This is a genomic window from Streptomyces diacarni (assembly GCF_003323715.1).
Lineage (GTDB): Bacteria > Actinomycetota > Actinomycetes > Streptomycetales > Streptomycetaceae > Streptomyces > Streptomyces diacarni.
Window position 1 is genome coordinate 1 of the sequence record NZ_QOIN01000040.1, and the last position, 57,671, is coordinate 57,671.

General features: G+C 72.2%; 46 protein-coding genes, 1 tRNA gene and 2 pseudogenes (1 of these 49 running past the window's edge). 24 read left to right on the plus strand and 25 right to left on the minus strand.

All coding sequences use genetic code 11. The features are described from left to right. Both DTL70_RS11475 and DTL70_RS11480 read left to right on the plus strand, forming a co-directional pair. Nucleotides 1-403: sensor histidine kinase (locus tag DTL70_RS11475; RefSeq protein ID WP_181860885.1), on the plus strand; the 403-nt coding region annotated here is incomplete at its 5' end. Then, on the plus strand, nt 388-1,035 hold the full coding sequence (locus DTL70_RS11480; protein WP_114021811.1) for a response regulator transcription factor: 648 nt from the start codon (nt 388-390) through the stop codon (nt 1,033-1,035). The genes DTL70_RS11475 and DTL70_RS11480, both read left to right, overlap by 16 nt. Nucleotides 1,036-1,478: 443 nt before the next feature. Here the strand turns inward: DTL70_RS11480 and DTL70_RS11485 are convergent, their stop codons facing one another. Continuing rightward, nucleotides 1,479-2,648 (minus strand): steroid 3-ketoacyl-CoA thiolase, encoded by a 1,170-nt coding sequence (locus DTL70_RS11485; protein ID WP_114021812.1) that lies wholly within the window; start codon nt 2,646-2,648, stop codon nt 1,479-1,481. Nucleotides 2,649-2,990: 342 nt separating this feature from the next. Here DTL70_RS11485 and DTL70_RS11490 point away from each other — a divergent pair, with 342 nt between their 5' ends. Further along, nucleotides 2,991-4,238 (plus strand): cytochrome P450, encoded by a 1,248-nt coding sequence (locus DTL70_RS11490; protein WP_114021813.1) that lies wholly within the window; start codon nt 2,991-2,993, stop codon nt 4,236-4,238. A 15-nt stretch (nt 4,239-4,253) separates the two neighbouring features. Here DTL70_RS11490 and DTL70_RS11495 read toward each other — a convergent pair whose 3' ends face one another. Beyond that, a complete protein-coding gene (locus DTL70_RS11495; RefSeq protein WP_114021814.1) occupies nt 4,254-5,114 on the minus strand; it encodes an AraC family transcriptional regulator in 861 nt (286 codons plus the stop codon). Between the two features lie 111 nt (nt 5,115-5,225). Between DTL70_RS11495 and DTL70_RS11500 the strand changes: the two genes are divergently transcribed. Beyond that, nucleotides 5,226-5,636 carry a DUF2000 family protein gene (locus tag DTL70_RS11500; RefSeq protein ID WP_114021815.1) on the plus strand — a complete coding sequence of 137 codons (411 nt, stop codon included), beginning with the start codon at nt 5,226-5,228 and terminating at the stop codon, nt 5,634-5,636. A gap of 153 nt (nt 5,637-5,789) precedes the next feature. Here DTL70_RS11500 and DTL70_RS11505 read toward each other — a convergent pair whose 3' ends face one another. After that, a complete protein-coding gene (locus DTL70_RS11505; RefSeq protein WP_245979286.1) occupies nt 5,790-7,931 on the minus strand; it encodes a bifunctional glycosyltransferase 87/phosphatase PAP2 family protein in 2,142 nt (713 codons plus the stop codon). Between the two features lie 405 nt (nt 7,932-8,336). Between DTL70_RS11505 and DTL70_RS11510 the strand changes: the two genes are divergently transcribed. Beyond that, nucleotides 8,337-8,699: an antibiotic biosynthesis monooxygenase family protein gene (locus DTL70_RS11510; protein WP_114021817.1), complete on the plus strand. Its 363-nt coding sequence runs from the start codon at nt 8,337-8,339 to the stop codon at nt 8,697-8,699. A 127-nt stretch (nt 8,700-8,826) separates the two neighbouring features. Here DTL70_RS11510 and DTL70_RS11515 read toward each other — a convergent pair whose 3' ends face one another. The 4 genes from DTL70_RS11515 to DTL70_RS11530 form a co-directional block, all read right to left on the minus strand. Continuing rightward, nucleotides 8,827-9,495: an HAD-IA family hydrolase gene (locus DTL70_RS11515; RefSeq protein ID WP_114021818.1), complete on the minus strand. Its 669-nt coding sequence runs from the start codon at nt 9,493-9,495 to the stop codon at nt 8,827-8,829. A 190-nt stretch (nt 9,496-9,685) separates the two neighbouring features. Next, nucleotides 9,686-10,648, minus strand: a complete 963-nt coding sequence (locus DTL70_RS11520; RefSeq protein WP_147266766.1) for a peptidoglycan-binding protein — start codon at nt 10,646-10,648, stop codon at nt 9,686-9,688. 476 nt (nt 10,649-11,124) lie between these two features. Next, nucleotides 11,125-13,125, minus strand: a complete 2,001-nt coding sequence (locus DTL70_RS11525; RefSeq protein ID WP_114021820.1) for an MDR family MFS transporter — start codon at nt 13,123-13,125, stop codon at nt 11,125-11,127. Nucleotides 13,126-13,303: 178 nt separating this feature from the next. Beyond that, the gene (locus DTL70_RS11530; protein WP_114021821.1) at nt 13,304-13,885 is read right to left on the minus strand and encodes a TMEM165/GDT1 family protein; all 582 of its coding nucleotides are present in this window, start codon (nt 13,883-13,885) and stop codon (nt 13,304-13,306) included. Between the two features lie 597 nt (nt 13,886-14,482). Between DTL70_RS11530 and DTL70_RS11535 the strand changes: the two genes are divergently transcribed. Both DTL70_RS11535 and DTL70_RS11540 read left to right on the plus strand, forming a co-directional pair. Next, nucleotides 14,483-15,163 carry an HNH endonuclease family protein gene (locus tag DTL70_RS11535; RefSeq protein WP_114021822.1) on the plus strand — a complete coding sequence of 227 codons (681 nt, stop codon included), beginning with the start codon at nt 14,483-14,485 and terminating at the stop codon, nt 15,161-15,163. A gap of 201 nt (nt 15,164-15,364) precedes the next feature. Then, complete coding sequence (locus DTL70_RS11540; RefSeq protein ID WP_114021823.1) at nt 15,365-17,083, plus strand: alkaline phosphatase D family protein; 1,719 nt, start codon at nt 15,365-15,367, stop codon at nt 17,081-17,083. Between the two features lie 125 nt (nt 17,084-17,208). Here DTL70_RS11540 and DTL70_RS34225 read toward each other — a convergent pair whose 3' ends face one another. Next, nucleotides 17,209-18,207 carry a superoxide dismutase family protein gene (locus DTL70_RS34225; protein WP_245979289.1) on the minus strand — a complete coding sequence of 333 codons (999 nt, stop codon included), beginning with the start codon at nt 18,205-18,207 and terminating at the stop codon, nt 17,209-17,211. A 181-nt stretch (nt 18,208-18,388) separates the two neighbouring features. Between DTL70_RS34225 and DTL70_RS35110 the strand changes: the two are divergent. Further along, nucleotides 18,389-19,060 (plus strand): annotated as a pseudogene (locus DTL70_RS35110) (DedA family protein); the annotation flags it as partial. A gap of 334 nt (nt 19,061-19,394) precedes the next feature. Here DTL70_RS35110 and DTL70_RS11555 read toward each other — a convergent pair. The 3 genes from DTL70_RS11555 to DTL70_RS11565 all read right to left on the minus strand — a co-directional run bounded on the left by DTL70_RS11555 (nt 19,395) and on the right by DTL70_RS11565 (nt 21,431). Further along, complete coding sequence (locus tag DTL70_RS11555) at nt 19,395-20,396, minus strand: chitinase (protein WP_245979291.1); 1,002 nt, start codon at nt 20,394-20,396, stop codon at nt 19,395-19,397. A 202-nt stretch (nt 20,397-20,598) separates the two neighbouring features. After that, nucleotides 20,599-21,147, minus strand: coding sequence for a DinB family protein (locus DTL70_RS11560; RefSeq protein ID WP_114021949.1), 549 nt, complete (start codon nt 21,145-21,147; stop codon nt 20,599-20,601). 212 nt (nt 21,148-21,359) lie between these two features. Next, nucleotides 21,360-21,431: transfer RNA gene (locus tag DTL70_RS11565), tRNA-Val, on the minus strand. A gap of 174 nt (nt 21,432-21,605) precedes the next feature. On the opposite strand from DTL70_RS11565, the gene DTL70_RS11570 reads away from it, so the two are divergent. Beyond that, nucleotides 21,606-22,862: a coiled-coil domain-containing protein gene (locus tag DTL70_RS11570; protein WP_425470352.1), complete on the plus strand. Its 1,257-nt coding sequence runs from the start codon at nt 21,606-21,608 to the stop codon at nt 22,860-22,862. Nucleotides 22,863-23,088: 226 nt separating this feature from the next. Further along, nucleotides 23,089-23,739, plus strand: a complete 651-nt coding sequence (locus DTL70_RS11575; RefSeq protein WP_114021950.1) for a DUF4383 domain-containing protein — start codon at nt 23,089-23,091, stop codon at nt 23,737-23,739. 111 nt (nt 23,740-23,850) lie between these two features. Here DTL70_RS11575 and DTL70_RS11580 read toward each other — a convergent pair whose 3' ends face one another. The 3 genes from DTL70_RS11580 to DTL70_RS11590 are packed head-to-tail and all read right to left on the minus strand — an operon-like array spanning nt 23,851 to nt 28,336. Then, a complete protein-coding gene (locus DTL70_RS11580; protein ID WP_114021826.1) occupies nt 23,851-24,690 on the minus strand; it encodes an HAD family hydrolase in 840 nt (279 codons plus the stop codon). Further along, nucleotides 24,687-27,173: a phosphoribosyltransferase gene (locus DTL70_RS11585; protein WP_114021827.1), complete on the minus strand. Its 2,487-nt coding sequence runs from the start codon at nt 27,171-27,173 to the stop codon at nt 24,687-24,689. Before DTL70_RS11585 ends, DTL70_RS11580 begins: the two co-directional genes overlap by 4 nt. Next, the gene (locus DTL70_RS11590) at nt 27,170-28,336 is read right to left on the minus strand and encodes an HpcH/HpaI aldolase/citrate lyase family protein (protein WP_114021828.1); all 1,167 of its coding nucleotides are present in this window, start codon (nt 28,334-28,336) and stop codon (nt 27,170-27,172) included. Before DTL70_RS11590 ends, DTL70_RS11585 begins: the two co-directional genes overlap by 4 nt. Nucleotides 28,337-28,565: 229 nt before the next feature. On the opposite strand from DTL70_RS11590, the gene DTL70_RS11595 reads away from it, so the two are divergent. Then, nucleotides 28,566-29,807 carry a TerD family protein gene (locus DTL70_RS11595; protein ID WP_114021829.1) on the plus strand — a complete coding sequence of 414 codons (1,242 nt, stop codon included), beginning with the start codon at nt 28,566-28,568 and terminating at the stop codon, nt 29,805-29,807. Nucleotides 29,808-29,964: 157 nt separating this feature from the next. On the opposite strand, the gene DTL70_RS11600 is transcribed toward DTL70_RS11595, so the two are convergent. From DTL70_RS11600 to DTL70_RS11630, 7 genes are all read right to left on the minus strand, one after another. Further along, complete coding sequence (locus DTL70_RS11600) at nt 29,965-31,326, minus strand: IS30 family transposase (RefSeq protein ID WP_425470347.1); 1,362 nt, start codon at nt 31,324-31,326, stop codon at nt 29,965-29,967. A gap of 143 nt (nt 31,327-31,469) precedes the next feature. Further along, complete coding sequence (locus DTL70_RS11605) at nt 31,470-32,228, minus strand: TerD family protein (RefSeq protein WP_114018377.1); 759 nt, start codon at nt 32,226-32,228, stop codon at nt 31,470-31,472. A 129-nt stretch (nt 32,229-32,357) separates the two neighbouring features. Next, nucleotides 32,358-33,512, minus strand: a complete 1,155-nt coding sequence (locus DTL70_RS11610) for a DUF475 domain-containing protein (protein WP_114021831.1) — start codon at nt 33,510-33,512, stop codon at nt 32,358-32,360. A gap of 153 nt (nt 33,513-33,665) precedes the next feature. Continuing rightward, nucleotides 33,666-34,244, minus strand: a complete 579-nt coding sequence (locus DTL70_RS11615) for a TerD family protein (protein ID WP_114021832.1) — start codon at nt 34,242-34,244, stop codon at nt 33,666-33,668. A gap of 357 nt (nt 34,245-34,601) precedes the next feature. After that, nucleotides 34,602-35,177: a TerD family protein gene (locus DTL70_RS11620; protein ID WP_114021833.1), complete on the minus strand. Its 576-nt coding sequence runs from the start codon at nt 35,175-35,177 to the stop codon at nt 34,602-34,604. A 206-nt stretch (nt 35,178-35,383) separates the two neighbouring features. Further along, complete coding sequence (locus DTL70_RS11625) at nt 35,384-35,842, minus strand: peroxiredoxin (RefSeq protein ID WP_114021834.1); 459 nt, start codon at nt 35,840-35,842, stop codon at nt 35,384-35,386. A gap of 1,243 nt (nt 35,843-37,085) precedes the next feature. Further along, the gene (locus DTL70_RS11630) at nt 37,086-37,523 is read right to left on the minus strand and encodes a DUF3052 domain-containing protein (RefSeq protein WP_114018372.1); all 438 of its coding nucleotides are present in this window, start codon (nt 37,521-37,523) and stop codon (nt 37,086-37,088) included. A gap of 507 nt (nt 37,524-38,030) precedes the next feature. On the opposite strand from DTL70_RS11630, the gene aceE reads away from it, so the two are divergent. Next, the gene (gene aceE, locus DTL70_RS11635; RefSeq protein WP_114021835.1) at nt 38,031-40,778 is read left to right on the plus strand and encodes a pyruvate dehydrogenase (acetyl-transferring), homodimeric type; all 2,748 of its coding nucleotides are present in this window, start codon (nt 38,031-38,033) and stop codon (nt 40,776-40,778) included. 142 nt (nt 40,779-40,920) lie between these two features. Here the strand turns inward: aceE and DTL70_RS11640 are convergent, their stop codons facing one another. Both DTL70_RS11640 and DTL70_RS11645 read right to left on the minus strand, forming a co-directional pair. Beyond that, nucleotides 40,921-41,340: a peptidase inhibitor family I36 protein gene (locus tag DTL70_RS11640; RefSeq protein WP_342776487.1), complete on the minus strand. Its 420-nt coding sequence runs from the start codon at nt 41,338-41,340 to the stop codon at nt 40,921-40,923. 390 nt (nt 41,341-41,730) lie between these two features. Then, nucleotides 41,731-43,263, minus strand: coding sequence for an MFS transporter (locus DTL70_RS11645; RefSeq protein ID WP_425470353.1), 1,533 nt, complete (start codon nt 43,261-43,263; stop codon nt 41,731-41,733). A gap of 275 nt (nt 43,264-43,538) precedes the next feature. Here DTL70_RS11645 and DTL70_RS11650 point away from each other — a divergent pair, with 275 nt between their 5' ends. From DTL70_RS11650 to DTL70_RS11675, 6 genes are all read left to right on the plus strand, one after another. Further along, nucleotides 43,539-44,123, plus strand: coding sequence for a TetR family transcriptional regulator (locus tag DTL70_RS11650; RefSeq protein ID WP_342776485.1), 585 nt, complete (start codon nt 43,539-43,541; stop codon nt 44,121-44,123). Nucleotides 44,124-44,278: 155 nt separating this feature from the next. After that, complete coding sequence (locus DTL70_RS11655) at nt 44,279-45,538, plus strand: alpha/beta hydrolase (RefSeq protein ID WP_114021838.1); 1,260 nt, start codon at nt 44,279-44,281, stop codon at nt 45,536-45,538. Between the two features lie 137 nt (nt 45,539-45,675). Further along, entirely contained in the window at nt 45,676-46,557 is an 882-nt protein-coding gene (locus DTL70_RS11660) for a DUF4429 domain-containing protein (protein ID WP_181860886.1), read from the plus strand. A gap of 35 nt (nt 46,558-46,592) precedes the next feature. Further along, complete coding sequence (locus DTL70_RS11665) at nt 46,593-48,200, plus strand: sensor histidine kinase (protein ID WP_425470354.1); 1,608 nt, start codon at nt 46,593-46,595, stop codon at nt 48,198-48,200. Beyond that, nucleotides 48,197-48,931 carry a response regulator transcription factor gene (locus tag DTL70_RS11670; protein WP_114021840.1) on the plus strand — a complete coding sequence of 245 codons (735 nt, stop codon included), beginning with the start codon at nt 48,197-48,199 and terminating at the stop codon, nt 48,929-48,931. Before DTL70_RS11665 ends, DTL70_RS11670 begins: the two co-directional genes overlap by 4 nt. Before the next feature lie 308 nt (nt 48,932-49,239). Then, on the plus strand, nt 49,240-50,427 hold the full coding sequence (locus DTL70_RS11675; protein WP_114021841.1) for an alpha/beta hydrolase: 1,188 nt from the start codon (nt 49,240-49,242) through the stop codon (nt 50,425-50,427). A gap of 281 nt (nt 50,428-50,708) precedes the next feature. Here the strand turns inward: DTL70_RS11675 and DTL70_RS11680 are convergent. After that, nucleotides 50,709-51,152 (minus strand): annotated as a pseudogene (locus DTL70_RS11680) (MerR family transcriptional regulator); the annotation flags it as partial. Nucleotides 51,153-51,242: 90 nt separating this feature from the next. Between DTL70_RS11680 and DTL70_RS11685 the strand changes: the two are divergent. Beyond that, nucleotides 51,243-52,058, plus strand: a complete 816-nt coding sequence (locus tag DTL70_RS11685; RefSeq protein WP_114021843.1) for a serine hydrolase domain-containing protein — start codon at nt 51,243-51,245, stop codon at nt 52,056-52,058. 37 nt (nt 52,059-52,095) lie between these two features. Here the strand turns inward: DTL70_RS11685 and DTL70_RS11690 are convergent, their stop codons facing one another. Continuing rightward, nucleotides 52,096-52,773, minus strand: a complete 678-nt coding sequence (locus tag DTL70_RS11690) for a pirin family protein (RefSeq protein ID WP_114021844.1) — start codon at nt 52,771-52,773, stop codon at nt 52,096-52,098. A 90-nt stretch (nt 52,774-52,863) separates the two neighbouring features. Between DTL70_RS11690 and DTL70_RS11695 the strand changes: the two genes are divergently transcribed. The 5 genes from DTL70_RS11695 to DTL70_RS11715 form a co-directional block, all read left to right on the plus strand. Continuing rightward, nucleotides 52,864-54,048, plus strand: coding sequence for a PucR family transcriptional regulator (locus tag DTL70_RS11695; RefSeq protein WP_114021845.1), 1,185 nt, complete (start codon nt 52,864-52,866; stop codon nt 54,046-54,048). Between the two features lie 100 nt (nt 54,049-54,148). Further along, a complete protein-coding gene (locus DTL70_RS11700; protein ID WP_114021846.1) occupies nt 54,149-55,090 on the plus strand; it encodes an ACP S-malonyltransferase in 942 nt (313 codons plus the stop codon). A gap of 26 nt (nt 55,091-55,116) precedes the next feature. After that, nucleotides 55,117-56,154, plus strand: coding sequence for a ketoacyl-ACP synthase III (locus DTL70_RS11705; protein ID WP_114021847.1), 1,038 nt, complete (start codon nt 55,117-55,119; stop codon nt 56,152-56,154). Between the two features lie 72 nt (nt 56,155-56,226). Then, the gene (locus DTL70_RS11710) at nt 56,227-56,475 is read left to right on the plus strand and encodes an acyl carrier protein (RefSeq protein ID WP_114021848.1); all 249 of its coding nucleotides are present in this window, start codon (nt 56,227-56,229) and stop codon (nt 56,473-56,475) included. A gap of 131 nt (nt 56,476-56,606) precedes the next feature. After that, nucleotides 56,607-57,671: the 5' portion of a beta-ketoacyl-[acyl-carrier-protein] synthase family protein gene (locus tag DTL70_RS11715; protein WP_114021849.1), read on the plus strand. Its footprint extends 201 nt past the window's final position; only the first 1,065 of its 1,266 coding nucleotides appear in the window; it begins with the start codon at nt 56,607-56,609; its stop codon lies off the right edge, out of view.

A 57,671-nucleotide genomic window follows, 5' to 3' on the forward strand; every position in this document is an offset into this window, starting at 1 on the left:
CAGTTGCACGGTGGCCTGCCAGTTGAGCAGGGAGCAGACACCGGCAGACGGTGCACCCCAGGGAGCAGAACCCGCGCACTCAACCGCGAAGATCCCCTACACCACACAGCGGGACGCCATCCCGCCGATCGAGTCGGCCGTCTACTTCGGCGTCGCCGAATTGCTGACCAACGCGGTCCGGCACGCCCACGCCTCACGGGCGCGCGTCAGCCTCGCCAGGGACGAGGCCGGCCTCGTTGTCGAGGTCGAGGACGACGGCCGGGGCGGGGCCGACGAGCGAGCCGACGGCGGGCTCGCAGGCATGCGACGCCGCCTCGCGGTCTTCGACGGCACCCTGGAGATCACCAGCCCACCGGGCGGTCCGACCCGTGTCAGGATGGCGCTGCCATGCGAATCCTTGTAGCCGAAGACCTCTACCTCCTGCGCGACGGGATGGTCCGCCTGATCGAGGCGTACGGGCACCAGGTGGTGGCGACCGCGACCACCGGGCCTGAAACGCTCGACGCGCTGCGGACGTGGCGCCCGGATGTGTCCGTCATCGACGTCCGCATGCCACCGGACCAGTCGGACGAGGGCCTGCGGGCGGCCCTCGCCGCCCGCGGCGAGACGCCCGGCCTGCCGATCCTCATTCTCTCCCAGCACGTCGAGCAGCTGTACGCCCGCGAGCTCCTGGTCGACGGCTCCGGCGGCGTGGGCTATCTCCTCAAGGAGAGCGTGTTCGACGCCGACCAGTTCATCGGCGCCCTCGAACGCGTCGCGGGCGGCGGGACGGCCATGGACCCGGCCGTCATCGCGGAACTGCTGTCCGGCAGTTCCCCGCACCGGGGACTCGAACGGCTCACCGAACGCGAGTACTCCGTGCTGGCCCTCATGGCGCAGGGACTGTCCAACCAGGCCATCGGCCGCCGCCTCTTCCTCAGCGAGAGCGCCATCAGCAAGTACACCACCTCCATGTTCGGCAAGCTCGGCATCTCCGACGACGACGACACCAACCGCCGTGTCCGCGCCATCCTCACCTACCTGAACAAGCCTTAGCGCGATCCCGCCGCCGGGAACAAGCCTCGGCCAGATCCCGCCACGGGCACGTTCACCGCACCCACTCGTACGCGCCGTCCGCGTACCGTCACGAGCGCGGACACCGGCTGGGACTGGCCCTGCGTGTCGGCTGTCGGCTGTCGGCTGTCGGCTGTCGGCTGTCGGCTGTCGGCGTGCACGGTGGTCCGCTTCGTCCTCGGAGGTGTTCTCGAGCCGGACCAGTCGTTGGCGGAGAGCGTCTCGTAGTAGACCTGGGCGGCCGAGCCCGCGGTGGCGGTCAGCCACTACAGCGAGATGCCGGTGAGGGAGCGGTCGCGGTCGGCCGCCCGCCCGCAACCCCTCGGGGGAGCAAAGCTTTCCGGCCGGGTCCGGCCGGGTCCGGGCGGGCGAAGGACGTGCCCAGGAGCCCGCGGGCCCACACGGCCGTGCGCCCCCGCGCCTCCTCACAACCGCTGCAGGATCGTCGCCGTGGACAGCGCGCCGCCCGCGCACATGGTGATGAGGGCGAACTCCTTGTCGCTCCGTTCCAGTTCGTGCAGGGCGGTGGTGAGCAGCCGGGCTCCCGTGGCGCCGACGGGGTGTCCGAGTGCGATGGCTCCGCCGTTGACGTTGACCTTGGCCAGGTCCTGGTCGAAGACCTGGGCCCAGGACAGGACGACGGAGGCGAAGGCCTCGTTGATCTCGACCAGGTCGATGTCCTTGAGGGACATGCCCGCCTTGCCCAGGACGGCGCGGGTGGCGTCGACGGGCCCGTCGAGGTGGAAGTGCGGGTCGGCACCGACCAGTGTCTGGGCGACGATCCGTGCCCGCGGCCGGAGTTTCAGCGCCCTCGCCATGCGTTTGGAGGCCCACATCACGGCGGCGGCGCCGTCGGATATCTGCGAGGAGGTGCCGGCGGTGTGCACGGCGGTGGGCAGGACGGGCTTGAGCCGGGCGAGCGCCTCCAGGGAGGTGTCGCGCAGCCCTTCGTCCCGCTCGACGGAGCGCCACATGCCCTCACCCGCCGCCTGTTCCTCCTCGGTGGTGGGCACCTGGACGGCGAACGTCTCGCGCTTGTAGCGCTCCTCCGCCCAGGCGGCGGCGGCGCGTTGCTGGGAGAGGAGGCCGAGGGCGTCGACGCGTGCGCGGGTCAGTCCGCGGTGGCGGGCGATGCGCTCGGCGGCCTCGAACTGGTTGGGCAGGTCGACGTGCCATTCCTCGGGCCAGGGTTTGCCGGGGCCGTGCTTGGAGCCGCTGCCCAGGGGCACGCGGGTCATGGCCTCGACGCCGCAGCCGATGCCGATGTCGATGACGCCGGCGGCCACCATGTTGGCGACCATGTGGTTGGCCTGCTGGGAGGAGCCGCACTGGCAGTCGACGGTGGTGGCGGCGGTCTCGTAGGGCAGCCCGGCGGCGAGCCAGGCGTTGCGCGCCGGGTTCATGGACTGCTCGCCCGCGTGCGTGACGGTGCCGCCGACGACCTGTTCGACGCAGTCGGCGTGGATGCCCGTGCGGCCGAGGAGTTCGCGGTAGGTCTCACCCAGCAGGTAGGCGGGGTGCAGGGTGGCGAGGGCGCCGGAGCGCTTGCCGATGGGGGTGCGTACTGCTTCGACGATGACGGGTTCGGCGGCCATGAGTCGTCCTCTCCAGCCCGGCTGGCTCCCCACCAGCGCGACGAACACAACTAGTACGCGTTCTAGTTCTTCGGACAGTGTGAGGAGGCGGCTCCCCGCCGCGCAAGGGGCGTGCACGAGTCCGGCGTGCGCCCCGTGCGCAAGTTCCGCCGCCGTGGCCCTTGCCACTTGTAGAACCCGTTACTACCTTCGGGGCGATTCTGATGGCCCGTCAGCACCACGCGGTGGCGCCCCCGCGCCTCCCGCCTCGACGGCTCCCCCGGTGCCCGTGGTGCCGGGGCTGCTCCGGGTGCCGCCTGTGCCGTGAGGGCCCAAGACCTCGAAGAGGGAGTGGAGCCGCCGATGTCCTCCTGCCCCGCACTGCCCGACGGGTTCGACTTCACCGATCCGGACGTCTACCAAGAGCGCGTGCCCCTGCCCGAGTTCACCCTGCTGCGCGAGACGGCCCCGGTGTGGTGGAACCCGCAGCCGCACAACGTGGCCGGATTCGCGGACGACGGCTACTGGGTGGTGACGCGGCACGCCGACGTCAAGGAGGTCTCCACCCACCCGGAGCTGTTCTCCTCGAACCTGAACACCGCCGTCATCCGCTTCGCCGACCACATGACGCGCGACCAGATCGACATCCAGAAGCTCATCATGCTGAACATGGACCCGCCCGAGCACACCCGGGTGCGCCAGATCGTGCAGCGGGGCTTCACCCCTCGGGCCATCCGCGCGCTGGAGGACGCACTGCGCGAGCGTGCGAGGCGCATCGTGAGCGGCGCGAGGGACGCGGGAAGCGGCGACTTCGTCACCGACATCGCCGTCGAACTGCCCCTCCAGGCCATCGCCGAACTGATCGGCGTCCCGCAGGAGGACCGCTCCCGCATCTTCGAGTGGTCCAACAAGATGGTCGCCTACGACGACCCCGAGTACGCCATCACGCAGGAGGTGGGCACCCAGTCGGCGGCCGAACTCGTCTCGTACGCGATGACGATGGCGCAGTCACGCAAGGAGTGCCCCGCGCACTACGCGAACGACATCGTCAGCAAACTCGTGGCCGCCGAGGGCGAGGGCAATCTGAACGCGGACGAGTTCGGCTTCTTCGTGATCCTGCTGGCGGTGGCGGGGAACGAGACCACGCGCAACGCCATCAGCCACGGTATGCACGCCTTCCTCTCCCACCCCGAGCAGTGGGAGCTGTTCACCCGCGAGCGGCCCGCCACCGCGGCCGAGGAGATCGTGCGCTGGGCCACGCCCGTGGTCTCCTTCCAGCGCACCGCCACCCAGGACACCGAACTGGGCGGACGGAAGATCTCCGCCGGGCAGCGCGTCGGCCTCTTCTACTCGTCGGCCAACAACGACCCGGAGGTCTTCGCCGATCCGCACGTCTTCGACATCACCCGCGACCCCAACCCGCACCTCGGGTTCGGCGGCGGAGGGCCCCACTTCTGCCTGGGCAAGAGCCTCGCCGTGCTGGAGATCAATCTGATCTTCCACGCCATAGCCGACCTCGTCCCCGGCATCTCCCTGGCGGGACCGGAACCCCGCAGGCTCCGCTCGGCCTGGATCAACGGCATCAAGGAGCTGCGGGTCCACTACGGATGACGGCCCCGCGCAGCCTCACGCGGCGCGCGTGTACGCGCCCGGCGTGACGCCGTAACAGCGGACGAACCAGCGGTGCAGATGGGCCTGGTCGGCGAAGCCGCAGTCCGCCGCCGCCTCGGCCGCCGTGGCACCGCCCGCCAGCATCCGCCGGGCGGCACGCAGCCGCAGCTGCCGCTGGTAGTCGCTGGGCGGCATGCCCATCTCGGCGCGGAACGCCCGGTAGAGAGCGAAGCGGCTGCACCCGGCCGTCCGCGCCAGACGCTCGGCCGGAACCTCCCCCGCCCAGTCGTCCTCCAGCAGCCGGCGGGCGCGGCGTACGGCAGCGGTTCCGGCGCGCGCATCGGCGACGCGCGCGGGGCTGTGCGCGCCCCGGCGCACCATGGCGAGAACGGCGTCCGTCAGCCGCTCGTCCCGCGCCAGCGCACCGGCTGCGGCGCCGGCCGAGACGGCGGCGTTCAGCCGCAGCAGCGCGCGCCGCAGCACCGGGTCCTCGCGCACCGGCTGCGGAAACAGCGGCATGGGGGCGTCGCGGCCCGCCGCGTCGGTGAGGACGCAGCGGACGAGGTCGGGACCCAGGTGAACGATGCGGTAGGTGAAGCCCTGTTCGACGGCCGATTCACCGTCGTGCGGATCGTCCGGGTTGAAGGCCATCACCATGCCGGCGCCGCTGGTGTGCCGCCCGCCACGGCAGTGGAAGCGCTGCGCACCCGTCTCGGTCACGGCGAAGGAGTAGGCGTCGTGGCTGTGCCGGTGGAAGACGTGCCCGGTGAAGTGCGCGCGCATGGCCTCCACCGGCTGGTCGGGCGCCCGCCAGTAGCGGACCCAGTCGCCCGCCGCGGTGCCGTCCCCGGCCTCCCGGCGCGCGCACTCACCCATGGCGTCAGTCTGCCAGGGCCACCCGCCGTGCTGCGGAGCCGTCCACGAGGTGGGCGCAGCTCGCGCACGAGCGTTCAATACGGCCGCCCGCAACGCCCGCAACCTGGGCTCATGCGTTTCGATACGAAGATCGCCGTCGTCGTCCGCGCCGACCTCGCGGACTGGCAGAAGCTCAACGTGACCGCGTTCTTGGCCAGCGGGATCGCGCACGCCTCCGACGAGGTGATGGGCGAGCCCTACGAGGACGGCTCAGGCAACCTCTACCTGGCACTGGCCCGCGAGCCGGTGCTCTGTTTCGCGGCGGACGCGGACGGGCTCGCGACGACGCACCGGCGTGCGCTGTCCCGCGGCCTGGCCACGGCCGTCTACACGGACGAGATGTTCGCCACGGGCAACGACGCGGACAACCGCGCCGCCGTCCGGGCGGTCGAGGCCGACAAGCTCACCCTCGCGGGGCTGGGGCTCTACGGCCCGCGCAACGCGGTGGACCGTACGGTCAAGGGCCTGAAGCTGCACGGGTGACGCGGCGGGCCCGGCCGCCGCGTCACGCGCCGCGCGGTGGGGCGGCGGTCGCCGCCCCCGCCCGCCGGCGGCAGTCCCGTCGGCCGGTGAGCCCTCGATGGCGGCCGCACCGCCCACCCGCGAGATCCCGACGGCACCCCCGCCCGCCGGCGGTCAGCCGACGGCTGTCCCGCCGGGCGGCGAACCGGAAGGGGCGTTCTCGGCCGAAGGACCAGCAGCGACTCTTCCGCCCGACGGAACACCGTCGTCGCTCCCAGCCGACGGACCAGCAGCGGCACTTTCGTTCGAAGGACCCGCAACGGAATCGCTGCCCGGTGGCCACGGACGCGGCCGTCCGTCCGTTCCGCCCGGTGGCGGTCCCGCGGTGGGCGCCCTGCGTTCCCGCAGCCGGGCCAGCCACCTCGCACCGGCGAAGCCCGCCACCACGGCCAGGACGCCGCCCACCGCGTCCAGCAGGTAGTGGTTGGCGGTGGCCATCACCACGAATGCGGTCATCAGCGGGTAGAGGACGCCCAGCGCCCGCAGCCAGACGTTCCGCGTCATCATGAAGACGACCACGGCGCACCACAGCGACCAGCCCACGTGCAGCGAGGGCATCGCGGCGTACTGGTTGGACAGCGAGGTGAGCGCGCCGAAGTCGGGGTCGGCCAGGTCCTGCGGCCCGTGCGCCGTATCGACGTAGCCGAGGCCCGGCATCAGGCGCGGCGGTGCGAGCGGGTAGAGCCAGAAGCCGACCAGCCCCAGCAGGGTGGCGCAGCCCAGCGCCGTGCGCGCGCCGCGGTAGCGGGGCACCCGGCGGGCGTACAGCCAGGCCAGCAAGGCGATCGGCACCAGGAAGTGGAACGTCGAGTAGTAGAAGTCGCAGGCGTCGCGCAGCCACTGGGTGCGCACGGCCAGCCTGTTGAGGCCGTGTTCGACGTCCAGGTGCAGGAAGGACTCCGCGTCGAGGATCTGGTGTCCGTGGCCCTCCGCGAGGGAGCGGGAGTCGGGTGCGTGCCCGCGCACCCAGGAGTAGGCCCAGTACCAGACGCGGATCAGCAGCAGTTCCAGCATCAGGTTGGGCCGGCTGAGAGCGCCCATGGGTTCGGGCGCGTCCCACACGGCCGCGTCGCGGCGCATGAAGGGGACGACACAGGAGGCGAGCAGCGCCGCGAGCAGCACCGCGTTCTCGCCGAACGCCCCGAAGACGGCGACCTTCGGGACCAGCGCGCTGCCGTCCAACGTCATCACCATGGCGACGAAAACCGGCCACACCAGCCGGTCCCCTGTGCGTCGGCCCACCCGGCCGACCACGGCCAGCAGCACCCACAGCTGCTGGTGCTGCCAGGCGACCGGGGAGGCCACCACGGCGGCGCTGCCGACGATCGCCGCGGCCAGCAGCGGCTGCCCGTCCCGCGCGTAGCGGACCGCGCGGCGCAGCGCCAGCCAGCCCACCGCGGCCGCCGCCAGGGCGAACAGCACGATCTCGGCAGGCCCGTGCAGTCCCGCGCGCAACAGGGCGCCGTGCAGCGACTGGTTGGCGCTCGCGTCGGCGGGCCCGCCCAGCCCCGCGCCCGCGACGTGGTGGATCCAGTACGCCATGGAGTCGCCGGGCATCACGACCCAGGTGGCGAGCGTGCACAGCAGGAAGGTGCCCGTGCCGGTGACCGCCGCCTGACGGCGGCCGGTGAACCACAGCAGCGGCAGGAACAGCACGGTGGCCGGCTGCAATGCGCACGCCACACCGATCAGGGCGCCCCCCGTCCGCGCGCCCAGGAGGGCACGGCCCGTGCCCGACAGCGCGGCGGGCCGCGCGCCGGATGCCTCGCCCGCCCCGTGGGACGCTTCCGGCTCCCCTCGCGCGCCGCCCAGCAGCCAGCCGGCCAGCACCAACAGCACGGGCAGCACGCTGGTCTGGCCCAGGTGGAAGGTGTTGCGTACGGGTATGGAGAGCGCCAGCAGGCTCAGCGCGGCCGGTACGGCGCACAGCGCGGCACGCCGCGGGACGGGCCCCGGCAGCGCCCTGGCCGCCAGGACGCCCACGGCGGCGACCAGCAGCATCGTGCCGAACGTCCAGGCGACGCCGAGTGTCTGCTCGGCGGCGCGGGTGAGCGGTTTGAGTACCAGCCCGGCGAACGGCGTACCGGTGAAGGGCTGGTCACCGTCGTAGAGCGAATCGTGCAGGCGCAGGACGCCGTTGTCGCCGAGCCAGGCGAACAGGTCGACCAGCCGTTCCTCCTGCGGGAGCCGCAGCACGGCGGTGGCCTGCCGCACCGCCAGGCCGAGCGTGAGGACCCACAGGCCCGCCAGGAGCACGCCCGGACGGAATCCCGCGCGGCTCCACGGCCGCGTGGCACCCTGTCCTGGGCCGTTCCCGCCCCCGGACCACTTCCCGCCGCGGTCGGGGCTCTTGGGCCCCTCCGCCACCGATTCCGCCGCCACGCCCCGCCGTCTCCGTCCTGTCCGCCGGTCAGCTCACCGCCGGCCCCCCGCGCTGTACCACTGTGTTCCGGGCCGCATCGCACGAGTGTGCGCCCGCGACCTCCTCACGTCAGACGCGAGAAACCTACTCGCTACCTGACAGCCGCGCCCGGTCGGTTGACCAGAACGGGACAAGCCTTTCCGCGCCCGGAAAGGCAGCGGCCGGGGCGCGGAGCGGCAGCGGCCGGGGCGCGGGTGCCGGGCCGCCGACGCCTGCGGCGGGTGAGGCAGGATGGGGACATGAGCATCGTCAAGATCAACGCGCTGACCGTGCCGGCTGAGCAGCGGGAGGTGCTGGAGCAGCGCTTCGCCGCCCGCAAGGGGCTCGTGGAGAGCGCCGACGGCTTCGAGTGGTTCGAACTGCTGCGCCCGCTGGAGGGTTCGGACCGCTACCTCGTCTACACCCGCTGGCGGGACGAGGAGGCGTTCCAGGCGTGGATGAACGGCCCCATGAAGGAAGCGCACCAGCGCGCGAAGGGCGACGACAGCGAGACCGGCGACAGCGGCAGCGGCGCCGGGAGCGCGGAGCGCCCGAAGCCCGCCGCGACCGGTTCGGAGACCTGGTCGTTCGAGGTCGTGCAGCAGGCCCCGCCGAAGAAGTGAGCCGGCCCGGGGCGCACCCCGGGCCGGCTGGGCGGTGAGAGGGGCGTCCGGCGGAGACGGTCACACGAGGCATCCGACAGGCGATCTCAGGGGCGCCCGGCGGACGGGCCGGTGAGCGTCCGCCGGATCAGGCGGCGGCCGCGGTGGCGGTGAGGCGGATGCGGCCGTCGGCGAGCGGTTCGAGGCGGAGGTGTTCCAGGTCCGGCACGTGGAGGGTGGGCCGGTGCTCGGGGGCGCGGGGGCCGACGCCGATGACCGGCATGCCGGCGGCCAGACCGGCGGCGATGCCGGCGGCCGAGTCCTCGAAGACGGCGCACTCGCTCGCGGGGAAGCCCAGCTCGGCCGCGCCCTTGAGGAAGCCTTCCGGGTCCGGCTTGCTGGCGCCGACGTCCTCGGAGGTGACGCGCAGCTGGGGCATCCGCAGTCCGGCGGCCGCCATGCGGGCCGTCGCGAGACCAGGGGACGCGGAGGTGACGAGCGCGTGCGGGAGGTCCCGGAGCGCCGCGAGGAAGGCCGGGGCGCCGGGCACGGGCACGATGCCGTCGGTGTCGGCGGTCTCCTTGGCGAGGAGGGCGCGGTTCTCCGCGTAGTTGACCTCCATGGGCCTGTCCGGGAGCACGGTGGCCATCGTCAGGTGGCCTTGGCGGCCGTGTGCGACGCGCAGGACCTCATCGGGGTCGAGGCCTTTCTCGGTGGCCCACCCCCGCCAGATCCGTGCGACCACGGCGTCGGAGTTGACGAGCGTGCCGTCCATGTCGAGCAGCAGCCCGCGAACGGTGATGGAGGGGGTCGTCATGCGGAGCTCCCTGGGGCGCGAGCGGTCGCGGACGGCTCAGCGGAGCCGTCCGGCGCGTACGGCCGGGTCGGCGAACGAGGACAGATGGCCCGCCCGCCGGTCAGGGACGCCCCTTCCAGATGCGAGGGGCACGGGCGGGACCATTTGTTCCTCCATCATACAAACTGAGCGCCGCGCCCCGCCAGCCCGCTCACCCCGACGTACGGGACTCCAGGTGGCGACGGGTGGCGGGGCCGTAGTCGCCGGGCGGGTCGTCCCAGAGGCGGTAGTGCGCCTGGTAGCGGAAGACGCCCTCCTGCACGCCGGAGGAGTAGACGCCGTCCTCCTCCGCGCCCCTGTCGTAGTACCCGGCCTGCTTCAGCCGCCGCTGCAACTCGGCGACCTCGGACCCCGAGTCGCCGGGGCGCAGCGTCTCGCCGAACGACGCGTCCGGCCGCACCTGGTGCGCACGGCCGCCCCGGTGCTCTCCCTCCGCTGACCCGCCCTGACGCCTCTCCTTCCCCCCTCCCTCACGGGAAGGAGAGGCGGAGGGCCGCGTGGCGTGCTCGTCGCCGTCACGGTCGGCGCGGGGCGTGCCCGGTGTGCCCGTACGGGACGGCGCCGGACGCGGCCGCTCACTCAGGCTCGGAGCCTGCGACGTCGAGGGCGAGGCGGTCGGCAGCGCGTGGGTGGGGGCGTCGGTCGGGAGGGGGCGCATCGCGCGGCCGTCGTCCGCGCCGCGGCCGTCGTCGGTGAGGATCTGGGTGGTCAGCAGGCCCGCCCCCAGCACGGCCGCCACACCGACGCCGGCGAAGACCGCCGTGCTGGGCCTGCGGCGCTCGCTGCCGGCCGCCTGGCGCCCGGCGGTGGGGGCGGCGGACCCCGTGACCCCGCGCCCCGCCCTGCCCCACGGCACCGGCAGTCCACCGGTTCGCTTGCGGCCGTTCCGCCGCCCACTGTCGGTGGCGGCGGGCAGTTCGGCCGTCTCCTCGGTGCCCCGCGCCGCGAAGGGCGTCAGGTCGGGCAGCGGCGCGGGGGCTTCCTCGCCCGCTCCCGGCCTGGTCACCCGGGGCGGCTCTTCCTCGGGGGAGCCGGGCGCGGGGCCCTCGGGCGTCTGCCCCGACTCTTCGGATGCCCCTGCCGTCCCGGCCGATCCCGCCTCGTGCAGCCGCACGTAAGGACGTATGTGCAGAGGGTCCGCCGGCTGGCGCTCCGGCCGTCCCTCCGCACGCTCTTCGGGTTCGCCCTCCCGCGCGCCGGGTCTCTGCCCGTGCGCGCAGGACAGCGCGCTCCCTCCGCACTCGGGGCAGCGTTCGTCCCCCCCTCATCCCGATCCCCTCCCCTGGTACGGCCGCGCCCCCCGCGAGGGCCGTACTGTCCGGATCACGGCAGCTGCCGTGCCCGAATCGCCTGCAACTGTCCAGTGGTGGACCCTACGCGGTCCGGGTCGGTCAGGGTCAAGCACCCGTGAAAAGTCGATACGTTCATAGACGCGCACAGAAAGGGGCAGAGAGGGACGTCGCACCCGGACGGACCCCGGCCGGCCTGTGTGGCTCGTATCGCCGTGTCGCCCGTCACGCTGTTCGCGCGTGACGCCGTGCCGCTCGTGGCGCTGTTCGCGCGTCACGCCGTCACGCTCGTGCCGTACCGCTAGGCCGCCCGGGGCGGCTCCGAGCGGCCCGTCTCGGCGTTCAGTTGCCGCACCAGTTCGGACAGGTCCGAGGGGCGGTCCGGGGTCCACCAGTCGCCCAGCAGGTCGGAGAGGAGCTGCTGGCGGGCGTCCGTGAGCTCCCGCGCGGCCTGCTCGCCGCGCGGGGTGGCCACCAGCTCCAGGCCCGCCCTGGTCGCCAGACCGCGCTCCTCCAGCTCCCTGGAGCCGTCCACGACCACCCGGCGCGGCACGACCCCGGCGTCCTCCAGCAGCGCGGGCTCGACGGGCCCGTCGTGGTGGACGCGCAGCAGCATCCACGTGGCGGCTGGCGCCAGCTCGATCCCGGCGGTCGCGGCGATGCGTACGTACAGGTCCCGGCGCCCCTCGATGCTGCACAGCCGGGACAGTGCGCGGGTGACCTCGTCGGCGGAACTGCGCTCGACGGGGCAGGGGCCCAGCGTCTCGCTCTCGTCCGGCACCTGGACGCTGCGGCGGAGCTTCTGCTCGCGCAGCAGCCACGTCAGCAGGAAGGCGAGGGCGGCGAGCGGTGAGGCGTAGAGGAAGACGTCCGTGATGGAGGAGGAGTAGGCGTCCAGCACCCCGCGCCGGGCCTGGGGAGGGAGCCGTCCGATGGACTGCGGGTCGTGCTTGAGGCTCTGAGGCGTCACGCCCGAGGGGAGGCGGCTGCCGCGCAGCGCGTCGGCGAGTTTGCCGCCGAGCCGGGAGGCGAAGATCGCGCCGAAGACGGCCACGCCGACGGAGGCGCCGACCGAGCGGAAGAAGGTGACGCCCGAGGTGGCCACGCCCAGATCGGCGTAGCGGACGGCGTTCTGCGCGACCAGCACGAGCACCTGGAGCACCAGACCGAGCCCGAGGCCGAAGACGGCGAAGTAGGCGATCATCTCCCACTGCGAGCTGTCGGGCGTCATCCGGTGCAGCAGCACCATGCCGACCGTGGTGATCGCCGTGCCCAGCACGGGGAAGACCTTCCAGTGCCCCGTGTGGGTGATCAGCTGGCCCGACAGGGTGGAGGAGACGAGCACGCCCAAAACCATCGGCAGCATGTGGACGCCCGACATGGTCGGGGTGATGCCGTGCACGACCTGGAGGAAGGTGGGCAGGTAGGTCATGCAGCCGAACATCGCGAAGCCGATGACGAAGCTGATGGCCGCGCAGAGCGTGAAGTTGCGTACCGCGAAGATGCTCGGCGGCAGCACGGGCTCGGCCGCCCTCCGCTCGACGGCGACGAAGCAGGCCAGCAGGGCGGCGGCCAGCACGGCCAGGCCGTAGACCTGCGCGGAGTTCCACGGCCACGAGGTGCCGCCCAGCGAGGTGACCAGCACGACGCAGGTCGCGACGGCCGCGATGAGGAACGTGCCCAGGTAGTCGATGGTGTGCGGGTGGCGGCTGACCGGGAGGTGCAGCGCGAGGGCGATCACCACGAGCGCGATCACGCCGATCGGCAGGTTGATGTAGAAGACCCAGCGCCAGTTGAGGTGTTCGGTGAAGAATCCGCCCAGCAGGGGCCCCAGCACGCTCGTCGTCCCGAACACGGCTCCGAACAGGCCCTGGTAGCGGCCGCGCTCGCGGGGCGGCACCAGATCGCCGACGATCGCCATCGACAGAGTGATCAGCCCGCCGCCGCCGACGCCCTGTACGGCGCGGTAGCCGATGAGCTGCGGCATGTTCTGGGCGATGCCGCACAGCGCCGAGCCCACCAGGAAGATGACGATCGCCGTCTGGAAGAGCCGTTTGCGCCCGTACTGGTCGCCGAGCTTGCCCCACAGCGGGGTGACCGCCGTGACGGCCAGCAGGTAGGCGGTCACCACCCAGGACAGGTGCTCCATGCCGCCCAGGTCGCTGACGATGGTGGGCAGCGCGGTGGCGACGATGGTCTGGTCGAGCGCGGCCAGCAGCAGGCCCAGCAGGAGCGCACCGATCGGCAACAGGACCCCGCGCGTGCCGGTGCTTGCCGGGCTCGCCGCTTCTTCCCCGCTCATGGGTCCACGGTGCCCCGCCGCGCGCTCCGGGGCGCGGCGGCCGCGTCCGTTGGGGGGGAGCGGCGGGCGGCGCCCCGCGGAGCGCCGCCCGCCGACATCACCCCATCGGGTGACGGCCGGCTCCAACCGGCTCCAACCGGTCCGGCCGAGCCCGGAGGGGGTCAGGCGACCGGGAGGCTCAGGCGATGGCCTCGTACAGGCTGAAGGCCGCCAGGGCCAGCATGAGCAGGGCGGCGACGCGGGTGATCAGCCGCAGCGGCACGTACTTCATGAGGGTGCGGCCGCCGAGGATGCCCAGCGCGGCCACCGCCCACAGGGCGAGGACGGCTCCGAGACCGACCGAGAACGGGTCGTCGTAGCGGGCGGCGAGGTTCGCGGTCATGATCTGCGTCAGGTCGCCGAACTCGGCGACCAGGATCAGCATGAAGCCGCTGCCCGCGACCTTCCAGAAGGACTGGTCGGCGGGCTTGCGTGCCTGCTCCTCCTCCTCGTCGTCCTTCTTGAGCAGCAGCACGGCCGCACCGATCAGGAACAGCACGCCCACGATGGCCTGCACGAGCCGGTGCGGGAGCAGGGTGAGCACGCTGCCCGCCGCGACGGCGAGCACGACGTGGAGCGCGAACGCGGCGGCGACCCCCGCGAAGACGTACGACGCGCGGTAGCGGGTACCGAGCATCAGCCCGGCCAGGGCTGTCTTGTCGGGCAGCTCGGCGAGGAAGACGACGCCGAAGACGACGCCGACGACGGTGAGGCTGAGCACGGGGACTCCCAAGTGGGTCGGGCTGCCGCACCGGCGCAAGCTCACTTCGGCACGGCAGCGTCGCTGGCTGCCCGTGCACGGCGCACGGACGCGGACACTGCGGCCGAAGGTCTCGCTGGCGCGGCGCCGCCACGCAGTGGCGGGCACCCCGCTCCGGGCGCCGGGCCCGCGCGGCGGGCCAGTGTGTCGACGGTCCGGCGAAGAGCTACTCCCCTTCAGACGCGTACGAGGGTACGTGAGGTATCCGCCGCGACGCGATCGCCTCCCGGGGTGGGGTACGCCACGCCGTACGCCCCGCTCCCGGTCGCCGGGGTTGCCGAGACCACCGGGGCCCGGCCGCACCGACGGCCGGAGAAAACGCGTCGGAGCCGGCCGCGCCACCGGGCCCGACGAGCCCCCCTTCGGGGCCGACCGGATGACCAACTCCCCCTCCACGTCCGTCGTGTGGGTGTATCGCGTGTGGCCGGGAGGGCTTTCCCGGGCAGGCTCTTGAAGTGACGTGCACACGACCGTCACGCTGTGAACCGCACCACCGACACCATCCGCACCACGATTCGGCACCAACGCTCGACTTCCCCCCACACACAGGGAGTTCGCATGCCGCACGAACACCGCACAGGCCGCCGCCTCTACGCGCGTCGACGCTGGTCGGCCCTCCTCGCCGCCCTCGCGGCCCTCGTCTCCGCCCTGCTGGTCGGCCTCACGCTGGGCGCCTCCCCCGCCTCCGCCGAGCCCCCCACCCCGCCGAGCGCCGAGGAAGCCACCACCATGCTCGGCGACCTCACCGAGGCGGACGAGGGCTCCATGGACGGCTACTCGCGCGAGAAATTCCCCCACTGGATCGACCAGGGTGACAACTGCAACACCCGGGAAGCCGTCCTCAAGCGGGACGGCGACGGCGTCGAGACGGGCAACGACTGCTACCCGACGAAGGGCTCGTGGACCAGCCCGTACGACGGCGAGAAGTGGACCGAGCCCTCCGACCTGGACATCGACCACGTCGTCCCGCTCGCCGAGGCGTGGCGCTCCGGGGCCTCCGACTGGACCCAGGACAAGCGTCAGGAACTGGCCAACAATCTTGAGATCGCCCAGCTCCTCGCCGTCACCGACAACGTGAACCAGGAGAAGAGCGACCAGGACCCCGCCGAGTGGATGCCGCCCTCCTCCGGCTACCACTGCGAGTACGCGCGGATGTGGGTCTGGGTCAAGCACACCTACGACATGACGGCCGACGCCCCGGAGAAGGCGGCCCTCAAGAAGGCCCTGGCGACCTGCTGACCGTCCTGCCCGCTCACGGGCAGGACGGGATCCGGCCAGGAAACTGGTCGGAGTGCTCCCTCGTTCCGTACGGTGCGGGTCGAAAGCCCGCACCGTACGGCGCCGCCGGTCCGACGACGCCGGTGCGGCGCGCGGTACGGCACCGCCCACAAGGGCGTGCCGTGAGGCGCGACGGGCACGAGGGACGCAAGGGAGAAGGGCATGACCGGCCTCCGACTGGGCCCACTGCTGCGCTACGTCGATCAGGACACCGCCACGGTCTGGCTGGAGACGGAGGGCCCCTGCGAGGCCGAAGTGCACTGCGAGGGCTCCACCGCGGGGGGCGCGGCGCGCACCTGGCGGGTCGCCGGGCACCACTACGCGCTGGTCACCGTCGTCGGCCTGGAGCCTGGCAGCGAGACGCCCTACCGCGTCACGCTGGACGGCGAACAGGTGTGGCCACTGGCCGACTCCGCCTACCCGACCAGCACCATCCGCACCCTTCCGCCGCCCGAGGCCTCCCCCAGCGGAACCGAGCCGTTCCGGATAGCGTTCGGCTCCTGCCGCTGGGCGGCCCGCCCCGCCGGCTCCCGGCACGACCCGGTGGGCCCCGACGCGCTGGACGCACTGGCGCAGCAGGCCATCGCGGGCGGCCCCCTGCCCGACGTCCTGCTCCTGCTGGGCGACCAGGTCTACGCCGACGAGACCTCCGAGCGCGTCCGCGCCAAGCTCGCCGAACGGCGCGACGTGGAGAGGCCCCCGTGGGACCAGGTGGCCGACTATGAGGAGTACACCGAGCTCTACTACGAGTCCTGGCTGGACCCCGAGGTGCGCTGGCTGCTGTCCACCGTTCCCAGCTGCATGATCTTCGACGATCACGACGTGATCGACGACTGGAACACCAGCGAGGCGTGGCAGCGCGAGATGCGCGCCACCGACTGGTGGCGCGAGCGCATCCTGGGCGGGCTGACCTCCTACTGGGTCTACCAGCACCTGGGCAACCTCTCCCCCGCGGAGCTCGCCGAGAACCCGGTCTTCGCCGCCGTACGGCACGCGGAGGACGGCACGCCGGCGCTGCGCGCGTTCGCCGAGCGCGCCGACGCCGACCCGGCCGCGGCCCGCTGGAGCTACCGCCGCGACTTCGGCCGCATCCGGCTGCTGATGGTCGACACCCGCGCGGGCCGCGTCCTGCCCGAGGCCGAACGCCGGATGGTCGACGACGAGGAGATGGACTGGCTGCACGAGCAGGTGCTGGACGGCGGCCCCGGAGCCGTCGACCACCTGCTGCTCGGCAGTTCGCTGCCCTGGCTCCTGCCGCCCGCCGTGCACGGCCTGGAGACCTGGAACACCGCGCTGTGCTCCGGCGCCCGGGGCGCGCGCTGGCTCGGGTTCAGCGAGAAGCTGCGGCAACGCGCCGACCTGGAGCACTGGGCGGCCTTCCCCCGCTCGTTCCAGGCGCTGACGGAGCTCATCCAGCGCGTGGCCGCCGACCAGGAGGCGCCCGCCTCCGTCAGCGTCCTGTCGGGCGACGTGCACCACGCCTATGCGGCCCAGCCCCAGTTCGACGACCTCAAGGTCTCGGGGGGCGGCCGGCCCGCGCGCGTGACGCAGCTGACCTGCTCACCCATACACAACAGCATCCCCGCCGCCATGCGGTCGGGCTTCCGCTTCGGCTGGAGCCGGATCGGCCGCGGACTCGGACGGGCGCTGATCCGGCACGCACGCGTCGAGGAACTCCCCTTCCGCTGGCGCCGCACGGGCGGCCCCTGGTTCGGCAACATGCTGATGACGCTCACCATGCACGGCAGGGAAGCCACCTACGTGCTCGACCGGGCGAGCGCCGCGACCTCGGCGCCGGACGGCACACCCCGATCCGGCCTTGAGCGGGTCTTCAGCGGCCGGCTCAGCGGGACCGAACCGGCCGCCGGGAACGACGGTTGAGGCGCTGACGTCCCCCACAACTCGCGCCGACGGCTCGACGCGGGGGCGTGGGGGCTCGGCGCGGGAAGGGCTCAGGCGGCGCAGGATGGGCGCAGGCGGCGCGGGGGATGGGCGCAGGCGGCGCGTCAGCGCCCGGCCAGAGGCACCGTGAAGCAGGCGAGCCGGGCGCCCGCCTCCCCCGCGTGGCCGGCTTCCGTGCGCGTGCCCGACTCGTGCAGCACCACCGACCTGGCCTCCCCCTTGCGGAACGTCCAGTCGTGGCGCGAGACGGCCTTCCCCTCGCCCTTCGCGTTCGTGGTGAAGTCCAGCCACACCTCGTTGCGCGGGTTGGCGTAGCGCGGGTCGGTCGAGGGCCGCACCGGATCCTTCTTGTTCTGGTAGTGCGGGCCCCCCTCGTCCGGCTCGGCCCCGCACGGCTCGGTGTGCACATGCGCCCCGTACGTGCGGTTCCTCGGCAGACCGCCGACCTCCAGCTGCACGCTGGTCGCCCCGTCGGTGACCGTACGGGTGACCCCGATGCTCGCCCCGGCCGGCACCTTGGCGCGGTCGTAGGTGACCGCGTCGGGGCGCACGAACGCGTTGGCCGGGGAGAACTGGTCGTAGCGCACCAGAATCGACCGGTTGCTCAGGTCGGCGCCGCCGGCCCCCGTGCCGCCCAGCCGGAAGACACGGTGCGCGCCCTCCCCGTCGGTCACCCTCAACTCCCGGGTCAGCCGGCCCTCTCCGCCGTCCCCCTCCCCGCCGTCGTCCCCACCGTCGTCACCGCGCTTCTCCCCGCGGTCTTCGCCCCGGTCCCCGCTGCTGACGATCTCCACCGTGCCGGAGCCCACCCGCAGGCTGAGGTCCCGCAGGTCGACCCCCTCGCCCCGCCGGAACGACCGCAGAATCCGCGTTCCCTCGCTGTCACCGAGATCCCACACATCCCCGAGGTCCTCAAAATCCACCCGGTTTTCCGGCCCCCGGTTCGCCGGTTCCCACAGGTGCGGCAGGACCTTGAGCCCCTGGAGACCCCCGGCAGCGGGTGCCTCGCTCGCCGAACTCGGCTCGCTCCCCGCGAACAACGCCGTCACCATGGTGACGGCCGTCACTCCCCCCACCCCCGCCGCGCGCATACGTGCCCTCATCGTGCTGGCCTCCACCGATTCACGTTGTCCTATGGTCTGATTCAGTGCATCTGTAACCAGCCACGGTGCGAGAGCGTCGCCACGGCCACCCAGCGGCCCTGAGCGGGGGACCCGGGCGTACGCTGTACGGCGGTAACGCGCCAGCCGACGACAGCCGGGCAGGGGAGAAACGGGGACAACAGTGCCGGACATCCTGGGGTCGGTGACCGGATCCCCATGGATCTACGCGGTCATCGCCGTCTCCGTGCTGCTCGACGTCTTCGTACCCGTCCTGCCCAGCGGCGTGCTCGTCATCACCGCGGCCACGGCAGCCGCCGGCACCACGGCGGCCGACGCCGCCGACCTGCCCAGCGCCGCAGCACGGCACGCCGCCCAGAGCGGCCACCTGCTGGAAGTGCTCTCGCTGGTGCTGTGCGCGGCAGGCGCCTCCGTCCTCGGCGACCTGGCCGCCTGGCGGCTCGCCTGGCGGGGCGGCGACCGCTTCGACCGCGCCCTCGCCCGCTCCCCCAAACTCGCCTCGGCCCAGGAACAGCTCGGCCGGGCGCTGTCCAGGGGCGGCGGCACCCTCGTCATCCTCGCCCGCTTCGCCCCCGCCGGACGTTCCGTCGTCAGCCTGTCCGCGGGCGCCGCGCACCGCAGGGCCCGCGACTTCGTGCCGTGGTCGGCGCTCGCCGGCGTGGCCTGGGCCGCCTACAGCGTGGGGCTCGGCTACCTGGGCGGCCAGTGGCTCGGCACCAGTTGGCTCGGCACCGCCGTCTCGGTGCTCGCGCTGTTCCTCGCCGGAGGCTTCGCCGCCTACCTGATACGGCGCGAACCGGACGCCGCGCAGGCCGCCGGTCCTGAACCCGCCGGCCAGGAGACCCTGCCGGCAGCCGGCGCGACACTCCCGGGACCCGCGACGTTCCCCGTGCTGCCGCTGTTCCTGCCCGCCATGCGCGTGGTCGGCGTCCCCGACGCCGCGCCCTGCTTCTCCGGCACGGAGCCGGGCTTCTCCGGCGCGGAGCCGGGCTTCTCCGGCGCGGAGCCGGGCTTTTCGGACAGCGAGCCGAGCTTTCGCGGCGTCGCGAACGAGGCAGCGACGGGCGACGTGGCGACACACGAAGTGAGGACATCCGAAGCGATGCCGCACGACGTGGGGCCGGCGTACGACGTGGCCGCGGGCGAGGCGGTGGGGAGCGGCGAGGGCGTCACGAACGCCGCCCCGGTGACGTCAGCGCCCGCGTGAACTCCCACGGCCGCTGCGGCACGCCCGAACAGCGGTCCTCGGCCGGATAGGGCAGCTTCCCGCACGGCCGGTCACGGTTGACGGACCAGAAGGCGAGTCGGGCCAGCCCGTGGCGGCGGGCGTACCGGGCGATGGTACGGAAGTCCTCCACCGAGACGACCTCCTGATGGCCCGTGATCCCGTTCATGGTCGAGATGCCGCTGTGCGCGTAGGCGTCCGCTCTGGCGTAGCCGTACGCCGACCGCAGCCGTGCGACCAGCCCCTCGGTCGCGCTCACGGTGGCACGGGCCATGTCCACCCGACGGGCCTGCTGCGTGGCGGCCTCGTCCCGGGGCGGCTCGCCGAAAGCGAACGGCATGATCGTCCACGCGTCCGGCTCCAGCCCGGCACGGGCCGCCGCGTCGATCAGCCGCGCGTCGGGTCCTGTGCGGGCGCTGGGCAGCGTCACGTACAGCGAAAGCCCCGGCACGGCGGCCTTGACCTGCTTCAACGCCTCGACGGTCTTACGGCGCGCCGCTGCGCTCGCGTACGCGCGCGTCTCGATGTCGACGTCGATCGCACGGAGCCCCAAGGCACGGATCACCTCCCGGTACGCCCGGGCGAGCGCGGCGGCGTCGGGACAGTCCTGCTCCAGCGTGCGACCCGCACCGCCGCCGAACGACACGACCGGCTCGCCACCCGCCGCGCGCACGGCCCGCACGGCGCGCTCGTCCGCCCCTCCGGTCAGCGGCCGCACCCCGTCCCAACGCGGTGTGCAGCCCGAGGCGCTCAGCACGAAAGCGAACGTGAAACCGTCCACGCCGGTGGAGCGCAGCAAAGGGCCGGGAGCCGGCGGGTCGCCCCAGCCCAGCGAGAGGTACGGCACCACCTCCGGACCGGACGCGCCTGCCCGCGATACCGGCACGGTGGCACCGCCGGGCAGCGTCATCCCCAGCGCGGCGAGCCCCAGCAACGGAACCCCCACAGCACGCGCGGCACGCCCCCGACGGCGGCGCCCGCTCCGGCGGCACGATCCGATGACGGTCATACCGCCCATCCCTGTCCCTGAGGCACACCTCCCCCACCCGGCAAGGGACCGTTCCTACCATCTGATGACCGCAGCCGGGCGAACCGTGCCCCCTTCCGCCCTCTCGCTCCGTCTCCGGCCACGCAGGCTCACCACCGGGTCACATTCCGGCGGAGCCGTCGATGCGCTCGCGGAGGAGATCGGCATGACCGTTGTGCCGAGCGTACTCAGCGATCATGTCCACCAGGATCCTCCGCAGCGAGACCGGGTCGCCGGTCCACTTGCGGATCCCCGTCTCCTCCAACGACGCGGCAGCGGCCGTGATCTGCCGTGAGCGCGCGCACTCCGCCCGCCAGACGGCGAAGGCCTCGTCGACGTCACCGTCCAGGTCGTCGAAATCCTGGTCGGGTTCGGCGTCGGAGTAGTGGAGCAGCGGAACGTCCTCGCCCGCGAACTGGATACGGAACCACCAGCGCTCGACTCCGGCCAGGTGCCGCAGGATGCCGTGCAGGGACAGCCCCGACGGCGGAACCGCCCGCTCGGACAGCTGCCGCGGAGTCAGACCCGCGCACTTGAGCTCGAAGGTCGCCCGGTGCCAGTCCAGAACAGCACCCAGGGTCTCCCGCTCACCACCGACCGCAGGCGGGTCGGGACGGGTGTCGTCATCCCACCGGGGCGATCGGTGCTGGGGTGCTGGAGTGCCGGTCATCATCTGCCCTTCCTGGCCACGAACGACCAGCTTGGCAGGCCCCACTGACAACGGACGGGCAAAAGAGCGGCCCCCGCGAACCGGCTGCCGCCCGACCTGCGGCTCCCTCGTCGGCTCCCGGGCAGGCACGTACGGAGCCGCACACGGCAAAAGGTCCCCGCAGCGGGCTGCGGGGACCTTCAAAGGCACTGGTCGAAGCTTTGCGAACCGGGTGGGCACAACTGGGATCGAACCAGTGACATCCTGCTTGTAAGGCAGGCGCTCTACCGCTGAGCTATGCGCCCGGAGTGGTGGGACGACAGCGTACCCTGCCGGGCCGTGGGCGGCGCAAACACGGGGTGGGGCGGGGAGGGCGGGGCCGTGAACGAATCGACGCGTGTGTTCGTTGACCTCGGGTGGGAGAATGACAATCGGTCGATGAGTGAGCGGCACACACGGGGAGAGGTTGCGTGGCGGCGATGAACGGCGGCGGTACCCGTCGCTGGGGCTGGGGCAGTGGCCGTGCCGAGCAGTCGCGGACCGAAGCGCAGGCGGCGAAGGACGCCGCGGCCGCCGCATTCTACGAGCTGGACACCGCCCAGCGTGACCTGCGCATCTCCATCGAGACGATCACCGCGGTCGACGCCTCCCCCGCGGGACGCAAGGCCGCGGCGGACTTCGCCGACTTCGGCAGGCGCATCGACAGCGTCAGCCACGCGTACATCACCACCGTCGACGCGCACGACTTGGACGGGGACGATCTCGACGCCGCCGCGGCCTCCCGGGCCCGCGCCGAGCTGGACCGGGCGCGGCAGGAGCTGGAGCGGGTCAAGGGGGAGCTCGACCGGTTCGCGCAGGGCCTCGGCTCCCTGCTGACGCGGGCCGAGAACCAGCTCGCCCGCCTGGCCCCCGCCGTGGAGCGGGCCCGCCAGGGGCTGCTGGCCGCGAGCAACGCGCTGGACGCGGTGCGGGCCCAGGGCCTGAAGGCGGACGCTCTGGCGGCCCGGCTGGCGGCGCTCTCGCCCGAGCTGACCAAGCTCAACGAGGGCGCCGGCACCCACGGGGTGCAGGAGACCCTGCAGCGCGCCGACCGGGTCGTACGGGAAGCGGAGGCGGTCCGCGCCGAGGCCGAGGGGCTGCCGCAGAAGGCGGCGGACATCGACAAGAGGCTGGCGTCCCTGCGCACCCGTACGGAGGCGCTCCAGACCCGCGCGGGGCAGGTGGAGCCGGTCCTCAGCGAGCTGCGGCGCCGCTTCAGCGTCGCCTGCTGGCAGGACCTGCAGAACGTGCCGCAGCAGGCCGAGCACTCGGCGCGGCGGGCGAACGAGAAGCTGGGCGAGGCCCGCACCGCGCGGGCCGAGCAGCGCTGGCCCGATGCCACGTCGCTGCTCTCGACGGTGCGGGCGCTGCTGAACACCACCGACGAGGCGGTCAAGGCCGCGGGGGAACGGCTGCGGCGGCTCAACGAGGTCTCGTTCGACCACAGTGAGGAGGTCGAGCGCACCCGCTTCGCGATCCGTGACGCGCAGCGCCTCGCGATGGCCGGACGCAGCACGCCCGATCCGCAGCACGCGCAGCCGCTGGACAACGCGGTGGAGCGGGTGGACCGCGCGGTCGCCTCGTTGAGCGGCCGGCACCCGGACTACTGGCACCTGCTCACGGAGCTGGACGCGGTGCGCGAGACGGTCCAGCAGGTGGTGGAGCGGATCCGCCACGAGCGGGCCTCGGGCGGCTGATCCGCCGGTGGCCGAGCGGAGCCGTCCGGTCACCAGGCGCCGTGTTGAGTCCGGGTCGCCACGGGAGGATGCTGGAGGGTGAGTACCGAGCGCCTCCGATCGCTTCGAGGAGGCCCCCGTGGCCGCTTCTCCCGCCCCCTCCGGCCGTCAGCAGCCCCGGAGCCTGCTGACCCGGCTGGCCCGGTCGCCCCGGCCGACGCTCGGGCGGCGCATCCTCGACGAGCACATGCCCGCGCACCACAGGCTCAGCCGGATCTACCGGGCAGGCGCCGGGCTGGTGGGGCTGGCGCTGACCGCGTTCGGTGTCCTCGGCCTCACCGACAACATCGGCTTTTTCGACACCGGCGGTGCCCAGGTCGGCGGGCTCAGCACGAACGGCGCGCTCAGCGTGCTGTCGATCCTCGTCGGGCTGCTGCTGTTCTCCGGCACGGTGCGCGGCGGCAACTTCGCCTCCAGCCTCAACATCGTTGTCGGTGGTCTGTTCGTCCTCAGCGGCTTCGTCAACCTGGCGCTGCTGGAGACGGGTTTCAATCTCCTGGCGTTCGAGCTGCAGAACGTGCTGTTCAGCTTCGTCGTCGGGCTGCTGCTGCTCGTCTTCGGAATGTACGGGCGCGTGGGGAGCGCTCTGCCGCACGACAACCCGTACTGGCAGCAGCGCCATCCGCAGCAGAGCGAACGCGCCCGCCGCGCCCGGGACGTGCGCGCACGGCAGGTGAGGGCGCGGGCACGCGGTGAGGAGCTGCGGCGCCGGGCCTCGCTGTACGGCGGCGAGGCGGAGCCGCACGCCCCCGGCGCGGAGGCCGAGGCGAAGGCGTCGTCCGCCGCGCAGGAGGCGGCGGTCGACGAGCGGGGTTTCGGTCGCGGCACGCGCGAGTGACCGGCCTCCGGGCCGCCTTCCCCTCCCCGCGACAGTTCCTCGGCTCGCCCAGAGAGGAGCACCTCGGCGGCCCCGCGTCTCAGCGGCCCTGCACCTCGACTATCCCGCGCCTCAGCGACGCGAAGCGGGGCGTTCGGCCTGCGCCGTCGCCGCGTCCTTCATCTCGCGCAGGATCTGTTCGCCCGCGAGCACGCCGCGCTGCGGCAGCACCCGCAGGTGCGGCAGTTGCCAGCCGCTGTCGGCGAGTTCGCCGTGTGCCGGACGCCAGGCCAGGTCGGCGGCCTGGAGGAGGTCGGCGTCCAGCAGTGAGTCGCCGGCCGCGTGGACACGTTCCGTACCGGCCCTGCGGGCCGCCTCCGCGACGGCGGCGCTCTTGGTCAGCGGGTGGGGCACCGCGTAGATCTTGCGGCCCTGGAGGGAGATGCCCCAGCCGTACGGGCCCGCCCAGTCGGCCAGCTCCTTGACCCAGGTGTCGGGCAGCAGGGCGCGCTCGACCACGAGGTAGGCGAACAGGTCGTCGGCGACCCTCTCCTTGAGCAGCCATTCGGGCCGTGCCTGCCGCAGCATGTGCGCGCGGACCTGCGCGAGCGGCGCACAGGCGGCCAGCTGTTCGTGCACGTGTGCGCGCCAGTCGGGGTCGCTGTGGCCGTCGATCAGGAGTCGGCCCCCGTTGGAGCAGACGGCGAAGCGGGGCGGCGGTCCTGGCAGCCGGATGCGGCGGTACTGCTCGGGCGTACGCGTGGTGGCGGGCACGAAGACGGTGCGGGAGGCGAGGTCCTCCAGCAGTGCGGCCGCTTCCTCAGTCATGTAGGAGAGCGGCTTGCGCTCGTACGTCTCGACGCACAGCAGGCGGGGCGCTTGGGGGTCGGGCATGGTCAACTCCAGCGCGGGGGCTGAGTAGATCAGGGTGCGGTCGAGGTCGCTGGCGAGGAGCACCCGGCCTGTCGTCACCTGGCGGCCTTTCCGTCGGCGCCGGTGGCACCGCGCGTGTAGCGGGGGTGGACGATTCCGACGCAGGTGTAGGGCAGGTCGTCGGTCTCCTCGACGGGGACACCGCGCTGCTGGGCCAGGAGCCGTACGTGGTCGAGGTCGGCACCGGCGCCGCGGCGGGCCAGCACGCGCCAGGGGACGCGGCGCAGCAGTACGCGGGTGGTCTCCCCGACGCCCGGTTTGATCAGGTTGACGTCACCGACGCCGTACTCCTCGCTGATGTGCTCGACAGCGCGCCAGCCGTCCCAGGTGGGGGTGCGGTCGGCGGCGGCGAGGGCCGCCACGTCCCGCAGCACGCCCTCCCGGACGTCGGCGAAGCGCTCGGCGACGGTGTCCACGAACAGCTGTGAGAGGTCGCTCGAGGCCAACTCGCGGTAGAACTTGGCGCCGTGGAAGTCGTGCGGGCCCACCAGGTCGGCGCGGAGCACGGTGCGGGATATCAGCCCCGAGACGGTCGAGTTGAGGCACGCCGAGGGGATGAGGAAGTCCTCGCGGGTGCCGTAGGTGCGCACGCAGGAGCCGGGGTCGGCGAGGACGGCGGGCTCCGGGTTGAAGCGGGGGTGCGCGGCGAGCGCCTGGGCCAGTTCCCTGGTGATGGCGCCCTTGCCGGTCCAGCCGTCCACGAAGACGACGTCCGCCGGATCGTGGTGGGCGGCCAGATGGGCCAGCGCTCCGACGTCGATGCCGCGCCCCCGGACGATCGAGACGGCGTAGTGCGGCAGGTCCAAGCCGTGTGTGCGCTGTGCCCAGCGGCGCATCAGCACGCCGACGGGCGTGCCGGCGCGGGCCAGCGACACCAGCACAGGGCGGGGGCCGCGCTCGGCGAGCACCGTCTCGGTCACCGTGCCGACCGCGCGGGCCAGCCGCTCGGCCGAGGTGTGCAGCGCGCTGTGGAAGAGGCGCTGGTAGGCGGCGGAGGGCTGGTACTCGACGGGGAGCGACTCGGCGTAGTGGGCGCCGCCCGCCTGGATGGCCTCCTCGCGCTCCTCGGTGGGCGCCTCCAGATCGATGTCCGACAGGTCGCGCAGCAGCCAGGCGACGTCTTCGGGCGCGTACGAGGAGAAGGCGGGCCCGTGCAGCGGAGCGGGCGGGGGCTGCGGCTGCGGGGAGGGGGCGTGGGCGGGGACGACGGCCAGCAGCACGGTGGGCGCACATCCGGTGAGCTGGTCCAGCAGTCCGCCGGGCGCGTGCAGCGCGGGAGTGTCGCCCTCACTGTCGACGACGGCGACAACGGCGTCGAACCCCGCTCCCGCCACGTTGTAGGCGTACCGCTCCTGTGGTGCGGTGTGTGGGGGCGTGTCATGCGCCGGGAAGCGCAGCGCGGTACGGATCGCGTAGCCGGGGTCGTCCACGGGCAGGACGGGCGAGCGGGTCGTGGTCGAGAAGCGGATCTCGGCACGCCCCTCGGTGCGCTCCTCCACCGCGCGGGCGAGGAGCAGCGGCGCGTACATCAGCTCCTCGTTGCCGAGGAAGAGGACCCGGGGCGGCTTCCCGGCCGTCTCCGGGAGGGCGAGCGCGGAGCGTACCCGCTCCGCCATCGCGGGCAGCGCCGCCTCGAGCCGTGTCTGTGCCCGCGGGCCGAAGCCGTGGCGTCCGCCGTCCGGCAGCTGAGCGGGCCAGCCGAGCTCCACCCGCGCAAGCGTTCCCCTGACGGGCGCGGTCGGCGCCACGGGCGCTGCGCCGTGGGCCTCGACCAGGGCGCGGCCACGCTCCAGCACGTCGTCGGGGAGTTCGACCCGGCCCGAGGCGAGGGCCACCACGTCGACGCGGGCGCCCAGGTCGGCGGCGCACTTGTCCAGCGCGGCCACGTCCGCCTCGGCACGGGTGTCGACCAGGGCGGCGACGACGTACCGGGCGCGCGGTGCCGCGGCGTGCAGCGCCGCGATGGTGTTGCGCACCGTCCTGCCGGTGGACAGCTCGTCGTCGACCAGGACCAGCGGGCCGCCCGTGCGCAGCTGCTCGGGATCCTCGGGAAGCAGCAGGTGGGAGGTGGCGTGGCTGTGCTCCTCCTCGAAGCCGCCGAACCGCTCCACCCCCTCGACAGCGCGCCGGGTCGAGTGCAGGGCGCCCACGCGGCTGCCCATGGCGTGCGCGACGGTCAGTCCGAGCCCGGTGGCCGTCTCCGCGAAGCCCAGCACGGCGGAACGTGCGGCCTCGTCGGCACCGAGCAGCGCGCGCACCTGTGCGCCAAGGCGGCGCCCTGCTCCCAAAACCGCCGCCGGACTCTGCGGCACGTGCTTGCCCAGGACGGTGGAGACCAGCAGGTGCGCCCGCTTGGGGTTGCGGCGCAGGGCGAGGCCCAGCAGTCCCCGCAGCCGCTCGTCCAGGCGTACGCCCAGCCGTTCTGACACCCACTCGCCCGGCCAGGCAGCGGCTTCCGCGCCACCCGCAGCCTTCTCGCTCCGTCCGCGCGTGTCCGCGTCACCCGGTGCGTTTCCGTTCACTTGACTCCCGCCGCCAGCAGTTCGACGAAGCTCACGCCCTCGCGCGCCACGCCGAAGACCTCGCCGCGCAGCAGTGTGCGCTCGGCCCAGGCGCGGTGCGGCTTCACCTCGTTCATCTTGTTCGTGTACGCGGAGCGCAGCACTCCGCCTCCGCCGCGCTCGGGGCGCAGCACGTCGGTCGCGTCGCAGAACTCCTCGTGGCTGACGACCGACAGCGCGTGCACGGGAGCCACGTGCGAGGGGTGGATGCAGGTCTTGCCGAGCAGGCCGTTGGCGCGGTCGAGGGCGATCTCGCGCAGCAGCCCGTCCATGTCGTGCTCGATCAACGCCGTGCGTATCTCCTCGGCGCGGCCGCTCCGGAACGGACTCTGCCTCAGCTGCGGCTTGAACATTCTCTCCTGCGGCCGGAAATACTCCCACACGGGCCCGGTGACGGTGAACCCGGTGCCGTCGGCACGGCCCAGCACGTTCACCACGTCCCCGATGACCGAGGCGACGATCTGCACGTCGTAAGCGGTCATGTCGGGGGTGCGGCGCAGCCCGTACGCGGAGCAGAAGTCGGTGACGCCCAGCCGCAGTGCCAGGATCCGCTCGCGGTACTTCTCCAGCATGCCCGCGATGCCCGCCAGGGTCGCGGGACGGGTCTCCCTGTGCAGCAGCTGCGGCGACTCCAGGACGGGCATCGCGAACAGCCGCCGCCCGCACGAGGCCTCGGCCTCGGTGAGCGCCTCAAGGAACACCATCGAGTGATCCTCGGTGAACTTGGGCAGCACGAAACCCGACAGCAGCCGCACCGCGGGACCCAGCCTGCGCACCAGCCCGGTGATCTGCTCCGCCGCCCGCACCCGCACGAACAGCAGCGGCAGCTCCTCGCCACTCCCCGCCTCGGCCAGCGCCCCCAGCTGGTGCACCAGATTCTCCTCAGCCCACGGCACGTCGGCGTCGGCTATCGAGTCCTCCAGGCAGAGCACCATCGAGACCACGCCCCGGGCTGCCTGTTTGCGCACGTCTTCGGCCAGCTCCTCGCGGGTGGCCGGGCTGTAGAGCGTCGCGCCGAGCGCCATCGCCAGAGTGCTGACGGGCGCGTCCGCCGTGAACTCCGCCGGTGGGCGGTGGAAGAGCGCTCCAAGACGCTCGGGCGTCAGGTGCCGGAAGTGCCGCATGAAGTCCCCGTCTCGCCGATCTCGCGTGCCGTGCGGCCGTCCGCAGCCGGCTCCGTGCGCTCCTCCCGCGGGCCCTCCGCGGTGGCCGTACGGCTGCTCATCGTACGTATGAGGACCGCGGCGGAGTTCCCCGCTCCGCCCTTCACACCACGGACACGTACGGGTGGCCGCCCCGCCCGGTGCCCGTCCCGCGTTGTCGCGGCCGTCCCCGCGGGGGCAGGATGAAGACATGACGCACGCGATGACGAAGGGTTCGAACATCCAGCTGGAGACCACGGCCGTGCGTGCCGTGCTCTGCTGGGCGCCTGGTACCGGCGTGCCCGACGTCGATGCCTCAGCGCTGCTGCTGGGCGCGGACGGCCGGGTCAGAACCGACGACGACTTCGTCTTCTACAACCAGCCCCGGCACCCCTCGGGGCTGGTACGGCACCTCGCCAAGAAGCGCGAGCCGGAGGGGCTGCGGGACACCGTAGAGGCGGACCTGGCGGCCCTGGACGAGACCGTGGACCGCGTACTGCTGGCCGCCTCAGCGGACGGCGGCACCTTCGCCGCCGTCCGCGGACTGCGACTACTGCTGCACGACGCGGGGGCGCGGAACGGCACGGCGGACAGCGCCGCCGGCACGGGAGGGAGCGCGCACATGGACGGCACGGCAGGGGCACAGCTGCTGGCACGCTTCGACATCGAACCGGAGACCGGCGCGGAGACGGCCATGGTCTGCGGCGAGCTGTACCGGCGCGGCGACGGATGGAAGTTCCGGGCCCTCGGACAGGGGTACGACACGGGGCTGATCGGCCTCGCCACTCAGTTCGGCATCTCCGTGGACGAGACGGACGACGCCGGGGGGAACACACCGGGACAGGCCCGGCGCCCCGAGCGGGACCCCGACGCCACGGTCGCCCACGTACCAGGCCCCGACACCGCCGGCGCTGACGACTTCGCCCTGCGGCCGCCCGCCGGCACCGTCCCCCAGCCTCCGCCGGAACCGCACCCAGAACCCTCACCGCACCCGGTGCCGCCCGAGCCGCAGCCCGAACCCTCGCCCCGGCCCGAGCCCGGGCCGCCGCCCGGACCTCCAGGACCCGGGCCCCGACCCGAGCCGGTGCCGCCGGGACCGCCGCCGGGGCCCACCCCGGGCCCCGGCCCCGCGCCCGACCCGGGCCCGCCCCCGCAGCCGCCCTCCCCCGAACCGCCGCAGCCCACCCCGCAGCCGGACCCGGCGGGGGTGGCGGCGGGAGTCGCCACGGCGTCCCTGCCGCCGCAGGGAGCCCCGCCGTTCGGTCCGCAGGGCGCCAGGTCCATCCCGGCCCCGCCCGCCCACCAACCCGCCTACGGCTACCCCCAGCCGCCCCAGCAGCCTCCGACGACCCAGCCTGCGTACGGTTACCCCCAGCCCACCTACGGTTACCCGCAGCCCGACCCGGCGTTCGCGCTGCCGCCCCAGGGGCCGCAGTTCCTCACCCAGCGCTGAGGGAGCCCACACGCGGGCGCGCGTCCTCACACGGACCGCGCATGAAAAGCCGAAGGGCCAGACTCACCAGCGCGTGAGGGAGCCCCCGGCCCGCCCGCACCAGCGTGAGGGCCCCGGCCAGCTTGGGTTCAAGGGGTCGTCGCAACACCACTTGGTTTCAGGTGGTGAGTAGATCACGTAGACGCTCGGCTGGGGTGTCCCAGCCGAGCGTCTTGCGTGGGCGGCCGTTGAGTTCCTGGGCGACGTGTTCGAGGTCTTCGGGACTGTGGACGCTGAGGTCGGTGCCTTTCGGGAAGTACTGGCGCAGGAGTCCGTTCGTGTTCTCGTTCGTGCCGCGTTGCCAGGGGCTGGCGGGGTCGCAGAAGTAGACGGGCATACCGGTGGCCATGCTGAACTGCTTGTGGCGTGCCATCTCGCTGCCCTGGTCCCAGGTGAGGGAGCCGCGCAGGTGGGCGGGCAGGGTCTGGATCGTGGCAACGAGGCCGTCGCGGACGGTCTCGGCGTCGTGGGTTCCGCCCGGCAGGTGGATCAGCATCGTGTAGCGGGTGCTGCGCTCGACCAGGGTGGCGATCGCGGAGCGCCCGCCCGCGCCGGTGATCAGGTCGCCTTCCCAGTGCCCGGGCACGGCCCGGTCCTCGACAGCGGCGGGACGGTCGCTGATCATCACCATCGGGTCGATGAACCGGGGCGTGCGCCGCTCGGGGTCCCGGCGTGGTTTGCGCCGGGACCGGTCGGAACGAACGGCGGCCTGCACTTCCCGCTTCAGGCCCCCGCGGGCCTGGAAATACAGCGCCTGGTAGACCGTCTCCACGCTCACCCGCATGCTCTCGTCGTCGGGATGTTCTCTGCGTAGAGCGTGGCAGATCTGCTCCGGTGACCACCGCTGACGCAGTCCGTCCTGGACGAAGCGGCGCAGCCCTCCCTCGCGCAGCAGCTTGCGCTCCTTGGGCCGGGGCCGGCGTGCTGCGGCGGCCCGGTGGGCGGCGTAGGCCTGGTAGTCCTCGCTGCCCGAGTTCGCGTCGATCTCCCGCTTGACCGTGCTCGCCGGCCCTCCCAGAGCACGCCCGATCGCCCTCAGAGACCGGCCCGCCGCGCGCAGATCACGGATCTGCTCACGCTCGGCGAGTGTCAGGAATCGCGGGTGAAGCTGCTTGTCCAGGGCCGCCAGGCCCACCGGTGCCGTGGTCACACCGCACATCGTGACGGTCCCGGTGATGTAGTCGACACGGCGGCCGTCAGCGTAAGTGCGCGTGGTGGCGGTCTTCTTCACGCCCCAGTCCCAGTCCTTGGCCGTGCGCTCATTCACACCGACCCGCCGGGCAGCAACCCGGCGTGCGACACCGACGGCCCGAAGCCGCTCGTACTCGTCGCGCCCAGGGTGCCGCCGCGGCAGGCGCACCGAGGTCCGTCCGGCCTTCCGGGACCAGCCGAAGGCGGTATTCCGGTTCACCCCCAGCTCACGCGCCACCACGGTCACGTTCCCCACTGCATCCAGCCGCGCAAGAAAACGCTCCCTCATCCCCGCAAGATCATCGCGTCCCACAACCACGGTCCTCACAACTCCCACAGAACGCGGGTGTTGCGAGGACCGTTAGAACCCAAGCAGTACCGGCCGGGGCCCTCACGTGTTCCGTACCGCCCGTGCCTCAGGCCGCCCGTGCCTCAGACCTTCTGCGTCTTGTAGCCCCGGCCCCACTGGAGACCCCAGCCGTAGAGCCGGTCCAGCTCGGCCTGGAAACCGTAGACATAGCGCACCTCGCGCCGCACCCGCAGCTCCCCCTTGACGTTCTCCATCAGCAGCACGGCACACGAACGCGCCTGCGGGGCCCGCTCGTCCAGCCCGACCTCCACACGGGGGCCGTTGCTGGGGAAGATCGAGACGATGGCGTGCGTACGGTCGAACGCCGGGGTGCCGTCGTAGATGTAGACGAAGAACAGCAGCCGCCTGATCTCGTCCTTGTGGTCGAGGTTGATGTAGATCGTCTCGCCCGACGGCGAGCCGAACCGGTCGTCGCCGGTGAGCTTGACGTAGGGCGGCGCGTTCCAGTCCCCCAGGAAGTTGCCGAGCGGCTGGACGACGCCCTTGCTGCCGTCCACCAACTCGTACATGCACGCCAGGTCGAGGTCGACGTTGACGACCCCCTGGGTGTGCCCCTGCACGGCGTGCGGCCTCAGCGCCCGCAGGGGATGCCGCAGCGAGCCTCTGCTCCGGGAGCGCCCGTCCAGATCCGAACTGCGCATCCGCCACGACAGATTGACCCGCATGCTGCCGCTGTCCGCACCCTGCTTGGTCAGCGACAGCTCGGAGTGCCGTTTGGTCAGCTCCACCGCGTACGTCGAAGGACCACCGACCGTGTCGAACTTCGGTCCGCGCCGGGACATGCCCACACCGCGCCGCCAGTTCTCCCACAGGGAGACCATCCCGCACCCCCAACTCCTGCTCGGAACGCCCACTCACGCCACGGGGCGGCTCCGGGGCGCGCGGCACCCGACAGGGTCCGCACCACCACGAAGCCGCCCCGCTGGGAGCGTTCCTCGTTCTTCAGCCGGTCACACGCGCGAGGCCGCCTCGGATTGCTCGCTCTCGTCCCCGTCGCCGCCTTCTCCCCCAGCAGCCTCGATGGCACGGTTGCGCCGCACCGAGGACCAGAACGACAGGGCGATGAGTACGACACCGACCAGACCGGTGATCACCTCGTTGATCTGGAACTTGATCGTGACGAGCAGGATGACGGACAGGGCACCGATGGCGTAGTGCGCGCCGTGCTCCAGGTAGACGTAGTCGTCCAGCGTCCCCTGGCGCACCAGGTAGACCGTGAGCGACCTGACGTACATCGCGCCGATACCCAGACCCAGCGCCATCCAGAAGATGTGGTTGGTGACCGCGAAGGCGCCGATGACCCCGTCGAAGGAGAACGAGGCGTCCAGCACCTCCAGGTAGAGGAACATGAAGAAGGCGGCCTTGCCCGCCAGCCCGACGGCCGTCGGCTTCTTCCCCGCGCGCTCGGCCGCTTCCTCCTCTTCCTGCTCGCGCTCCTCTTCCTCTTCCAGCTTGTCCTCGAAGTGCCCGGAGAGGCCTCCGACGATCAGATACGTGATCAAGCCCGCGATACCGGCGAGCAGCACCGTGCCGGACTTGTCGGCGTGCGCGCCGGCGTGCTGGTGGGCCGCGGTGGCCAGAGTGGTGGCGGCCACCAGCAGCGCGATCAGCGCGATGCAGACGGAGAGGCCGTTGATCTTCCCGAGCCGTGAGAGCGGGCGCTCCAGCCAGCTGATCCACGCGTGTTCGCGCTCGTCGAAGATGAAGTCCAGGAAGATCATCAGCAGGAACATCCCGCCGAACGCGGCGATGGCCGGATGCGCGTCCGTGACCAGCTGCTCATAGTGGTCCGGATTGTCGAGCGCGACCTGCACGGCCTCGATCGGGCCTACCTGGGCGGTGATCGCGACGATAATGACCGGAAAGACCAGCCGCATGCCGAATACCGCGATAAGAATGCCGACCGTGAGGAAGATCTTCTGCCAGAAGGCGTTCATCTTCTTCAGCACGCCGGCGTTGACGACCGCGTTGTCGAACGACAGCGAGATCTCCAGGATGGACAGGATCGCCACGAGGGCGAACGCCTCCCACCCCCAGAAGAACGCCGCTGCGGCAAGTCCGACGGCTGTCACGCCGAAGGACCAGCCAAAGGTTTTCAGGAGCACTGGCTTCCCAATCCGGTATCCGGTCTACGTGTGTTCACAAAACGCCATGACGGCCGAGCCGACCGTGACGACAAAAGCGCCCGAAGACGACAGAGATGCCCAAGACGACCAAGGCCTCGAAGACGACCAGGGCGTCGAAGACATCAACGGCGCTCAGGCGACATTGACGCCGAAGTCTAGAGCGATGCCCCGCAGCCCTGAGGCGTAACCCTGGCCGACTGCACGGAATTTCCACTCTCCGTTATAGCGATAGAGCTCCCCGAAGATCATCGCCGTCTCCGAGGACGCGTCCTCCGTCAGGTCGTAACGGGCCAGCTCCACACCGTCAGCCTGATTGACGACCCGGATGTAGGCGTCGGTGACCTGCCCGAAGGCCTGGTGGCGGTTCTCCGCGTCATAGATCGAGACGGGGAAGACCACCTTGTCGACCTGGGCGGGGACCAGCGACAGGTCCACCAGGACCGTCTCGTCGTCCCCACCGCCCGTGCCACCGACCAGCTCGTCGCCGGTGTGCTCCACAGAGCCCTCGGGGCTCTTGAGGTTGTTGTAGAAGATGAAGTACTCGTCACCCATGACCCGGCCGCCCGAGCACAACAGCGCACTGGCGTCGAGGTCGAAATCAGCACCCGTCGTGGAACGGGCCTTCCAGCCGAGACCGATCTGCACCTGGGTCAGATTCGGTGCGGCCTTCGAGAGGGAGACGTTTCCCCCCTTGGCGAGCGTCACGCTCATGTTCGATGTTCCTCTCCCCGGCTCTTCCGGCTTAGCCCCGGCTCTCCCGTTCCCGGCCCACGGCCGGCTTTTCCCGTCTCCCGACCCACAGCCGGAGCGGCGTTCGCGTCTTCGGCCCCACACTCGTTGCGGCGCCTGCGCCTCCCGGCCACTTCGGCCCACTCCGGTCCGCGTGCGGCCGGAGCGAGCGGTGCCCCACGGTGCCCCGTGGGTGCCCTCAGTGTGTCCGTACCAGCGGGCGCCGCACACCTCCCGGTTACGGAAGCCTGCGGCGCCCGTGGCTGCCGGTCCCTGGCAGCGCGCCCCGCCGGCCCGGCGCTCGGGCCCGCGGGGCGCGAGGTACCCGCCCTGGGTTCCTCAGACGTTCACGCCGAAGTCCTGCGCGATACCGCGCAGGCCCGAGGCGTAGCCCTGGCCGATGGCGCGGAACTTCCACTCGGCACCGTGCCGGTAGAGCTCCCCGAAGACCATGGCCGTCTCGGTCGACGCGTCCTCGCTGAGGTCGTAGCGCGCCAGCTCGTTGTTGTCCGCCTGGTTGACGACGCGGATGTAGGCGTTGCGCACCTGGCCGAAGCTCTGCTGACGGCTCTCCGCCTCGTAGATCGAGACGGGAAAGACGATCTTGTCGACGTCGGCAGGCACTCCCGCGAGGTTCACCTTGATGACCTCGTCGTCGCCTTCGCCCTCACCGGTGAGGTTGTCACCGGTGTGCTCGACCGAGCCGTCGGGGCTCTTGAGATTGTTGAAGAACACGAAGTTCTGGTCGCTGCCGACCTTGCCCTCCGGATTCGTCAGCAGGGCGCTCGCGTCGAGGTCGAAATCGGCGCCGGTCGTCGTACGCGCGTCCCAGCCCAGACCGACGATGACCGCCGTCAGGTTCGGGGCCTCCTTGGTCAGCGAGACGTTGCCGCCCTTGCTGAGGCTGACTCCCACGAGTCCTCCTGGTCAGTTGTTCGTGAGGAGCACTGCGTGCCCCCGTTTTCGGATGCCGTCAGATCAACGATTCGATCCTAGTGAGCGGTTCCCCGGGACACAGCCCTCTTATCGAGCTGATCCGGGTTGCACCGGGCGTCACCGGGGGCGCCCGGAAGCGCCGTCCCGCGCGGCGGGACGGCAGTGGCGTGCGGTGACGCACGTACTCAGAGGCTCTCGAGAGCCTTGACGTAGTCGTTGAGGTCCCGCGCGTCGGGCAGACCGTTCACCACGGTCCAGCGGACGACGCCCTCCTTGTCGATGACGAAAGTGCCGCGCACCGCGCAGCCCTTCTCCTCGTCGAAGACGCCATAGGCGCGCGAGGCCTCACCGTGCGGCCAGAAGTCCGACAGCAACGGGTACTCCAGACCCTCCTGCTCCGCGAAGACGCGCAGCGCGAAGGGTGAGTCGTTGGACACCGCGAGCAGCTGCACGTCGTCGTTGACGAACTGCGGCAGCTCGTCCCGCAGGGCGCACAGCTCACCGGTGCACACCCCGGTGAAGGCGAAGGGGTAGAAGAGCAGGACGACGTTCTTCTTGCCCTGGAAGTCCGAGAGCCGCACGGCCTGGCCGTGCTGGTCCTTGAGCTCGATGTCGGGGGCCTTGGTGCCGGCCTCGATCGCCATTGGCACATTCCCTTCGGTGGACGGGACACAGTTGCCCCCACCCTATGCACCAGCCCGTGACCGCCGGGCGGCGGTCACGGGACGGAGGGGCGGCAGCCCCGGTCCCCCCGGGCTGCCGCCCCGGGCGAGGTCTTGCTGTCGCGGCCTAGCGGGGCCTGGCTTGCCACCAGGGGGCCGCTGCCACCTGGGGCGGGGCACTGGCTTGCCACCGGGGACGCGGGCCGGTGGCTGCCCGGGGCGGGGTCAGGTTGCCGCCTGGCTGCCGTCCTGGGCGTGGTCTGGTTGCCGCCCGGGGGCCGCTGTCACCTGGGGCAAGGCCTGGCTTGCCACCCGGGACGCGGCCTGGTGACCGCCCCGAGACCGCACCCGGCTGCCGCCCGGGGACACGGGCTGGTTGCCGCCCCGGGCCGGACCCGGCTGCCGCCCGGGGCGGGCCTGGCTTGTCGTCCGGGACGCGGGCCGGTTGCCGCGCGGCGGCGCGGCCAGGGCCGGTGTCGGAGATCAGGCGCTGCGGAGCAGGGACCGGGCCGGCGCAGGTGACCGCGCGCCGCAGAGCAGAGATCGAGAAGGGTGCCGGAGCCGCACGCTCGCAAGTTGCAGTCGGGGCGGGAGGGCGCAGCCTCGGGGCGGCTCGGGTGCTCGGCGGCAGAGCCTCGGTGGGCGGGCAGCCCTGGCCCGCGCTCCGGCCCGACCCTGTACTCGCGCCGAGCAGATGCTCACACCGAGCAGGTGCTCGCGCCTAGCGCGCTCGCGAGTGGGGCCCGGTGCCGGTCAACCCGCCGCCCCAGTCGGCGCGGGCCGGGCGTCCGGGGCACGCGCGAGGGAGCGCGGGCGCTGCCGGGTCGATCCGTGCCTCGTTCGAGTCACGGGGCGCCCGCACACGCGGGGCGCGCTCGACCACGGCGCGGACGGCCCGCGCGAAGCCGGCGCCTCAGCCTTCCGGAGGCCTCACCGCAGATGCCCAGATGCCGGGCAGCGACTCGGGCCGGATCCGCTCAAGGATCCAGTGCCGGACCTCTCAAGGACAAAGGCACCGAAAGCGAAGCACCGCGACGTTCTGGTCACCACATGCTGTCTGGATGCAGGGGGCCGCCGCTCCAAGGCGCCGAGGTCCGTGGGGCTCGGGGCATACGTCGGGCCCCGGCGCGGCGCGGAGGGATCCGAGCCGCACCGGGGCCGGCCGCGTGCACGGACATGCACAGGGCGGGGTGCCCGCGGCGACGGGGCGCTGTCGCGCCGTCGCTCAGCGCTTGTTCGGAGCGCCCTTCGGGGTGACCAGGCGGCTGCCCGTCCAGTCCTTCGCCGCGTTGAAGCTCTTGGTCTGGGACAGGCCCGCGGTCTTGGACGCCTCGCCGATCTCACTGGGCTCGACGTAGCCCTCGCGCCCCGTCTTCGGGGTCAGCAGCCAGACGGGTGCGCCTTCGTCGATCATCGTGATCGCGTCCACCAGCGCGTCCGTCAGATCACCGTCCTCGTCGCGGAACCACAGCACCACGGCGTCGGCCACATCGTCGTACTCCTCGTCGACCAGCTCCGTGCCGGTGCTCTCCTCGATGGACTCGCGGAGCTCCTGGTCGACGTCGTCGTCGTAGCCGATCTCCTGGACCACCTGTCCGGGCTGGAAACCCAGCCTTGCGGCGGGGTTGGTCCGCTCCTCCGCGTGGTCCGCGGTCGCGCTCACGGATTGCCTCCAGTCATGTCTTGCGAATATGGGGTTGAACCTCGCGCGTACGCGAAGCATGGGCCGTAGTCCACACGGGCGGGCCGGATCACGCAAGTACCCGGCCGTCGATCCCGCACAAACGTTGACGTGTCATCCCACAATGCCTGATCGAGAGTGGTTCGGGCCACATTGCGGTCGCCGCGATCCGCCAGGTTTGCCCCGGCTGTGCCGGGGGAGCCGTAGGGGTGCACCCGGGGCCGAACGGACGTTTGGGGTGGTCGGAGCGGAGAGCGGGCCCGCATCCCCGATGAGCGTAAGGTGGCGGTTTGACCGCCTCGTCGCCCGAGCGCGACCCGGCTGCCGGCCCGTCTCAGGACCCGCCGGGTTACCTCTCGGTACAGATGACGTCACAGCACCGGCGGTACACGATGGAGGCGGCGCGAGGCCCCCTCCGGCAGGAAGGCACGGCGTGCGCCGCCGCCCGGCTCGCAGAGCACCACACGACCGATACAGCGAAGGAACAGCGTGGCTTCCGGATCCGATCGCAACCCGATCATCATTGGCGGCCTTCCCAGCCAGGTCCCGGATTTCGATCCCGAAGAAACCCAGGAATGGCTCGACTCGCTCGACGCCGCCGTCGACGAGCGAGGCCGGGAACGCGCCCGCTACCTCATGCTCCGGCTCATCGAACGCGCCCGGGAGAAGCGCGTGGCCGTTCCGGAGATGCGCAGCACGGACTACGTCAACACCATCGCGACCAAGGACGAGCCGTTCTTCCCCGGCAACGAGGAGATCGAGCGGAAAGTCCTGAACGCGACCCGCTGGAACGCGGCCGTGATGGTCTCCCGCGCCCAGCGCCCCGGCATCGGGGTGGGCGGGCACATCGCCACCTTCGCCTCCTCCGCCTCCCTCTACGACGTGGGCTTCAACCACTTCTTCCGGGGCAAGGACGGGGGCGACGGCGGCGACCAGGTCTTCTTCCAGGGGCACGCCTCCCCCGGCATCTACGCCCGCGCCTATCTGCTCGACCGGCTCTCCGAGGCGCAGCTCGACGGATTCCGGCAGGAGAAGAGCAAGGCGCCCCACGGCCTCTCCAGCTATCCGCACCCGCGGCTGATGCCGGACTTCTGGGAGTTCCCCACCGTCTCCATGGGCCTCGGCCCGATCGGGGCGATCCACCAGGCGCGGATGAACCGCTACATGGAGGCACGCGGAATCGCCGACACCTCCAAGTCGCGAGTGTGGGCCTTCCTCGGGGACGGCGAGATGGACGAGCCCGAGTCCCTCGGACAGCTGTCCCTGGCGGCTCGCGAGGGACTGGACAACCTCACCTTCGTCATCAACTGCAATCTCCAGCGCCTCGACGGGCCGGTGCGCGGCAACGGCAAGGTGATCCAGGAGCTGGAGTCCTACTTCCGGGGCGCCGGCTGGAACGTGATCAAGCTGGTGTGGGACCGCTCCTGGGATCCACTGCTGGCGCAGGACCGGGACGGTGTGCTGGTCAACAAGCTGAACACCACGCCGGACGGGCAGTTCCAGACCTACGCGACCGAGAGCGGCGCCTACATCCGCGAGCACTTCTTCGGCGGTGACCAGCGGCTGCGCTCGATGGCGGAGAACATGACCGACGACCAGCTGCTGCATCTCGGCCGCGGCGGACACGACCACCGCAAGGTCTATGCCGCCTACAAGGCCGCGGCCGAGCACAAGGGGCAGCCGACCGTCATCCTGGCGCAGACGATCAAGGGCTGGACGCTGGGTCCCAACTTCGAGGGCCGCAACGCCACGCACCAGATGAAGAAGCTGACGGTCGACGATCTCAAGCACTTCCGCGACCGGCTGCACCTGCCGATCCCGGACAAGGAGCTGGAGTCGGGGGCGCCGCCCTATTACCACCCGGGCCGGGACTCGGAGGAGATCCAGTACATGCACGACCGCCGCCAGGAGTGCGGCGGCTACGTGCCGACACGGATCAACAGGGCCAAGCCGCTCCAGCTTCCGGACGAGAAGGCCTACGCCGCGCTGAAGAAGGGGTCCGGACAGCAGGAGATCGCCACGACCATGGCGTTCGTACGGCTGTTGAAGGACCTCATGCGGGACAAGGAGATCGGCAGGCGCTTCGTGCCGATCGCGCCCGACGAGTACCGCACCTTCGGGATGGACTCCTTCTTCCCCTCGGCGAAGATCTACAACCCGCTCGGGCAGCTGTACGAGTCCGTGGACCGCGAGCTGCTGCTCGCCTACAAGGAGTCGCCCACCGGGCAGATGCTGCACGACGGCATCTCCGAGGCGGGCTGCATCGCGGCGGCCATCGCCGCCGGGTCGGCCTATGCCACCCACGGCGAGCCGCTGATTCCGATCTACGTCTTCTACTCGATGTTCGGTTTCCAGCGGACCGGCGACCAGTTCTGGCAGATGGGCGACCAGCTGGCGCGCGGCTTCGTGCTGGGTGCCACCGCCGGGCGCACCACGCTGACCGGCGAAGGGCTGCAGCACGCCGACGGCCACTCGCAGCTGCTCGCCTCCACGAACCCGGCCGTCGTCGCCTACGATCCGGCGTTCGGTTTCGAGATCTCCCACATCGTCCAGGACGGGCTCCGGCGGATGTACGGCTCCAGCGAGGAGCACCCGCAGGGTGAGGACGTCTTCTACTACCTCACCGTCTACAACGAGCCCATCCGGCAGCCGGCCGAGCCCGAGAACGTGGACGCCGAGGGCATCCTCAAGGGCCTCTACCGCTACCAGGCGGGCGAGCGGGGGACCCACTCCGCGCAGATCCTGGCCTCCGGGGTGGCGCTGCCCTGGGCGCTGGAGGCGCAGCGCATCCTCGCCGACGAGTGGGACGTGAAGGCCGACGTGTGGTCGGCGACCTCCTGGAACGAGCTGCGGCGCGAGGCCGTGGCGGTCGAGAAGCACAACCTGCTGAACCCGGAGGAGGAGCAGCGCGTCCCCTACGTCACGCGCAAGCTCCAGGGGATGGAAGGCCCCAAGGTGGCGGTCTCCGACTGGATGCGGGCCGTGCCCGACCAGATCGCCCGCTGGGTGCCGGGCACCTACCAGTCGTTGGGAGCGGACGGCTTCGGCTTCGCCGACACCCGTGGCGCCGCCCGGCGCTTCTTCCACATCGACGCTCAGTCGATCGTGCTCGGCGTGCTGACCGAACTGGCCAGGGAAGGAAAGGTGGACCGCTCCGCCCTCAAGCAGGCGATCGACCGCTACGACCTGCTCGAGGTGGCGTCGGCCGACCCGGGCACCGCGGGCGGCGACGCCTGAGCCCGTCGCGCGGTGCGGGAAGCCGGCCGGCTTCCCGCACCGGCCTGGCGGCCGGGTGCGCTCCCGTGCGGGGTCGCACCCGGCCGCTCGTCCGGGCGTCGCGCCGAGTGCCGCGGCGGCAGCCCTGCGCGCGGTGCGCATCTCAGTGCTCCCACACCTTGAACGCACGAGCCTTGTAGGGCAGCTCGGGCGTCCAGGAGCCGGACGGGTAGGTGTCGAACTCCGCCGTCTCCGCGCACTCCTCGCTCTGGTAGAGCGTGACGGGGCGGCCGGTGCGGTTGGCCGCCGACTCGACGGCGCCCCCGTCCGGCACCGGCGTGCAGCTCTCGATGTCGATCCCGCGCAGCTCGTAGGTGCGCGGCTTGCCCTTGAACCGGGCCTGCTTCCACAGGCACAGCTCCCCCGTCCCGCACTTGCCCAGCTCGGGGCCCTCGCCCGCCCGGGCCGGTGCTGCGGCCTGCCGCGCCCCGGCCGGCTCAGCGGCAGCCGTCTCAGCGGCGGCCGCCTCGGCGCCGACCGGCTGTGCCGCGACCGCGAGCGCGGCCGTGGCGAGCGCGGCCACCGCCGCGGCCCCCGCCACACCCCTGGCCCTGCGGCCCCCTCCGCGCGCGCTCCGCGGGCCACCCAGGGCTCGCAGGTCATCCACGCCTCGCGTACTGCGCATGCCTCGCATGCTGATCACTCCCCCCGCTCAGGGCCGGGCACTCGATCGCCCGGCGCCTGACCAGCATCTCCGTGCCGGAAGGAGCCCGCCAAGAGCAAACGGCCCGGTTCACCGGGACAGGTGGCGGAGTTATCCACAACTCCCGAGTTATCCACCGTCCCAGCGCCACCGGGCCGCCCTGACCAGGGCGCGCACCGCGATGGTCGGGTGCGCGCCATGACGGCGGACGCGCGCCGCGACGGCGGACGCGCGCCACCGCGCCGGGCCCAGCCGCCGCGCCGGACCGCGTCAGATGTGGACCGAAGGCCCCGCGTCGTTCGTGCCCCGGCTGGTGAAGACGGCGACGCCCGCGGCGAGCACCGCGACGATGCCGGCGCAGACGAACGCCAGGCCCATGCCGGAGATGAACGAGTCGTGCACCACGCGCTCGATCGCGTCGGCCACCTGAGCCGGGGTGCCCTTGGGCGCGGGCGGCGCCATACCCACCTCGGCGGCCTTCTTGAGCGCCGCCTCCTTCTGCTCGGGCAGCGGTGGCAGCTTGGCCTCGGCCCACTTCTGCGGCAGTTCGCTGCCGACGCGGGAGGCCATCACGGCGCCGAGCACCGCCGTACCCAGGCTGCCGCCGACCTGCATGGCCGCCTGCTGGAGGCCGCCGGCGACGCCCGCGTGCTGCAGCGGCGCGTTCCCGACGATCACCTCGGTGGCGCCGACCATGACGGGGGCGAGCCCCAGACCCAGGAGCGCGAACCAGACGGCGGTGATGCCCATGCCGCTGTCGGCGTTCAGCGAGGAGAGGCCGAACATGGCGATGGCCGTGAGCACCATGGCGGCGACCAGCGGGATGCGCGGGCCCACCTTGGTGATGACGGTTCCGGCCAGGGGCGAGGCGACGATCATCATGGCCGTCAGCGGCAGCAGCCGCAGCCCGCTGTCCACCGGGGAGAGGCCGTTGACGTTCTGCAGGTAGAACGTGACGAAGAAGAGGCCGCCCATGAAGCCGAAGGCCATGAGCACCATCAGGACCGTGCCGGCGGTCAGCGGGATCGAGCGGAACATGCTCATGGGCAGGAGCGGTTCCTTGGCCCGTGTCTCCCAGAAGCCGAAGGCGGCGAAGGCCAGCACGGAGACGGCCAGGAAGCCGATCGTCTTGGCGTCGCCCCAGTGCCATTCGGGGGCCTTGATGATGGCCCACACGAGGCAGAACATCGCCACCGAGAGCAGCACGACGCCCAGCAGGTCGAAGGAGCGCGGGGCGTTCTCCGAGCGCCGGTCGAGCAGCAGCACGAGGCCCATCACGAGGGCGAGTGCGCCGACGGGGACGTTGATGAAGAAGACGGATTCCCAGTTGACGTGCTCGACCAGCAGACCGCCGACGATGGGTCCGGCGGCGGTGGAGGCTCCGATGACCGCGCCCCAGATGCCGATGGCCGCGTTCAGCCGCTCGGCGGGGAAGGAGGCGCGCAGCAGTCCGAGGGCCGCGGGCATCAGCAGCGCCCCGAATATGCCTTGCAGCACACGGAAGGTGACCACGAGCGCGACGCTGCCCGAGACCCCGATGGCGGCGGAGGCGGCGGCGAAGCCGACGACACCGACCAGGAACGTCTGGCGGTGGCCGAAGCGGTCACCGAGCTTTCCTGCGGTGATCAGCGCGACGGCGAGGGCGAGCAGGTATCCGTTGGTGATCCACTGGACGTCGGAGAGCGAGGCGCCGAGGTCCTTTTGGATGGCGGGGTTGGCGATGGCGACGATGGTCCCGTCGAGGGCGACCATGGTGACGCCGAAGGCGACGGTGACGAGGGTCAGCCACGGGTGCCCGCGCATCCCCTTCCGGGTGCCCCCTCCTCCGCCTTCGAGGCCGGCTGGGTCCGGCGCGTCGGGCGCGACGGTGCTGGTCTGGGTGCTCATGAGCGCGAGCGTAATGACAGTCACTGACAATTGACAAACGGAATTATTCGCCGGTAAATGTCAGTCAACGCTCACGTATCGTGAGCGGACCGTCGGCGTCCGGCACGGGAGAGGAAGTCCGGTACGGGAAGGAAGTGACATTGACGGGCCTGCGTGAACGGAAGAAACAGCGCACAAGGGACGCTCTGGTCGTGGCGGCCCACGAACTGTTCGTCACGCAGGGATACGACACCACCACCGTGGACCAGATCGCGGAGGCCGTCGACGTCTCCCAGCGCACCTTCTTCCGCTACTTCACGAACAAGGAAGAAGTCGCACTGTTCGTGCAGGACATGGTAGAGGCCTGCTTCTACGAAGCCGTGTGCACGGAACCGCCCGGCACTCCGCCCCTGGAGTGCCTGCGCCGCACCCTCAACGACGTCTGGGACGAGGTCGGCCGCGCCGTCGAGGAGATCGTCCCGCTCGATCTGCATTTGAAGATGTGCCAGGTCGTCGAAACCACCCCCTCGCTGCTGGCCGCACACCTGCGGCACTCGCTGCTGATGGAGGAGAAACTCGTCCAGGAGATCGCCCGGCGCACCGGAGTGGGCGCCGAGGTGGACCCCCGTCCGCGCGTCCTGGTGGCGGCGTTCTCCGGAGTGATGCGCACCGCGGCACGGCAGTGGGGCATGCGGGAGGGCACCTCCCTGGAGACCGCCCGCGAGGTCACCCGCGACTACGTGGCGCAACTGGGCCCCGCGCTGACAGGCGACTGGGGCCGGGAACGCCGCCCGTGAACCGCCCGGACCAGGGTCCCGATTGCACAGGGTGAGCACTTCCCCCTACGGATGCGCCACCCTGACCCGAACGCCTTGTAGGAAACGTGAGATGACTCACGCAGGCCTCGTCCGTGCCGGGTCGGGCATCGCGCATCTCCTAGGGTGTCGCCCCAGTGACTTACTTCTCCGCTCTAGGCAACCCGCTGTCCGGATCAGGCCTCCCCCCGTCGGGAGCCCCGGGCTCCACCGCCTGGCGCGCGCTGCTCGCCCTGGCCGTCGTCCTCGTGCTGCTGGCGACGACCGGCTGGACCGCTGTGCGCAAGCACCACGCGAACGCGGGGCCCCGCGCGGCGGCCCTGCTCGCCTGGGAGAAGGGCAGCTTCGCCGGGCGTCCGCTGCCCGACCCCGACGCGTCCGCAGGCCGCATCTCCCGCTACTTCGCGCGCCTCGACGCGGCGCAGCGGCGCACACTCGCCGAACGCTATCCCCTGGTCGTCGGCAACCTCGCGGGCGCCCCCGTGAAGCTGCGCTACCGGGCCAACCACACCGCGCTCAAGCAGGCACGCGCCGTCGAGACCAGGCGGATGACGGACGAGCGGCTGACCGACGAGGGCCGCCAGGACGCGGGGCGCCGGATGCACCGCTTCACCTCGATGCTGGACGACGGGCGGCAGATCCTCGCCTTCGACCCGACGGGACGCGGTCGTGCCGCCGAGGTCTTCGGGGATCTGGAGCACGCCAAGCGCGTGTCCGTCGTCGTTCCCGGGGTCGACACCGAGCTGCTGACCTTCGAGAAGTCCGCGCGCGAGTACTCGGCACCCGCGGGGATGGCCCGCGCACTGCAGAACCAGCAGCGGGCCGAGGCGCCCGGGGTACGCACCGCGACCATCGCGTGGGCCGACTACACCGCGCCCGTCGGGCTCGGTGTCGACGCGGCGTCCGGCGAGCTGGCCCAGGACGGTGCCGTTCGGCTCAACCGTCTGGTGCGCACTCTGCCCGTCGCCTCGGACGAGGCCTCCCCGAAGGTCTCGCTCCTGTGCCACAGCTACGGCTCCGTGGTCTGCGGCCTGGCCGCGGACCGGCTGCCGCACAGCGTCACCGATATCGCCGTCGCGGGCAGTCCCGGCATGCGCGCGGACAGTGCCTCGGAACTCGGCACCGGCGCGCACGTGTGGGCGATGCGGGATCGCGACGACTGGATCGCGGACGTCCCGCACATGGATGTGGGCGGCCTGGGACACGGCGCCGACCCGGTCGCGGACGGTTTCGGCGCGCGCCGTCTGTCGGCCGCGGGCGCCGTCGGCCACACCGGGTACTTCGTGCCGCACACCCGCAGCCTGCACAACCTCGCCGCGGTCGGCACCGGCTCGTACGGGGACGTGACGTGCGCCCCGTCCGACCCGGAGTGCTCCTTCGTTCCTGAGCCGCACTGAGGTGTCCACCGGCGCGGCACCCTGGTCCGAGCGGGCGGAGCCGACGCCGCTCCGGGACGTGTCACCACCGCGACGGAGGCGCGCGGAGCAGGGCCGAGACCAGCGGAAGGGGGACGCGCGGGCGACCGCCGCATACGATGACCCACATGGGTGACGTACTGGCTGGAATTCACTCCACCTGGGAGTTCGCAGCGGACTCCGTGCTCATCCGCTTCGAACGGGGGATTCGCACGCCCAAGCTCTTCCAGGTGCTGTCGGAGCGGCGTGTTCCGTACGAGGCGCTGAGCGCCGTCGAGCTGGCCCCGGGCAGCAAGCGCGGCACCGTCGTGCTGCGCGCCGTGCCCCGCCAGGGCGCCGATCCTCTGCTGGAAGCGGCCGCCGGGCAGCTCAAGGAGGGCAGCGACCCGTACCGCCTGGTGCTGCCCGCCGAGCGCGAGACCCTGGCCGACTACTACGCGACCGAGCTGCGCGCCGTGCTGCCCGAGGAGGCCGCCAAACCGGCCGAGCAGTATCTGGTCGCCGCACCGTCCGCGCCGCAGAGCTTCAAGGCCTACGACGGAAAGGCCTCGTTCGACGGCAGCGTCGTCGCCTTCCGCTGGTTTTGGACAGGCGCCTCCACCGCCAAGTGGAAGGCGGGTGACCAGTTCTTCCCCGTGGAAGAACTGGAGGGCATCGAGTGGCGCTCCCCCGAGGGCGCCGGCGGCCACCTGCGGCTGCGTGCGCGCGGCGCCGAGGTCCTCGTGGACGCCGACCACGACCCGGCCTCCGTGGTGTTCGGACTCGGCTACGGGCCCGTCTACGAATCGCTGCCGTTCGCCGCCTCCGTCCTGGAGGCGGTACGCGCCGCCGATCCCGCACCGGAGAGTGTCTGCACGGCCACGCCGACGGTCACACGTCAGCGTTCCGACCCCGCAGACGTGGCGACACGCATCCGCCACCTCGGAGAACTGCACGACGCCGGGCTGCTGACCGACGAGGAGTTCACGGCCAAGAAGGCTCAGCTCCTGGCGGAGCTGTGAGCGGGCGCAATCTCGCGTCCCCTCTCGCCGACGGGCTGCGCGGCCTGGGCTCAGCCCTGGCCACCCCGGCGGCCTCCCGGGAGCCGCTGCTGCGCCACGCGTCCTCGCGGTGGGTCAGGTCGCTGCCCTACGCGCTGGCGTTCGGCTTCGGCGCCGCCCTGCTCCCCTCCACCGCGCAGCTGCTGTCCACCGACTACGGGCTGCACGGCAGCTGGGCGGGCGCGCTCGGGGTGGCCCAGGTGGTGCCGCTGCTGCTCGCCGTGACCCGACCGCTGCCCGCCTGGTGGGTCATCTTCACCGCGGACGTCCTCGGCGCACTGCTGCTGCTGGCCACGGACCACACCGCGGGCCGCCCCTGGCCGTGGACGCCGATGGTCCTCGTGGGCTACCTGCTGCTGTGCCTGGCACTGGCGCTGCGGGAGAGCCGGCGCACCCTGCTGGCCGTCTGGCTGGTCACCGTCGTGGCCTCCCTCGCGCTCGGAATCGTCGCCCCCGAGCGCAGCGAGGGATCGAACGTGCTGCTGATCGTGCTCAGCGGCGCGACACTGCTGCTCGGCGCCACCCTGCGGGAGCGGGCCGAGGCCCAGCGGCGGCTCGCCGAGCAGGAGACGATCAGCGAGACCGAGCGCGCCCAGCGCACGCTCTTGGAGGAACGCACTCGCATCGCCCGCGAACTGCACGACGTCGTCGCCCACCACATGTCGGTCATCACCGTCCAGGCGGACAGCGCCCCCTACCGGATCGCGGGCCTGCCGCGGGAGGCGAGCGAGGAGTTCGGGGCCATCGCCACGGCGGCGCGCGAGTCACTGACCGAGATGCGGCGCCTGCTGGGCGTGCTGCGCAGCGAGAACGCACGCTCGGAGCGCGCACCCCAGCCCGGCCTGGAACGGCTGGAACAGCTCGTGGAGGCCACCGTACGAGCAGGAGTCCCCGCCGAACTGCACCTCGACCTGGCCGACGGACAAGACGGTGCGCCCGGTGGCGGCCCCGGTCCCGCGCAGACCGTCACGCTGTCGGCGTACCGCATCGTCCAAGAAGCGCTCGCGAACGTCGTACGGCACGCGCCCGGAGCAGCAACCCGCATCTCGGTGACCGTCCGGGAAAGCCAGGTGACCGTCCGGGAAAGCGAGAGGAGCGGTCGAGAAGGGGACGGCGGGGACGAAACGAGCGGCGCAGGGGAGAACAGAAGCGGCCCAGGGGAGAGCGGGAACGGCGGGCGTCCGGACGCGAAGGGCGCGAGGGAGGACGAGAACAGCGGGCCAGAGGACCGAAACGGCGAGCGGGAGGACGAAAACCGAGGGCCGGAGGACGGGAACGGCGGGCGGGAGGCCTCGCTCTTCGTCCTCGTCGTCAACGGGCCCTCCCCCGCACCCGAGGGGCCGCCGCTGGAGACGTCCGGCACCGGGCACGGTCTCGTGGGCATGCGCGAACGGGTGCGGCTGGTGGGCGGGGCGCTGGAGGTCGGCCCGCTCCCGGACGGAGGTTTCCGTGTCGCGGCCCGGCTGCCGCTGCATCCGCCCGCCGGAACGCCGAAGGAGCCGTCCGGCGTCCTCGGCGACGAGCGGCACGACGGCGCAAAGGACGCCCACAAACGCGCCGCACCCGCATCCGCACCGCACTCGAAGGACATTCCCCCGGCATGAACGGCACCGGCACGCCAGGATCCTCCCCGACGGACAGGGTGACCCGCGTGGTCATCGTCGACGACCAGGCCATGGTGAGGGCGGGTTTCGCCGCGCTGCTGGCCGCGCAGAGCGACATCGACGTCGTGGGCGAGGCGGCGGACGGCACAGCGGGCGTGGAGGTGTGCCGTACCGTCCACCCGGACGTGGTCCTGATGGATGTGCGGATGCCGCGGCTGAACGGCCTGGAGGCGGCGCGAGCGCTCCTCGAACCTCCTCCCGGCGTCGTCCACAGGCCCAGGGTCTTGATGCTGACCACGTTCGACGTGGACGACTACGTCTACGAGGCGCTGCGGCTGGGCGCGAGCGGCTTCCTCCTCAAGGACGCGCCGCCCGCCGACCTGATCGCCGCCGTACGGGTGGTGGCCGAAGGTGAGGCACTGCTGGCGCCGTCGGTGACCCGGCGGCTGATCGCGGAGTTCGCCCGGCAGCGGCCGCACTCCGTCACCCGCAAGGGCCGTTCCTCGGCGCCGCAGTTGCGGCTCAAGGACCTCACCGAGCGGGAGACCGAGGTACTGGGGCTGCTGGCGCGCGGACAGTCCAACCAGGAGATCGCCGCCTCGCTCGTCCTGGCGGAACAGACGGTGAAAACTCACGTGAGCCGCATCTTCGCCAAGCTCGCCCTGCGCGACCGCGCCCAGGCGGTCATCTTCGCGTACGAGTCCGGTCTCGTGGCGCCCGGCGAGCAGTAGTCCGGGCCGCCGCCCGGCACGGGACGCCGGGCACCGCGCTCCGGGCGCCGGCTCCAGCGCCGACTCCGAGTGCCGGCCGCCTGAGGGAACACGGGACGCCGGCCACCGGTCCCTGGAGGGAGCACAGAGCGCCGGGCGCGGGCCGTGTGTCCCCCTACTCTCGTACGCCCCCCTACCCCCGTAGCACGCGCGGAGTTGGCTCTCCGGCGTGACGCCCCGGGCGCGAGCGGGCCCGCACTCTCTTCCTCTCTCCCGCCGACGCGTCTCCCGCCGACGAGACGGGCGGGAGACAGGAGGAGGGACCTGTCATGAAGCGCCGCCGCAAGCGTGCTCTGCTCGCCGCCCCGCTGGTCGCGGCGGTCTTCGCGGGAACGACGGGCGTCACGAGCGGTACGGAGCAGACCCCGGTCACCGGGCCGTCCCCCGGAGCCGCCGCCTGGCGCGCGGACCATTCGCTGGGGCGCACGCTGCCCGATCCCGCTACCGCGGGACCCGAACGGGTCGCCACGTTCTTCGCGGGGCTGGACGAGGAGGAGCGCGGGGCGCTGGTGCGGCGGCATCCGTTGACGGTGGGGAATCTGGACGGGGTCCCCCTGGGCATCCGATACCAGGCGAACCGGGTGGCGCTCAAGAGGGAGCGGGCGCGGGCACGGGTGCTGGCCGATGCTCCCTCGGGGACGCGAGGGGACCACAGCCAGGCGCGCGAGAAGGCCGAACGGTACGGCGAACTCCTCGCGCCGGGGCGGCAGATCCTCGCCTTCGACCCGCGCGGGCGCGGGCAGATCGCCGAGGTCTACGGAGACCTCGCGCACGCCGGGAGGACCGCGGTCGTGGTGCCGGGTTCCGACATCGACCTGCGCAACTTCGACGACGGCGGCGCCAACCGCTACGGCAGGCCCGCCGCGATGGCCGCGTCCCTGCGGGCGGGGATGGCACGGCGTGTGCCCCGCGCCCGCGTCGCGGTGATCGCCTGGGTCGGCTACACGACCCCGGTCGGACTCGGTACGGACGCGGCGACCGGGCGGCTGGCCGAGGCGGGCGCGCCGCGCCTGACCCGTTTCCTGCACGGCCTGACCCGCACCGGGGTGACCCCGCCCGCGGTGCTGTGCCACAGCTACGGTTCCGTGGTCTGCGGGCGGGCCGCACCCGGACTGGACGGCGAGGACGCCACGGGGCTGCTCGTCTTCGGGTCGCCGGGGATGCGCGCAGGATCGGTCTCCGCGCTGCGCACCCGTGTGCCGGTGTGGGCCGCGCGTGCCCCGGGGGACTGGATCGCGCGCGTCCCCCACGTTCGGTTCCTGGGTCTGGGGCACGGTGCCGACCCCACGGACGCCGCTTTCGGCGCCCGTGTCGTGACCGCCGACGGGGCGGAAGGGCACAGCGACTACCTGCGTCCGGGCACCGACTCGCGCGCCAACTTCGCCGCCATCGCGGTGGGGGCGTACGACGCGGTGCGCTGCGCGCCCTCCTCGCGGGAGTGCGCCGACGCCCGTTAGTCCTTCTCACGCCGGGCGCGGACTCCCGCCCCGCCTCCCGTCGCCGGCCGGCTGTCCGCCCGGGCCGGGCTGCGGCCCTACCCGAGCACGGTGGTCCTGCCGGCCGGCACCTGGCTCCTCCGGCCGTCCGGCACCCGGTCCGTGGAGGCGTGACCCGCCACGTCCGCCGAGGCGTGGCCCGCGCTCGTGACGGGCGGCGCCGCGGTCCCGCACTCGGAGGTCTCGCGCGGGGACGGTTGCGCCGACACCGTGCGGGCCGCGGGCAGCTGGCCGGTCTTCCGCGAGTAGTGGTCGATCTTGTAGTCGAGCACGTCGAGGGTGTCGCGCAGTTCCGCGATCCTGGCCAGGACACCCTCGCGCGTGTCCTCCAGGAGGGACTGGCGTTCCGCTACGGTCCGCTCGCCCTGGCGCACCAGCTCCGCGTAGCGCACCATGTCCGCGACCGTCATGCCGGTCAGCCGCAGTTTGCCGACCAGGTCCAGCCAGTCCAGGTCGCGGGCGGAGAAGCGGCGCTGCCCCGTGTGGGACCTGTCGACGTGCGGCATCAGGCCGATCCGCTCGTACCAGCGCAGGGTGTGCGCGCTCAGTCCGGTGAACGCAGCGACCTCGCTGATGGTGTACCGCCCGCTGCCGTCCGGCCGCGGGCGGCCCTCGTGCCGGGCGGCACACTGCGCGGGCGGTGCCGCTTCCGGGCTGGTGCGTCTCTGCGTCTCGGTCACATTCACCAGTGAACGGTACGAAGTTGGAGTGCACTCCAAGCAAGAGCAAAGGGAGGCCAAAATCGCCGGTGGAGTGTGGCCGTTAGGCTCGTGCGCATGGAGAGCCTGCGGATGATCGAGACCTGGCCGGTGCCGAGCGCGGCGGCGGCCGTCGTACGGGCGGACGGCAGTGTGGCCGGGAGCCGAGGGCCCGTCGCGCAGCGTTTCCCTCTGGCTTCCGTCACCAAGCTGCTGTCCGCGTACGCCGTGCTGATGGCGCTGGAGGAGGGCGCGGTCGAACTGGAGGAGCCCGCGGGGCCCGAGGGGGCGACGGTGCGGCACCTGCTGGCCCACACCTCGGGGCTCGCCTTCGACGCTCCCCGCACGCAGGCCGATCCCGGCACCCGGCGGATCTACTCCAACGCGGGTTTCGAGACGCTGGCCGAGCACGTGGCCGAGGCCACCGGGATCCCTTTTTCCGCGTACTTGCGGGAGGGGGTGCTCGAGCCGCTGGGCATGGCCTCCACCGAGCTGGACGGGTCGGCCGCCAAGGACGCCGTCTCCAGCTGCGCCGACCTGACGCGGTTCGCCGCCGAACTCCAGTCCCCCACGCTGCTGGACCCCTCGACGGTGCGGGAGGCGACCTCGGTGGTCTTTCCCGGTCTGAACGGTGTGCTGCCCGGGTACGGCAGCCAGAAGCCGAACGACTGGGGGCTCGGATTCGAGATCCGTTCCGCCAAGTCGCCGCACTGGACGGGTGAGACGTCCTCGCCGCGCACGTTCGGGCACTTCGGGCAGTCCGGAACGTTCCTGTGGGTGGACCCGGAGGCGGGCGCCGCCTGTGTGGCACTCACCGACCGGGCCTTCGGCCCGTGGGCGGTCGAGGCGTGGACGCCCTTCACGGACGCCGTCCTCGCCGAACTGCGCGGCTAGCGCCTGCGCCCGGCCGGGCAGAAATCTCGCGCGCAGTTCAGCCGTAGCTGGGCTCCGCGTGCATCTCCCACAGCAGCAGTTCGGCTCCGCCGCGGGCGCACAGCTCCCGGTCCCGCGGGCCGGTCAGCCGCGCCGCGTCGCCCTCGTGCAGCACCGTGTCGCCGTCGAGCAGCGCCTGACCGCGGGCCACGTGCACGTAGCCGAAGGCCGCGTCCGGCACCGCCGTGCGCTCCCCGTCGGCCAGCCGCCGCACGTGCAGCACCGCTTCGGTGCGGGGCAGCGCGAAGGGGGTGTTGTCCGCGATGCCGCGCACGACCTCGTACTCGGGTTCGGTGCCGAAGGCGCCGGGCACCAGCCACATCTGCACGAACCGCAGGGGACCGCTCCCGGCGTTGCGTTCGGTGTGCCGAACGCCGCTGCCCGCACCGAGCCGTTGCACGTCCCCGGGGCGCACCACCGCGTCGTGCCCGGCCGAGTCGCGGTGTTCGAGCTCGCCTTGGAGGACCCAGGTGACGATCTCGATGTCCCGGTGCGGGTGCTGCGCGAATCCCGCGCCCGGCGCGAGGCGTTCCTCGTTGCAGGCCACCAGCAGTCCGAAGCCGACGTTGCCGGGGTCGTAGAACCCGGAGAAGGAGAAGGCGTGCCGGGTCTCGATCCCGTCCCCCGCCTCGCCGCCGCGGTACCGGTCAGCGGCCCGCCACACCACCTGTGCCATGCGCCCCACCGTAGTCCCGGACGCGGGGAGGTGCGGCTGCCGTCCGCCCCCCGCAGCCGCGCGGCGCGCCCGGTAAGGCAGGCTTGTCCCGTGCCCGAAGCCACAGATCCACCCCAGCACCCGCATCTGGCGACCCTGCGCAGGCTGGAGCAGTCCTCCGGGAAGCTCGCCGCCGCCGCCATCGCGCGCATGGACGAGCAGTTGCCCTGGTACCGCGCGATGCCGCCGGAGAACCGCTCCTGGATCGGCCTGGTCGCGCAGGCGGGCATCGCGGCCTTCACCGAGTGGTTCCGGCATCCGGAGACCCCGCAGGCCATCAGCACCGACGTCTTCGGAACGGCGCCGCGCGAGCTGACGCGGGCGATCACGCTGCGGCAGACCGTGGAGATGGTGCGCACCACCATCGAGGTCGTCGAGGCGGCCATCGACGAGGTGGCGGCGCCCGGTGACGAGGCGGTGCTGCGGGAGGCGCTGCTGGTGTACGCCAGGGAGATCGCCTTCGCCACGGCGCAGGTGTACGCGCAGGCGGCGGAGGCGCGCGGCGCCTGGGACGCGCGCCTGGAGTCGCTGGTGGTCAACGCGGTGCTCTCCGGGGAGGCCGACGAGGGCGCCGTGTCACGCGCTGCGGCGCTGGGCTGGAACTCGCCCGAGCACGTGGCCGTCGTGCTGGGAACGGCGCCCGACGGGGACAACGAGCTGACCGTCGAGGCGATCCGGCGGGCGTCCCGGCACGCCAAGCTCCAGGTGCTCACCGGGGTGCTCGGCAGCCGCCTGGTGGTGATCGCGGGCGGTTGCGACGATCCCCTCAAGGCCGCCAAGTCGCTGATCGGCCCGTTCGCGGCGGGGCCTGTGGTGGCAGGGCCCGTGGTGGGGGATCTGCTGGCGGCGCCCCGTTCCGCGCAGTCCGCGATGGCCGGGCTGAAAGCGTGTGCGGCCTGGCCTGACGCCCCCCGGCCCGTGCTGGCCGACGACCTGCTGCCGGAGCGCGCGATGGCCGGTGACCCGGTGGCGCGGCAGCTGCTGGTGGAGGAGATCTACAGGCCGCTGGAGGAGGCGGGATCGGCGCTGCTGGAGACGCTGAGCGTCTATCTGGAGCAGGCGAGTAGCCTGGAGGGCGCCGCGCGGATGTTGTTCGTGCACCCCAACACCGTCCGCTACCGGCTCCGACGTGTGACGGACGTCACCGGCTGGTCGCCGTCTGATGTGCGTTCCGCCTTCACGCTGCGTATCGCGTTGATCCTGGGGCGTCTCGCCGACTCCGGCGGCCAGCCGTAGGCTTGCGGGCACGTTTTGTGGAAGGCCCACAAAACCCCTCACCGTTCTTCGTCTCGGTCCCCACCGGTCGAGACGCCTGTTCACAGGAGAGAGTGAGAGAGTGCTCGTACTCGTCGCTCCCGGCCAAGGTGCCCAGAAGCCCGGCCTGCTGACCCCCTGGCTGGAACTGCCCGGCGCCGCCGACCGGCTCGCCCAGTGGTCCGCCGCCATCGATCTCGACCTGGTGCACTACGGCACCGAGGCCGACGCCGACGCGATCCGCGACACGGCCGTCGCCCAGCCGCTGCTGGTCGCCACGGCCCTGTTGTCGGCCTTCGAACTGCTGGAGGGCGAGCCCACCGCGCAGGCGCCGGGCAAGGCCGCCGGCGTCGGCGCGTTCGCGGGGCACAGCGTGGGTGAACTGGCCGCCGCGGCGCTGGCCGGGGTTCTCACCCCCGTCGAGGCGCTGCGCGTCGTGCGGGCCCGCGGCACGGCGATGGCCGAGGCCGCCGCCGTGAGCGAGACCGGCATGTCGGCCGTACTGGGCGGCGACCCGGAGGCGGTCACCGCGCACCTGGACAAGCTCGGGCTGACCCCGGCCAACCGGAACGGCGCGGGACAGATCGTCGCCGCCGGCACCGTCGAGCAGCTCGCCGCGCTGGCCGAGGACCGCCCGGAGGCGGCGCGGGTGCGGCCGCTGCAGGTCGCCGGCGCCTTCCACACCGACCACATGGCGGGCGCCCTGCCCGCCGTGGAGGCGGCCGTCGCGGACGTCACGCCCGGCACCCCGCTGAGCCGCTACGTCTCCAACTTCGACGGCTCCGTCGTGACCGGCGGGCCGGAGGTCGTGCGCCGGCTCGTGCGCCAGATCTCCGCGCCGGTGCGCTGGGACCTGTGCATGGACACCTTCCAGGAGCTGGGCGCCACGGCGCTGATCGAGCTGTGCCCCGGCGGCACCCTCACCGGACTGGCCAAGCGCGCCCTGCCGGACGTGGAGAGGCTGGCGCTCAAGTCGCCCGACGACCTCGCCGCGGCGCGGGACCTGCTCGCCGCGCACACCTGAGCCTGAGACCAAGGAGTCCCGAGAGCATGACCGCGAAGATCAAGCCCGCGCAGGGCTCCCCCTACGCGCGCATCCTCGGTGTCGGCGGATACCGTCCGACCCGCGTCGTCCCGAACGAGGAGATCCTCAAGCACATCGACTCCTCCGACGAGTGGATCCGCTCCCGCTCTGGCATCGCCACCCGGCACTGGGCAGGCCCCGACGAGACGGTCGCCGAGATGACCCTGGAGGCCGCGGGCAAGGCCGTCGCGGACGCGGGGATCACGGCCGCGCAGGTGGGCGCTGTCATCATCTCCACCGTCTCCCACTTCAAGCAGACCCCCGCCATCGCCACCGAGATCGCCGACCGGATGGGCGCGGGCAAGGCCGCTGCCTTCGACATCAACGCGGGCTGCGCGGGCTTCGGCTACGGCCTCACCCTCGCCAAGGGCCTGGTCGTCGAGGGCAGTGCCGAGTACGTGCTGGTGGTCGGTGCCGAGCGGCTCTCCGACCTGACGGACCTGACGGACCGCTCCACGGCGTTCCTGTTCGGGGACGGCGCCGGCGCGGTCATCGTCGGCCCCTCCGACGAGCCCGCCATCGGCCCCTCGGTGTGGGGCTCGGAGGGCGACAAGCGGGACGTCATCTCGCAGACCGTGCCGTGGGACGACTACCGGGTGGGTGACGTCTCCCAGCTGCCCGTCGACGAGAAGACCGGCGAGCTGAGGTTCCCCGCGCTGCGACAGGAGGGCCAGACGGTCTTCCGCTGGGCGGTCTTCGAGATGGCCAAGGTCGCCCAGCAGGCACTGGACGCCGCCGGGATAGCGGCCGAAGACCTCGACGTCTTCATTCCGCACCAGGCGAACATGCGGATCATCGACTCGATGGTCAAGACTCTCAAACTGCCCGAGCACGTCACGGTCGCCCGCGACGTGGAGACCACGGGCAACACCTCGGCCGCCTCCATCCCGCTGGCGATGGAGCGGCTGCTGGCCACGGGGAAGGCCAAGAGCGGCGACACCGCACTGGTCATCGGCTTCGGGGCGGGTCTCGTCTACGCCGCCACGGTCGTTACTCTCCCCTAGTCACCATCCGAGCAGCCCCGCACGACAGGGTCGGGCGCTGCGGACTCACCGCAGATACGAAGGAGCGCCGCAATGGCCGCCACTCAGGAAGAGATCGTCTCGGGCCTCGCCGAGATCGTGAACGAGATCGCCGGTATCCCCGCCGAGGACGTCAAGCTGGAGAAGTCCTTCACCGACGACCTGGACGTGGACTCGCTGTCCATGGTCGAGGTGGTCGTGGCCGCCGAGGAGAAGTTCGGCGTGAAGATCCCGGACGACGACGTCAAGAACCTCAAGACCGTCGGCGACGCGACCGACTACATCCTCAAGAACCAGGACTGACCGACGCGGCAGCGCCCGCCCGAACGGCGGCGCTGCCCGACGCAGCAGTACTGGGAAGACCGTTGACGCGTTTGTCGCCACCCGGCTCCGGGCGGCTCAAACGAGTCACCCCTACCGTGGAGAGAAATCCAGTGAACGCGACCAAGACTTCCGTGGTCGTCACCGGTATCGGCGCAACCACACCGCTGGGTGGCGACAGCGCATCGACCTGGGAAGGACTCGTCGCCGGACGGTCCGGTGTCGCCCGCCTCCAGGAGGAGTGGGCCGCCGACCTGCCCGTGCAGATCGCCGCCAGGGCCGCCGTCGAACCGGGCGAGAGCATCCCCCGCCCCCAGGCGCGGAGGCTGGACCGCTCGGCGCAGTTCGCGCTGATCGCCGCCCGCCAGGCGTGGGCCGACGCCGGCTTCACCGCCCGGGCCGGCGAGGAGACGAGTGTGGACCCCGACCGGCTCGGAGCCGTCGTGGCGTCCGGCATCGGCGGGGTCACCACCCTGCTCGACCAGTACGACGTGCTCAGGGAGAAGGGCGTCCGCCGCGTCTCCCCGCACACCGTGCCGATGCTGATGCCCAACGGCCCGTCGGCCAACGTGGGCCTGGAGGTCAACGCGCGCGCCGGTGTCCACACACCGGTCAGCGCCTGCGCCTCGGGGTCCGAGGCCGTCGGCTACGCGATCGAGATGATCCGCAGCGGCCGGGCCGACATCGTGGTCGCGGGCGGCACGGAGGCGGCCATACACCCGCTGCCGGTCGCCGCGTTCGCCAACATGATGGCGATGTCCAAGAGCAACGACGACCCGCAGGGCGCCTCCCGCCCCTTCGACACGGACCGCAACGGTTTCGTGCTGGGCGAGGGCGCCGGCGTGATCGTCCTGGAGTCGGCCGAGCACGCGCGGCGCCGGGGCGCGAGGGTCTACGTCGAGGCCGTGGGCCAGGGCATCTCCGCCGACAGCCACGACATCGTCCAGCCGGAGCCCTCGGGCAACGGCATCGCCCACGCGCTGGAGAACCTGATCTCCAGGAACGACATCGACCCGGCCGAGATCGTGCACATCAACGCGCACGCGACCTCCACCCCGGCGGGCGACCTGGCGGAGCTCAAGGCGCTGCGCAAGGTGTTCGGGGACGACATGGACCACATGGGCATCTCGGCGACCAAGTCGATGACCGGCCACCTGCTGGGCGGCGCGGGCGGTGTC

Bases quoted from the DNA above. Each gene is read 5' to 3' on its own strand.
- DTL70_RS11480 (WP_114021811.1), top strand. From the start codon at position 388: ATGCGAATCCTTGTAGCCGAAGACCTCTACCTCCTGCGCGACGGGATG.
- DTL70_RS11485 (WP_114021812.1), bottom strand. From the start codon at position 2,648: ATGGCCGCCGAACCCGTCATCGTCGAAGCAGTACGCACCCCCATCGGC.
- DTL70_RS11490 (WP_114021813.1), top strand. From the start codon at position 2,991: ATGTCCTCCTGCCCCGCACTGCCCGACGGGTTCGACTTCACCGATCCG.
- DTL70_RS11495 (WP_114021814.1), bottom strand. From the start codon at position 5,114: ATGGGTGAGTGCGCGCGCCGGGAGGCCGGGGACGGCACCGCGGCGGGC.
- DTL70_RS11500 (WP_114021815.1), top strand. From the start codon at position 5,226: ATGCGTTTCGATACGAAGATCGCCGTCGTCGTCCGCGCCGACCTCGCG.
- DTL70_RS11510 (WP_114021817.1), top strand. From the start codon at position 8,337: ATGAGCATCGTCAAGATCAACGCGCTGACCGTGCCGGCTGAGCAGCGG.
- DTL70_RS11515 (WP_114021818.1), bottom strand. From the start codon at position 9,495: ATGACGACCCCCTCCATCACCGTTCGCGGGCTGCTGCTCGACATGGAC.
- DTL70_RS11525 (WP_114021820.1), bottom strand. From the start codon at position 13,125: ATGAGCGGGGAAGAAGCGGCGAGCCCGGCAAGCACCGGCACGCGCGGG.
- DTL70_RS11535 (WP_114021822.1), top strand. From the start codon at position 14,483: ATGCCGCACGAACACCGCACAGGCCGCCGCCTCTACGCGCGTCGACGC.
- DTL70_RS11540 (WP_114021823.1), top strand. From the start codon at position 15,365: ATGACCGGCCTCCGACTGGGCCCACTGCTGCGCTACGTCGATCAGGAC.
- DTL70_RS34225 (WP_245979289.1), bottom strand. From the start codon at position 18,207: ATGAGGGCACGTATGCGCGCGGCGGGGGTGGGGGGAGTGACGGCCGTC.
- DTL70_RS11560 (WP_114021949.1), bottom strand. From the start codon at position 21,147: ATGACCGGCACTCCAGCACCCCAGCACCGATCGCCCCGGTGGGATGAC.
- DTL70_RS11570 (WP_425470352.1), top strand. From the start codon at position 21,606: ATGAACGGCGGCGGTACCCGTCGCTGGGGCTGGGGCAGTGGCCGTGCC.
- DTL70_RS11575 (WP_114021950.1), top strand. From the start codon at position 23,089: ATGCCCGCGCACCACAGGCTCAGCCGGATCTACCGGGCAGGCGCCGGG.
- DTL70_RS11590 (WP_114021828.1), bottom strand. From the start codon at position 28,336: ATGCGGCACTTCCGGCACCTGACGCCCGAGCGTCTTGGAGCGCTCTTC.
- DTL70_RS11595 (WP_114021829.1), top strand. From the start codon at position 28,566: ATGACGCACGCGATGACGAAGGGTTCGAACATCCAGCTGGAGACCACG.
- DTL70_RS11600 (WP_425470347.1), bottom strand. From the start codon at position 31,326: ATGAGGGAGCGTTTTCTTGCGCGGCTGGATGCAGTGGGGAACGTGACC.
- DTL70_RS11605 (WP_114018377.1), bottom strand. From the start codon at position 32,228: ATGGTCTCCCTGTGGGAGAACTGGCGGCGCGGTGTGGGCATGTCCCGG.
- DTL70_RS11615 (WP_114021832.1), bottom strand. From the start codon at position 34,244: ATGAGCGTGACGCTCGCCAAGGGGGGAAACGTCTCCCTCTCGAAGGCC.
- DTL70_RS11625 (WP_114021834.1), bottom strand. From the start codon at position 35,842: ATGGCGATCGAGGCCGGCACCAAGGCCCCCGACATCGAGCTCAAGGAC.
- DTL70_RS11645 (WP_425470353.1), bottom strand. From the start codon at position 43,263: ATGCGCGGGCACCCGTGGCTGACCCTCGTCACCGTCGCCTTCGGCGTC.
- DTL70_RS11660 (WP_181860886.1), top strand. From the start codon at position 45,676: ATGACCCACATGGGTGACGTACTGGCTGGAATTCACTCCACCTGGGAG.
- DTL70_RS11670 (WP_114021840.1), top strand. From the start codon at position 48,197: ATGAACGGCACCGGCACGCCAGGATCCTCCCCGACGGACAGGGTGACC.
- DTL70_RS11675 (WP_114021841.1), top strand. From the start codon at position 49,240: ATGAAGCGCCGCCGCAAGCGTGCTCTGCTCGCCGCCCCGCTGGTCGCG.
- DTL70_RS11685 (WP_114021843.1), top strand. From the start codon at position 51,243: ATGGAGAGCCTGCGGATGATCGAGACCTGGCCGGTGCCGAGCGCGGCG.
- DTL70_RS11690 (WP_114021844.1), bottom strand. From the start codon at position 52,773: ATGGCACAGGTGGTGTGGCGGGCCGCTGACCGGTACCGCGGCGGCGAG.
- DTL70_RS11705 (WP_114021847.1), top strand. From the start codon at position 55,117: ATGACCGCGAAGATCAAGCCCGCGCAGGGCTCCCCCTACGCGCGCATC.
- DTL70_RS11710 (WP_114021848.1), top strand. From the start codon at position 56,227: ATGGCCGCCACTCAGGAAGAGATCGTCTCGGGCCTCGCCGAGATCGTG.